34 protein-coding genes, 6 tRNA genes and 1 pseudogene are annotated in these 46,026 nt (G+C 53.3%); 18 read left to right on the top strand and 23 right to left on the bottom strand.

Features of this window, described 5'->3' with window-relative positions; genetic code table 11:
- Positions 1–366: 366 nt before the first annotated feature.
- Both M3087_RS12545 and M3087_RS12550 read right to left on the bottom strand, forming a co-directional pair.
- Positions 367–1,059, bottom strand: a complete 693-nt coding sequence (locus M3087_RS12545; protein WP_249096263.1) for an FKBP-type peptidyl-prolyl cis-trans isomerase — start codon at positions 1,057–1,059, stop codon at positions 367–369.
- A gap of 10 nt (positions 1,060–1,069) precedes the next feature.
- Entirely contained in the window at positions 1,070–2,614 is a 1,545-nt protein-coding gene (locus tag M3087_RS12550) for a glycine--tRNA ligase (protein ID WP_022383832.1), read from the bottom strand.
- Between the two features lie 474 nt (positions 2,615–3,088).
- Here M3087_RS12550 and M3087_RS12555 point away from each other — a divergent pair, with 474 nt between their 5' ends.
- The 12 genes and pseudogenes from M3087_RS12555 to M3087_RS12615 all read left to right on the top strand — a co-directional run bounded on the left by M3087_RS12555 (position 3,089) and on the right by M3087_RS12615 (position 19,906).
- Positions 3,089–3,721 (top strand): TetR/AcrR family transcriptional regulator, encoded by a 633-nt coding sequence (locus M3087_RS12555; protein ID WP_106483611.1) that lies wholly within the window; start codon positions 3,089–3,091, stop codon positions 3,719–3,721.
- A complete protein-coding gene (locus M3087_RS12560) occupies positions 3,718–5,010 on the top strand; it encodes a TolC family protein (RefSeq protein ID WP_249096264.1) in 1,293 nt (430 codons plus the stop codon). Before M3087_RS12555 ends, M3087_RS12560 begins: the two co-directional genes overlap by 4 nt.
- Positions 5,007–5,894: an HlyD family secretion protein gene (locus tag M3087_RS12565; protein WP_249096266.1), complete on the top strand. Its 888-nt coding sequence runs from the start codon at positions 5,007–5,009 to the stop codon at positions 5,892–5,894. Before M3087_RS12560 ends, M3087_RS12565 begins: the two co-directional genes overlap by 4 nt.
- Positions 5,891–7,538, top strand: a pseudogene (locus M3087_RS14430) (ATP-binding cassette domain-containing protein). The gene M3087_RS12565 and the pseudogene M3087_RS14430 overlap by 4 nt, the downstream one beginning before the upstream one ends.
- 44 nt (positions 7,539–7,582) lie before the next feature.
- Complete coding sequence (locus M3087_RS12580; protein WP_249096271.1) at positions 7,583–8,629, top strand: ABC transporter permease; 1,047 nt, start codon at positions 7,583–7,585, stop codon at positions 8,627–8,629.
- Positions 8,630–8,636: 7 nt separating this feature from the next.
- Positions 8,637–9,749, top strand: coding sequence for an ABC transporter permease (locus M3087_RS12585; protein ID WP_249096273.1), 1,113 nt, complete (start codon positions 8,637–8,639; stop codon positions 9,747–9,749).
- 902 nt (positions 9,750–10,651) lie between these two features.
- Positions 10,652–11,356, top strand: coding sequence for a hypothetical protein (locus tag M3087_RS12590; protein WP_249096275.1), 705 nt, complete (start codon positions 10,652–10,654; stop codon positions 11,354–11,356).
- A 203-nt stretch (positions 11,357–11,559) separates the two neighbouring features.
- Positions 11,560–14,214 (top strand): DNA gyrase/topoisomerase IV subunit A, encoded by a 2,655-nt coding sequence (locus M3087_RS12595; RefSeq protein WP_106483618.1) that lies wholly within the window; start codon positions 11,560–11,562, stop codon positions 14,212–14,214.
- A 2-nt stretch (positions 14,215–14,216) separates the two neighbouring features.
- On the top strand, positions 14,217–15,059 hold the full coding sequence (locus M3087_RS12600) for a DUF3316 domain-containing protein (protein WP_022383539.1): 843 nt from the start codon (positions 14,217–14,219) through the stop codon (positions 15,057–15,059).
- A 12-nt stretch (positions 15,060–15,071) separates the two neighbouring features.
- The gene (locus M3087_RS12605; RefSeq protein ID WP_022383538.1) at positions 15,072–16,100 is read left to right on the top strand and encodes a S41 family peptidase; all 1,029 of its coding nucleotides are present in this window, start codon (positions 15,072–15,074) and stop codon (positions 16,098–16,100) included.
- A 53-nt stretch (positions 16,101–16,153) separates the two neighbouring features.
- Positions 16,154–16,235: transfer RNA gene (locus M3087_RS12610), tRNA-Leu, on the top strand.
- A 167-nt stretch (positions 16,236–16,402) separates the two neighbouring features.
- Entirely contained in the window at positions 16,403–19,906 is a 3,504-nt protein-coding gene (locus tag M3087_RS12615; protein ID WP_249096285.1) for an SNF2-related protein, read from the top strand.
- Between the two features lie 149 nt (positions 19,907–20,055).
- Here the strand turns inward: M3087_RS12615 and rpoC are convergent, their stop codons facing one another.
- The 18 genes from rpoC to M3087_RS12700 all read right to left on the bottom strand — a co-directional run bounded on the left by rpoC (position 20,056) and on the right by M3087_RS12700 (position 35,737).
- Entirely contained in the window at positions 20,056–24,339 is a 4,284-nt protein-coding gene (gene rpoC / locus M3087_RS12620; protein WP_022383536.1) for a DNA-directed RNA polymerase subunit beta', read from the bottom strand.
- Between the two features lie 102 nt (positions 24,340–24,441).
- Entirely contained in the window at positions 24,442–28,254 is a 3,813-nt protein-coding gene (rpoB, locus tag M3087_RS12625) for a DNA-directed RNA polymerase subunit beta (RefSeq protein WP_022383535.1), read from the bottom strand.
- Positions 28,255–28,359: 105 nt separating this feature from the next.
- Complete coding sequence (gene rplL / locus M3087_RS12630; RefSeq protein ID WP_022383534.1) at positions 28,360–28,737, bottom strand: 50S ribosomal protein L7/L12; 378 nt, start codon at positions 28,735–28,737, stop codon at positions 28,360–28,362.
- A 43-nt stretch (positions 28,738–28,780) separates the two neighbouring features.
- The gene (gene rplJ, locus M3087_RS12635; protein WP_022383533.1) at positions 28,781–29,299 is read right to left on the bottom strand and encodes a 50S ribosomal protein L10; all 519 of its coding nucleotides are present in this window, start codon (positions 29,297–29,299) and stop codon (positions 28,781–28,783) included.
- Between the two features lie 15 nt (positions 29,300–29,314).
- Complete coding sequence (gene rplA, locus M3087_RS12640) at positions 29,315–30,013, bottom strand: 50S ribosomal protein L1 (protein WP_022383532.1); 699 nt, start codon at positions 30,011–30,013, stop codon at positions 29,315–29,317.
- Between the two features lie 15 nt (positions 30,014–30,028).
- On the bottom strand, positions 30,029–30,472 hold the full coding sequence (gene rplK, locus M3087_RS12645; RefSeq protein ID WP_106483623.1) for a 50S ribosomal protein L11: 444 nt from the start codon (positions 30,470–30,472) through the stop codon (positions 30,029–30,031).
- A 58-nt stretch (positions 30,473–30,530) separates the two neighbouring features.
- On the bottom strand, positions 30,531–31,067 hold the full coding sequence (nusG, locus tag M3087_RS12650) for a transcription termination/antitermination protein NusG (protein ID WP_022383530.1): 537 nt from the start codon (positions 31,065–31,067) through the stop codon (positions 30,531–30,533).
- Positions 31,068–31,078: 11 nt separating this feature from the next.
- Positions 31,079–31,276: a preprotein translocase subunit SecE gene (gene secE, locus M3087_RS14435; protein WP_106483624.1), complete on the bottom strand. Its 198-nt coding sequence runs from the start codon at positions 31,274–31,276 to the stop codon at positions 31,079–31,081.
- Between the two features lie 11 nt (positions 31,277–31,287).
- Positions 31,288–31,360, bottom strand: a tRNA-Trp gene (locus M3087_RS12655).
- A gap of 54 nt (positions 31,361–31,414) precedes the next feature.
- Positions 31,415–32,599: an elongation factor Tu gene (tuf, locus tag M3087_RS12660; protein WP_022383528.1), complete on the bottom strand. Its 1,185-nt coding sequence runs from the start codon at positions 32,597–32,599 to the stop codon at positions 31,415–31,417.
- A gap of 53 nt (positions 32,600–32,652) precedes the next feature.
- Positions 32,653–32,724: transfer RNA gene (locus M3087_RS12665), tRNA-Thr, on the bottom strand.
- 17 nt (positions 32,725–32,741) lie between these two features.
- Positions 32,742–32,814, bottom strand: a tRNA-Gly gene (locus tag M3087_RS12670).
- Positions 32,815–32,824: 10 nt separating this feature from the next.
- Positions 32,825–32,907, bottom strand: a tRNA-Tyr gene (locus tag M3087_RS12675).
- A 10-nt stretch (positions 32,908–32,917) separates the two neighbouring features.
- Positions 32,918–32,991 (bottom strand) — tRNA-Thr (locus M3087_RS12680).
- Positions 32,992–33,079: 88 nt separating this feature from the next.
- Complete coding sequence (hpf, locus tag M3087_RS12685; protein WP_022383527.1) at positions 33,080–33,379, bottom strand: ribosome hibernation-promoting factor, HPF/YfiA family; 300 nt, start codon at positions 33,377–33,379, stop codon at positions 33,080–33,082.
- 16 nt (positions 33,380–33,395) lie between these two features.
- On the bottom strand, positions 33,396–34,280 hold the full coding sequence (locus M3087_RS12690; RefSeq protein ID WP_249096288.1) for a tyrosine recombinase XerC: 885 nt from the start codon (positions 34,278–34,280) through the stop codon (positions 33,396–33,398).
- A 75-nt stretch (positions 34,281–34,355) separates the two neighbouring features.
- Entirely contained in the window at positions 34,356–34,547 is a 192-nt protein-coding gene (rpsU, locus tag M3087_RS12695) for a 30S ribosomal protein S21 (RefSeq protein WP_022383525.1), read from the bottom strand.
- A gap of 188 nt (positions 34,548–34,735) precedes the next feature.
- The gene (locus M3087_RS12700) at positions 34,736–35,737 is read right to left on the bottom strand and encodes a malate dehydrogenase (RefSeq protein ID WP_022383523.1); all 1,002 of its coding nucleotides are present in this window, start codon (positions 35,735–35,737) and stop codon (positions 34,736–34,738) included.
- A gap of 277 nt (positions 35,738–36,014) precedes the next feature.
- Here M3087_RS12700 and M3087_RS12705 point away from each other — a divergent pair, with 277 nt between their 5' ends.
- Positions 36,015–36,389, top strand: a complete 375-nt coding sequence (locus M3087_RS12705) for an MmcQ/YjbR family DNA-binding protein (protein WP_249096291.1) — start codon at positions 36,015–36,017, stop codon at positions 36,387–36,389.
- A 309-nt stretch (positions 36,390–36,698) separates the two neighbouring features.
- On the top strand, positions 36,699–36,959 hold the full coding sequence (locus M3087_RS12710; protein WP_249096293.1) for a hypothetical protein: 261 nt from the start codon (positions 36,699–36,701) through the stop codon (positions 36,957–36,959).
- Between the two features lie 96 nt (positions 36,960–37,055).
- Here M3087_RS12710 and M3087_RS12715 read toward each other — a convergent pair whose 3' ends face one another.
- Positions 37,056–38,336 (bottom strand): rhamnogalacturonan acetylesterase, encoded by a 1,281-nt coding sequence (locus M3087_RS12715; RefSeq protein ID WP_249096295.1) that lies wholly within the window; start codon positions 38,334–38,336, stop codon positions 37,056–37,058.
- Between the two features lie 336 nt (positions 38,337–38,672).
- Between M3087_RS12715 and M3087_RS12720 the strand changes: the two genes are divergently transcribed.
- The 3 genes from M3087_RS12720 to M3087_RS12730 all read left to right on the top strand — a co-directional run bounded on the left by M3087_RS12720 (position 38,673) and on the right by M3087_RS12730 (position 43,050).
- Positions 38,673–40,571, top strand: a complete 1,899-nt coding sequence (locus tag M3087_RS12720) for a rhamnogalacturonan lyase (protein WP_249096298.1) — start codon at positions 38,673–38,675, stop codon at positions 40,569–40,571.
- Between the two features lie 125 nt (positions 40,572–40,696).
- The gene (locus M3087_RS12725; protein WP_249096301.1) at positions 40,697–42,487 is read left to right on the top strand and encodes an aminopeptidase P family protein; all 1,791 of its coding nucleotides are present in this window, start codon (positions 40,697–40,699) and stop codon (positions 42,485–42,487) included.
- Positions 42,488–42,528: 41 nt separating this feature from the next.
- On the top strand, positions 42,529–43,050 hold the full coding sequence (locus M3087_RS12730) for a gamma carbonic anhydrase family protein (protein ID WP_022383518.1): 522 nt from the start codon (positions 42,529–42,531) through the stop codon (positions 43,048–43,050).
- A gap of 100 nt (positions 43,051–43,150) precedes the next feature.
- On the opposite strand, the gene M3087_RS12735 is transcribed toward M3087_RS12730, so the two are convergent.
- Positions 43,151–44,515 (bottom strand): TrpB-like pyridoxal phosphate-dependent enzyme, encoded by a 1,365-nt coding sequence (locus M3087_RS12735; RefSeq protein ID WP_249096302.1) that lies wholly within the window; start codon positions 44,513–44,515, stop codon positions 43,151–43,153.
- Positions 44,516–44,751: 236 nt separating this feature from the next.
- Here M3087_RS12735 and M3087_RS12740 point away from each other — a divergent pair, with 236 nt between their 5' ends.
- A complete protein-coding gene (locus M3087_RS12740; RefSeq protein WP_249096304.1) occupies positions 44,752–45,651 on the top strand; it encodes a TaqI-like C-terminal specificity domain-containing protein in 900 nt (299 codons plus the stop codon).
- On the opposite strand, the gene M3087_RS12745 is transcribed toward M3087_RS12740, so the two are convergent.
- Positions 45,644–46,026: TaqI-like C-terminal specificity domain-containing protein (locus tag M3087_RS12745; protein ID WP_317236697.1), on the bottom strand; the 383-nt coding region annotated here is incomplete at its 5' end. The genes M3087_RS12740 and M3087_RS12745 overlap by 8 nt on opposite strands.

Raw genomic sequence — 46,026 nt, forward strand, 5'->3', positions numbered from 1 at the left:
TACCAATCATCAGCAGAGCTCTTGTACTACTTGTCTGTTTGTTGCATTCTTTTCAAGTATCTAACGCTTTGCAGCGGCTTTCCTTATCGAAAGCGGATGCAAAGGTAGAGCTTTTGGGTATTCCCTCCAAACATTCTACGCACTTTTTTTGAAGAAAATTTCCCCTAGTCTGATAATGTACTAGTATTCAATCAGGTTCTCCCAGACAGTTTGGGAGCATGATTACGTCCGTGTGACACGACAGCCTCCCTCAACCAGCAGCAAGGAGGGATTTCCTTACCTTATATAAAATGACGTCCCGGCTGTTCTGTTCCAACAACCGGGACGTCAAATGCGATCAGTACGCTATCTATATACTCAGAAAAGTCAATTCATCCACACCGGCTTTTCCTCGCCTGCACTCCAGATACCGCACAGGGCGATGTCAAACACAAGCACCGAGTGGGCAGGGATGTTATCGCGGTCGGTAGTGCCATAACCCAAGGCTGCGGGAATATAAACCAACCAACGGTCGCCCTTGTATTGCCAATCGGGCAGGCGACGGTCGCCTTCGTACATCTCCTGCAAGGCTGTGGTGAAACCGGTGACCAGTCCGCTTACGGCAAACGTGGAGGGAGTGGTAATCTCATAGTCCAAGTCGGAAGTAAACGTTCCGTCGAAACGCTCGCCATTGATAAGGGTACCCTTGTAGTGCACGTACACCGAGTCGGTATACAGCACGGAGCGGCAGTCAGACGCCCCCAAGGCCGCATCGGCAAGTTCCCGGGCGTCCTGCAATACCTTCACGTAGATATAGTCATCCACCTCATCTTCCGTCACGGGAACATTGACGCCCGTGGAGCCGGTGCCCGAAGTATAATCCTGCAAATAGGAGCGGAAGACCTTCCATTCCCCCGAAGCCTCATGGGCATGCGCCACATCGGCAATGGAGTCCAGAAAATGTTCGTTGCGCACTTTCCAGTCGGCGTACGGGTCAGCCTCCTTGGTCTCATCGCAGGATGTCAATGCTCCCAGACTCAACAACAGCAGCCCAATCAGCAGAAACAAACTTTTCTTCATAGATTCATCCTCAAATCAGTGTCTTCAACAGACTGGTTATACTTACCTTGTCGGCGATGATGCCGTTCAGTTCGGCAATGGGCACACGCTCCTGCTGCATCGTGTCGCGGTCACGCAGCGTCACGCAGTTGTCTTCCAGCGTCTGATGGTCGACGGTGATGCAATAGGGAGTACCGATGGCGTCCTGACGGCGGTAACGCTTGCCGATGGAGTCCTTCTCGTCGTACTGGCAGTTGAAGTGGAAGCGCAGGTCGCTGATGATTTCGCGCGCCTTCTCAGGCAGACCGTCTTTCTTCACCAGGGGGAGCACCGCCAACTTCACAGGTGCGAGTGCGGCAGGCAGTTTCAGCACGACGCGGGTCTCACCGTTCTCCAGGGCCTCTTCCTTGTAGGAAGCACACATCACACTCAGGAACATGCGGTCAACACCGATGGAAGTCTCGATGACGTACGGGGTATAGGACTCGTTCAGCTCGGGGTCGAAGTACTTGATGCTCTTGCCGCTGTACTTCTCATGCTGGGACAGGTCGAAGTTAGTACGCGAGTGGATACCCTCCACCTCCTTGAAGCCGAAGGGCATCTTGAACTCGATGTCCGTAGCGGCATTGGCGTAGTGGGCCAGCTTCTCGTGGTCGTGGTAACGGTAGTGGTCTTCGCCGAAGCCCAGTGCCTCGTGCCATTTCAGACGGGTCTCCTTCCACTTCTTGAACCACTCCAGCTCGGTGCCGGGGCGAACGAAGAACTGCATCTCCATCTGCTCGAACTCGCGCATGCGGAAGATGAACTGGCGTGCCACAATCTCGTTACGGAAGGCCTTGCCGATCTGGGCAATGCCGAAGGGCACTTTCATGCGACCGGTCTTCTGCACATTGAGGAAGTTCACGAAGATGCCCTGCGCCGTCTCGGGGCGGAGGTACACTTTCATGGCACCGTCAGCCGTCGAGCCCATTTCGGTGGCGAACATCAGGTTGAACTGACGCACCTCGGTCCAGTTCTTGGTACCGGAGATGGGGCAGACGATTTCCTCATCGAGGATAATCTGGCGCAGCTCGTTCAGGTCGTTGGCGTTCATCGCCTTCGAATAGCGTTCGTGCAAGGCGTCGCGCTTTGCCTGGTGTTCGAGCACGCGTGCGTTGGTGCTGCGGAACTGAGCCTCGTCAAAGGCGTCACCGAAACGCTTGGCTGCCTTTGCCACTTCCTTGTTTATCTTCTCGTCGTATTTGGCTATTTGGTCTTCAATCAGGACATCCGCCCGGTAGCGCTTCTTCGAGTCGCGGTTGTCTATCAACGGGTCGTTGAAGGCATCCACGTGGCCCGAGGCCTTCCAGATGGTGGGATGCATGAAGATGGCCGAGTCGATGCCCACAATGTTCTCGTGGAGCAGCACCATGCTCTGCCACCAATATTGCTTGATGTTGTTTTTCAACTCTACACCCATCTGGCCGTAGTCGTACACTGCGCCCAGACCGTCATAGATGTCGCTTGACGGAAATACGAAACCGTACTCCTTGCAGTGCGACACGATCTTCTTGAATACATCTTCTTGTTGTGCCATTGTATTTAAATCTTTTTCTTTGCCCGTATGCTCGGTGGGCAAGCTGGCCTCTGCATAAGGTCCGGACTTGCCGCCCCTTCGTATGGAAGGAAGTGCAAAGTAAATGATTTTTTTCGTATCCGTCCGTATCTCCTTGCCAGTCTTATTATTCTTTCACACTAGAATGGCAGTAAATAAGGGCTTTTCGTTACAATCTCACACGTCAGGACCGTACCGGATGACAACTGCGAAACGACTTCCGACTCCTGCTTGCACCGCTGCCCAAGGGGCGGCGGGATGCTATATATAATAAGGTATAGGAAGACGGACTTCCCTCCACCGGCATGCCTCCCGGTCCGTCTGATATTAAAATTCCCTAAAAAGGGCAATGCCGACTGATTTTCAGGCGGACGTCCTTTTGCCGGTTGGAGAAAAGCGATACATTTGCATTAACAATATTGTTAGTCACTTCAGTTAAACCAATCTGACAGCACCATGCAGACAACAGACAGACACACGGAAGACACTGAGACCAAAATCCTTAAGGCTGCCGAGAGGGAGTTCCTTGAAAAGGGCTACGGCGGAGCGAGGACCACATCCATCGCCGAGGCCGCCGGCGTCACGCACGCCATGCTTCACTACTATTTCCGTACGAAGGACAAGCTTTTCGAACGGATAGTCACCGAGAAGATGGGACTGCTGAGCGAAATCATGCTGAGCGCCATCGAGGAGAGCGACCTGCCCCTGCCTGACAAGATACGACAGGGGGTGGAGCGGCACTTCGACTTCCTCACGGCAAACCCGGACCTGCCGCGCTTCATCGTGAACGAAATCTACAGCCGTCCGGAACGTATCAAACTGATGACGGGGGAGCTACAGCCGACTGCCACCCGGGTGCTGCACAACTTGCAGACGGAAATCGACCGTTGTGCGGCACAGGGGCTTTGCCGACGGGTGGACGCACGGATGCTGCTCGTCGACATTGTGTCCCTCAATGTATTCCTGTTCATCGCCACCCCGATCCTGCAGGGGGCGCTGGGAGGTCTCTTCGGGAGCAGGGAGGAATTTTTCCGGATGCGCAGGGAGGAGAATGTACGGACCATACTGACTAAACTGGGAATCGAATGAATACGCTCAGACATTACTGGCTCCTGGCACTGATGTGCTGCACCGCCGTACACCTCGCGGCGCAGGAGCTGACCCTGGAGGAATGTGTCGGACGGGCGCAGGCGAACTACCCGCTCATCCGCAAGTACGACATCCTGGAACGGACGACCGCGGTCAACCTCTCGGACATCCGCAAGGGCTGGCTGCCGCAGCTGTCGGTCTACGGACAGGGCACCGTGCAGAACGAGACGCCTTCCTTCCCGGACGTGCTCGCAGGGATGCTCCGACAGAACGGGATGAACCTGGAGGGACTGGACAACTGGCAGTACAAGGTCGGCGCGGACCTCAGCCAGACCGTGTGGGACGGCGGGGCGTCCCGGTCCCAACGGAACGTCGAACGGGCACGCGAGGCGGAGCGGCGGACGTCGGTGGACGTGCAGCTCCATGCCGTCCGGCAACGGGTGGAGGACCTCTTCTTCGGCATCCTGCTCGTGGAGGAACAGGTGCGTCAGACGGAAGCCACCCTGTCGCTGCTCCGGAGCAACCTGGAGCGGCTGAGGGTGATGCACCGCAACGGCACCGCCATGCAGTGTGACGTCGACAGGATGGAAGCGCAATGCCTCGTCTCCCGGCAACAGCTGACGCAGGCGGAGGGCACGGCGGCAACCTTCCGCAGACTGCTCGGACTCTTCGTCGGGGAGCCGCTGGAGGGACGGACGCTGGCGCTCCCGGAGGCGGAGCTCCCCACGGACCTGACGCCGGCACGCCCCGAGCTGAAACTGTTCGACGCACGGTTGCTCACCAACGAGGCGCGGCAGGCGGACGTCACGGCGGGCGTCATGCCCCGTGTCGGACTGTTCGCCCAGGCGTACTACGGCTATCCGGGATTCAACTACTTCGAGAGCATGATGCAGCACGACCTCTCGCTCAACCTGCTGGCAGGCGTAAGAGTCTCCTGGAACATCGGGGCGCTCTACACGAAGCGAAACGCCCGGCAACGGCTACGCCTCTCGTCCGCCGACATCGCTGCCGAGCGGGATGCCTTCCTCTTCAACAACCGGCTGGAGGTGCGGGAACAGCTCGACCGCATCGACGAACTGAAGAAGGTCATGGAGGACGACAGCCGCATCGTCGAACTGCGCACCAACGTGCGGCGGGCTGCCGAGTCACAGCTGACGAACGGGGTCATCGACACCACCGACCTGCTGGGCAAGCTGACCGACGAGAACCGGGCACGGCTCGACGCGTCCTACCACCGCATCCAGCTGCTGCAACACATTTACCAACTTAAACACACCGTGAACCAATGAAACAGACTGCCTTTCTCCTTGCTGTCGCCTGCCTGGCGGGTGCCTGCGGGAACGACCGGGACTATGATGCCACGGGCATCTTCGAAGCCAACACCGTGACCGTCTCCGCTGAGACGGCAGGGAAGATTCTCCGCCTCAACCTCGACGAGGGCGACAGCCTCACCATGGGACAGTCCGTCGGCATCGTCGACACCACTCAGCTCGCCCTCCGGCGGAAACAGCTGCAAAGCCGGCAACGGGCCGCCGAACAGACCTCGCCCGACATCGCCGCACAGGCGGCAGCCCTGCGTGCACAGATTGCACACCAGCAGGAGGAGTGCGCCCGCATCGGACGGTTGCTGGCGGACGGAGCGGCGACCGGGAAACAGGCGGACGATGCACGCGCCCGGCTGAACGTCCTGCGCGGACAGCTCGATGCCCTCCTCTCCACCCTCGGCAAGAACCGCAGCTCCATCAGCGAGAATGCGTCCGCCTTGCAGTATGAACGGGAGGAGGTCGAGGAACAGCTGCGGAAGAGCCGCATCACCGCGCCGCTCACGGGGACAGTCCTGCTCAAGTATGCCGAAGCGGGGGAATATGCCACGCCGGGGCGTCCGCTGTTCAAGATGGCGGACCTCGACAACGTCTACTTCCGCTGCTACTTCACCGCCGCCCAGCTCGCCCACCTCAGGTTGGGACAGGAGGTGACCGTCATCGCGGACTTCGGCGGAGACGAACAGTACGAATACCCGGGGCGCGTCACCTGGATTGCGCAGGAGAGCGAGTTCACGCCCAAGGCCATCCAGACCCGCGACTCTCGGGCGAACCTGGTGTATGCCGTCAAGGTAGCCGTGAAGAACGACGGACGGCTGAAGCTCGGACAATACGGGGAAGTGCGCCTATGAACAGCCTCATCGACATCCGCGGACTCACCAAGGACTACGGACGGACCACCGCCCTCCGCGAGGTGACCTTCTCCGTCCCCGAGGGGAGCATCTTCGGGCTCATCGGACCCGACGGAGCCGGGAAGACCACCCTCTACCGCATCCTTGCCACCCTGCTCACCCCCGACCGGGGCACGGCGACCGTCGCCGGACTGGACGTGGTCCGTGAGTTCAGACAGCTGCGCACGCTCATCGGCTACATGCCCGAACGCTTCTCCCTCTACCCCGACCTGACCGTCGACGAGAACCTGCACTTCTTCGCCTCGCTCTTCGGCGTGAAGTTCAGGGACCACTTCGACCTCATCGCCCCGATATTCAGCCAGCTCGCCCGCTTCCCCGACCGCAGGGCAGGAGCCTTGTCCGGCGGCATGAAGCAGAAGCTGGCACTGAGCTGCGCCCTCATCCACCGTCCGCGCATCCTGCTGCTCGACGAGCCTACCACCGGGGTGGATGCCGTGTCGCGCAGCGAGTTCTGGGGGATGCTCGCCACCCTGAGGGAGAAGGGCATCACCATCCTCGTCTCGACCTCCTACATGGACGAGGCAGCGCGTTGCGACCGGATTGCCCTGCTCCACCGGGGACGCATCCTCGGCATCGACCCGCCCACGCGCCTCACCGCCCGGCTCGGGGACCCGCTCTACGCCGCTTCCGCCGGAGAGATGTACCCGCTCCTGCTTGCCCTGCGCGGCATGCCGGGCGTGAAGGACTGCTACACCTTCGGGGCGACACTCCACGTGGTCGCCGACGAAGGGTTCGACCCGGACGGGACGGAGACCGCCCTCCGCCGGCAGGGACTGGCGGACGTCTGCATCCGTCCGGTGGAAGCCACCATCGAAGACCTGTTCATCAAACTTGCACAACATGAAGACTAGCGAAAACGTCATCTCCGTCCGCCACCTCACGAAGCGGTTTGGCGACTTCACCGCCGTCGACGACCTCAGCCTCGACGTCCGGAAGGGAGAAATCTTCGGCTTCCTGGGTGCCAACGGAGCCGGCAAGACCACCGCCATGCGCATGCTCTGCGGACTCAGCCGACCCACGTCGGGCAGCGGCACGGTCGCCGGGTTCGACATCGTCCGCCAACCGGAGGACATCAAGCGGCACATCGGCTACATGAGCCAGAAGTTCTCACTCTACGGGCAGCTCACCGTCCGCGAGAACCTCACCCTCTTCGCCACCATCTACGGCATGCCGGCATCCGACATCCGCCGGAAAGCCGACGAAGCCTGCCGCACCCTGGGCATGGACGGCGTCCGCGACCGCCCCGTCAGGGACCTGCCCCTCGGCTGGAAGCAGCGGCTCGCCTTCACCGCCGCCACCCTGCACACCCCGGACATCGTCTTCCTCGACGAGCCGACGGGCGGAGTCGACCCTGCCACCCGCCGGAAGTTCTGGGAGATGATTTACCGGGCTTCGTCCGAGGGCATGACCCTCTTCGTGACGACCCACTACCTCGACGAGGCGGAGTACTGCCACCGCGTGTCTATCATGGTCGACGGACGCATCCGTGCGCTCGACAGCCCTGCCGGGCTCAAGCAGCAGTTCCGCGCCGCGACCATGGACGAGGTGTTCCGCATTGTGGCACAAGATGCCCGTCGCACGTAAGCCCGTCCCCGTTCACCGATTGCCAACAACCAAACAGCCAAGCCATGTCCATCTTCCGCTCACTCATCCGGAAAGAGGTGCTCCACCTCCTGCGCGACCCGCGCACGGTCGCCGTCGTGCTCGTCATGCCCGTCGTCCTGCTGCTGCTCTTCGGCTTCGCCATCTCGACCGAAGTCAACGGCGTCCGGCTCCTCGCCGTCGTCGGGCAGCACACCGACGAGACCCACCGCCTGCTCGAACGCTTCCGCTCCAACCCCTACTTCACGCTCGAAGGCATCGTCGCCCCACACGAGGCGGACGACCTCCTGCGACAGGGGAAGGCGGACGCCGTCCTCGTCCTCCGCACCGACGACGGACAGCTCACCCATCAGGTCATCACCGACGCCTCGAACACCAACCTGGCGCAGACCGCCACCGCCTACATCGAGAGCGTCGTATCCGGCACGTCCCCCTCGCCCGTCGTCCTCCACACGCTCTACAATCCGCAGCTCAAGAGCGCCTACCAGTTCGTGCCCGGCATCATGGGGATGATATTCATCCTCATCTGCTCCATGATGACCTCCGTGTCCATCGTCAGCGAGCGGGAGTCGGGCACCATGGACCTGCTGCTCGTGTCGCCCGTCCGTCCGCGGACCATCATCCTGGGCAAGCTCGTCCCCTACTTCCTGCTCTCGTGCCTGCTCCTCGGACTGATGCTCACCCTGAGCTACACCGTCCTCGGTCTTCCGTTCTCACCGAGCGCACTGCACGTCGTCTGGCTGAGCCTCCTCTACATCATCCTCGCCCTCGGACTGGGAATGCTCGTTTCCACGCTCGTCTCGACCCAGGTGGCGGCACTCCTCGTGTCGGGCATGCTGTTCATGGTGCCTGTCATCATGCTCTCGGGCATGATTTTCCCCGTCGAGAACATGCCGGTGGCGCTGCAGGGCGTGTCCTGCCTCATCCCGGCACGCTGGTACATCTCCGCCCTGCGCGTGCTGATGATCCAGCAGCTGCCCGTCCGCCACATACTGCCCCAGACCGCCGTCCTCGCCCTCATGACGCTCGTCGTCCTGACGCTGGCTGCCAAGAAGTTCAACCTACGAAAATGACCCACCCATGCAGACCCGAATCCTACGCATCCTCCTCAAGAAGGAACTCACACTGATGCTGCGCAACCCGCTCATCCCCCGCCTCATCGTGGCCATGCCGCTGCTCGTCATGCTCGTCATCCCCCTGGTGGCGGACCTCGACGTGAAGGACGTCGGCGTGGCAGTGGTCGACCGTGACCACAGCCTCCTGTCACGCCGCCTGGTGGCGGACATGGACGCCTCGGCATCCCTCACCGTGACGGCAGTCTGCGACACCTACGACGAGGCACTCCGCCACATCGAGCGGGGCGACGCGGACGTCGTGCTGACCATTCCCTCCGGCTACTTCCGCGACCTCAGCGGGGGCAAGTCGCCCCACCTCGACCTGAGCGCCAACGGGGTCAATGCCACCAAGGGCATCCTCGGCGCCCAGTACGCATCCCGTTCGCTCCTGCAGACGCTCGCACGGTGGTCGGCTGAAGAAGGGACGGATCTCCCCGAAGCTGCGGCCGCCAGCATCCTCAACCGCTACAACCCGACGCTCAACTTCCGCAACTACATGATACCTGCTCTCATGGTGGTGCTGCTCATCCTCATCTGCGGCTTCCTGCCCGCGCTGAACCTCGTGAGCGAGAAGGAGAGCGGGACCATCGAGGCGATGAACGTCACTCCCGTGGGGCGGTTCACCTTCGTCCTCTCCAAGCTCATCCCGTTCTGGGCGGTCGGCCTGCTCGTCGTCACGGTCGGGATGCTCGTCGGCTGGCTGGTCTACGGACTCGTCCCTGCGGGGCACATCGCGTACATCTACCTTGCCGCCATCCTGTTCACCCTCGTCATGTCGGGGTTGGGCGTGAGCATCGCCAACCGTTCATCGACCCTTCTGCAAAGCATCTTCGTCATGTTCGCCTTCATCGTCATCTTCCAGCTGATGGGCGGCCTGTTCACCCCCATCGCCTCCATGCCCCGTTGGGCACAGGTCCTCACCTACGCCATTCCCCCACGCTACTTCATCGAAATCATGCGTGCGGTCTACCTGAAGGGCGCCGGCATCGCCGACCTGTGGCAGCAGTACGCCGCCCTCGCCGCCTTCGCTCTCCTGTTCTGCCTCGTCGCCGCGAAAACATACCGGAAGAGAGAATGAAGCAATTGACAATTGACAATGGATAATTGACAATTGCCTTTCGGCGTGAGGATGTTTCCACCCGACGATGAATGTAGGGGCGACATAACACAATTGACAATTGACAATGGACAATTGACAATTACCTTGCGGCGTGGGGGATGTGACTGCAAGGCGATAATTGTCCATTGTCAATTATCAATTGTTAATTGAATATGTTGGACCGGGCGACCAGACCGGTCGCCCCTACACCGTGGGTATTTCCCGACTATCACAATGACACCGTTTTCCCCGTTTTAACATCACATTTTCCTGATTTGCCGTTTTCAGCTAACGCACATTTTCTCAATTTCGTCCCAATTAGAAAATCGCACGTTAATTATTTTAAGATACGTCCGTTAGAACGCATCAAAATAAACCGTTATTCACATAATTATACCGTTCCTAACACAGAAAAAGCGTCCGCCGCCCCCCTTTTTACGGTCGAAAGCACCTGTGATTGGCTTCGTACGGACGCGTCCGCACCACCGTACCGACGTGTCCGCACGCTCGTAGTCGTTCGTCCGTACGAAAACAGCCACCTGTCCCCATTTTTTAGCGACCGAAGGGGCACGATTTCCGATGTGTGAAATTGCGCCATTCCGTGTGAAAAGGCCGACGTAAGGGAACAGGGAAGGAGAAGAATACCACAAAAGGGAAGGAAACGGACGGAAATGCCGTCAATGTGTATTTCATGAATCGCGCGAGAAGCCCCTTCCCGGTCACCAACTCGTATTTTGCCGCAACGAAGGGGCTTCTCAGGCGGTTCGTTTGACGTTTTGACAGAATGACAATCAGAGGTGATTGGATTAAAAAATCTTATCGGCCGGGATCACCCTTGCACAATCACTTGCCGCCACTTATTTTTACGCCCAAAAAAGAATATGAAACGTTGTGTGCTTCAGGCTCTCACGCAGAGCCATTCTCGCCCCCTCCTCGCCCTCGCAGCGTTGGGGCTCCCCCTCCTCCCCGTCCGTGCCACCACCGGGAACGAAGATGACACGCCACACCACCGCATCGACCTGGCAGGCAACATCCTGACAGCAGACCTCTGGCAGGTCGGAGTGGGTTATCACTGGATGGCGCTGCCCTGTGTCGGTGTCGGCGGTGCCGTCGGTTTCTGGGGAGCGTTGGACATGGAAGGTACCCCAAGCGGCAAAGGGTGGGCAGTCACCGACGACCCAAAGTCCTCCACCAACCTCTACCTCCGTCCGTCGGTCTTCCTCGTGTCCCCACCCCTCCTGCGGACACGCTTCACGGACTTCCATCTCACCGGAGAAGCCGGACTGCTGCTGAACATCCCCTACGAACGGGTAGACATCACACGCTACGACAGGGTACCGGGCATCCCGACCGACTATGACCACATCAACAGCCACAAGGGGCGCATCCATGCCTTCGAACTGCGCGTGGGCGTCTCCTCCGGCATCGATGACGGACTGACCCTCTCCGTCGGCTACCAGCTCTCCACCCTCGACCCCTACGCCATGCGGCGGGACCTCTCCTACGAAGGGGTGCGGTTCGACACGTTCTACCCCAAGGCGCGCGTCCAGCACGGTGCCTACCTCTCGCTCTCGATTTACCTGTGAGCCGTCCCGATGCGGGGACCGCTTCTTTCTCCAGCGGAAGAGGCGTCCCGTCACCCCGTCTGCCGCTTTCTTCCCGACATGCCCTGCCCCCGTCCGGATGCTAATATTCCTTCATTTTCCCGAAAAGACGGACGAAAAAGCAAGGGATTCCGCGACAAATTGACTATTTTTGCGCAATATACATGAACAGTGGAACAACAGCTATGAGCGATAACATCCAAGACACAGAGACACCAACCAACGAACATTCGGACTATCGGCCTGCCGACACACGCGATGACAACGTGCGCCACCAACTGAGCGGCATGTACCAGAACTGGTTTCTGGACTATGCCTCCTACGTGATCCTGGAACGTGCCGTGCCGCACGTGAACGACGGACTGAAGCCCGTGCAGCGCCGTATCCTCCACTCCATGAAGCGGCTCGACGACGGACGCTACAACAAGGTGGCAAACATCGTGGGACATACGATGCAGTTCCACCCGCACGGCGACGCCTCCATCGGCGACGCCCTGGTGCAGCTGGGTCAGAAGGAGCTCCTTATCGACCATCAGGGAAACTGGGGAAACATCCTCACGGGCGACGATGCAGCGGCTCCGCGTTACATCGAGGCACGCCTGTCGAAGTTCGCCCTCGACGTGGTGTTCAACCCGAAGACGACGGAATGGAAGCTGTCCTACGACGGACGCAACCGCGAGCCCATCACGCTCCCGGTGAAGTTTCCGTTGCTGCTGGCGCAGGGTGTGGAAGGTATCGCCGTGGGACTCTCGTCGAAGATACTGCCCCACAACTTCAATGAGCTGTGCGACGCCGCCATAGCCTACCTGCACGGCCAGCCGTTCCACCTCTATCCGGACTTCCAGACGGGCGGTTCCATCGACGTGTCGCGGTACAACGACGGCGAACGGGGCGGCAGCGTGAAAGTCCGTGCGAAAATCAACAAGCTGGACAACAAGACGCTCGTCATCACGGAGATTCCCTATGGCAAGACCACTTCGACCCTGATAGACTCCATCCTCAAGGCGGTGGAGAAGGGCAAAATCAAGATACGGAAGGTGGAGGACAACACGGCGGCACATGCCGAGATACTCGTCCACCTGGCACCGGGCGTGTCGTCGGACAAGACGCTCGACGCGCTCTATGCCTGCACAGACTGCGAGGTGAACATCTCGCCCAACTGCTGCGTCATCGACGACAAGAAGCCCCACTTCCTCAGTGTGAGCGACGTGCTGCGCAAGTCGGTGGACAATACCCTCAACCTGCTGCGGCGCGAACTGGAGATACGCAAGGGAGAGCTGCAGGAGAGCCTGCACTTCGCCTCCCTCGAGAAGATATTCATTGAGGAGCGCATCTACAAGGACCGTCCGTTCGAACAGGCGGAGGACATGGATGCCGCCTGCGCACACATCGACAAGCGTCTGACCCCCTTCTACCCGCAGTTCATCCGTGAAGTGACGAAGGACGACATCCTCCGCCTGATGGAAATAAAGATGGGACGCATCCTCAAGTTCAACAGCGACAAGGCGGACGAGGCCATCGCACGCATGAACGAGGAGATAGCCGAAATCGACAAGGAGCTGGGCAACATGGTCGAGGTCACCTCGCGCTGGTTCCGGATGCTCAAGCAGAAGTACGGCAAGGACCATCCCCGCCTCACCGAAATACGCAGCTTCGACACCATCGAGGCTACCAAGGTGGTGGAGGCGAACGAGAAGCTGTACATCAACCGCGACGAGGGCTTCATAGGCACGAGTCTGAAGAAGGATGAGTTCGTGGCGAACTGCTCGGACATCGACGACGTCATCCTCTTCTACAGCACGGGCAAGTACAAGATTGTCCGCGTCCCCGACAAGATGTTCGTGGGGACGGACCTCATACACATCGATATCTTCAAGAAGAACGACAAGCGCACCATCTACAACGTGGTCTACCGGGACGGCGCCCAAGGCGACTACATGATCAAGCGCTTCTTCATCACCGGCATCATACGCGACCGCGAATATGACTGCACCTACGGCAAGCCGGACTCGAAAGTGGTCTACTTCACGGTCAACCCGAACGGGGAGGCAGAGGTCATCAAGGTCACGCTGAAGCCTGTCCCCCGCCTGCGACGCATCACCTTCGAACGCGACTTCGCCGAGGTCCCCATCCGTGCGCGTGGTGCCCGCGGCAATCTGCTGACGCGGAACGAGATTCACAAGATTGCGCTGAAGCAGCGTGGCGGTTCGACGTTGGGCGGACGGAAGGTGTGGTTCGACACCGACGTGCAACGCCTGAACTACGACGGACGCGGCAAGTACCTGGGAGAGTTCCAGAACGACGACCAGATTCTCGTGGTACTCAAGAACGGCGACTTCTACACGACGGACTTCGACGAGAACAACCACTTCGAGCGTAACCTGAGCTTCCTCGAGAAGTTCGACCCGACGAAGGTGTGGACGCTCGCCCTCTTCGACCACTCCCAGAAGGGGCACCTTTACCTGAAACGCTTCGTCTTCGAGAGCACGGCACGTCACCTGAACTACATGGGCGACAACAAGCGCAACGAACAGGTACTCCTCACCGACGAGTGTTATCCGCACCTGCAGGTGGTCTTCGGGGGCGAAGACAGCTTCCGCGAACCGCTCGACATCGAGGCGGAAGAGTTCGTCGCCCAGAAAGGCTTCCGTGCAAAAGGCAAGCGGGTGACCTCCTACCAGGTCGCCGCCGTCAACGAGCTGGAGCCGACACGCAAGCCCGAGCCCAAGCCTGAACCGGAAAAGAAGGAAGAGCCCGAGCCTGTGAACGAGGACCCCGACGCACACAAGAGTGACAGCGACATCATCGACGAAATCACCGGTCAAATGAAACTGTTCTAGCCATGAGACGTAGTATCCTGCTCCTCGCCATCCTCTTCACCTGGGCGGTCTCCGCGCTGAGTCAAGAGAACGACAGCCTCCCCATCAACCACTTCGTGACACGCTCCACGCTGGTGGGCGTCGGCTACACACAGATACTGGACACCTACCTGTCCCCCGCCGAATATGCGGGCATCGAAGGACGCTTCCTGCACGAACGCATGCGCATGACCAAGCTGTTCGGCGGACGTGTCTCCACCCAAAGCATGGTGCAGAGCAACCTCGCCTACACCGAGAACCGGTCCGGCTCCGGCAGCGAGTTCGCCGGGATGGTGAACTGGACCTACGGACTGCACTACCACTTCCCGATAAACGGGAACCTGCGTATCCTCGTGGGCGGACTGGGCGACGGGAACCTGGGCTTCATCTACAACACGCGCAACTCCAACAACCCGGCACAGGCCAAGGCATACATCAACCTCACTGCCTCGGCGATGGCGTTCTACAAGTTCCGCATCGGACGACGGCCCTTCTCCGTACGTTACCAGGTGAACGTCCCCTTCGTGGGAGCGATGTTCTCCCCGGGTTACCAACAGTCGTACTACGAAATCTTCACCCTGGGCAACCACGACAAGGTGGTACGGTTCACCTCCCTGCATAACCAGCCGTCGATGCGTCAGCTGCTCACCCTCGACATCCCGGTTGGAGGGACGACCCTCCGCGTGGGCTATCTGGGCGACTACCAGCAGTCGAAGGTGAACAACATCCGCTGCCACACATACTCCCACGCCTTCATGGTGGGCTTCGTGAAGAACTTCTACCTCATCAAACACAAAGACCCGTTGCGCAAGCAACTGCCGTTCTAATCCTCCTGCAACATGAAACATTCACATGGACTTTTTCATACCTTATTCTATCTGCTGACTCTCGGATTGTTCTCGTGCATCGACGCCGAAACGTACAGCGACAGCCCACGGGGCAACTTCGAGGCATTGTGGCACACCATCGACGAGCAGTACTGCTTCCTGGACTACAAGGCACAGGAGTACGGGCTTGACTGGGACGAAGTGCACGAACGTTACAGCCGCGACATCGTCGACAACATGACGGACAAGGACCTGTTCAATGTGTTCGACCGGATGCTTGCCGAACTGCGCGACGGACACGTCAATCTCTACACGGGCTTCGATGTGGCACGTTACTGGGACTGGTACGAGGACTACCCGAAGAACTTCAGCGACAGCATTCAGCGCATCTACCTCGGCAAGGACTACCACATCGCCTCGGGACTGAAGTACAAGGTGCTCGACGACAACATCGGCTACATCTACTACGAGAGCTTCAGCGATGCCGTGGGCAACGGCAACCTGAGCGACATGTTGCAGGAGCTCGCCATCTGCAAAGGGCTCATCATCGACGTACGCAACAACTCCGGCGGCCAGCTGACCAACGCCGACCGCATTGCCGCCCGCTTTACCAACAAGAAGGTATTGACCGGCTACATCTGCCACAAGACCGGTCCGGGGCACAGCGACTTCTCCGAACCTTATCCGGTCTACCTGGAGCCATCGGGCAGCGTGCGCTGGCAAAAGCCCGTCTGTGTGCTGACAAACAGAAGCTCCTACAGCGCCACCAACGACTTTGTCAACACCATGAAGCAACTGGAGAACATCACCATCGTGGGCGACCGCACGGGAGGCGGCTCTGGTCTCCCCTTCTCCTCGGAACTTCCCAACGGGTGGTCCATCCGTTTCTCCGCCAGCCCCATGTACGACCCGCAGATGAACCACCTGGAGTTCGGCATCGATCCGGATGTGCAGGTGGACATGAGTGCCGATGACATGCGGCGCGGCAAAGACACGATAATCGAGACCGCACGCCGCATTTTGAATGAAAAGGCTTTGTGATAAAGAAAAATCCGTTTATCTTTGCACCGCTAAATAAGGTAATATGCCTTCCTGCGCTTGTGGCGTAATTGGTAGCCGCGCCAGACTTAGGATCTGGTGTCTTACGACGTGTAGGTTCGAGTCCTATCAAGCGCACTTCATAAAAACGCCGAGTAGATATTCATTAACTACTTGGCGTTTTTTATTGGCAGGAGCTTTACCTTTTTAACACAATCGATGGAATGACCTACTACCTAACCATCAATAACAGGCTGAGAGACGAAGAATATTGATAAAAACCATAAGACCTAAAATAAGAACCCATGGCACGAAATTTTGGAAAAACCTGGTGGGGAGAACAGTGGCTGGGTGCATTGACGCACATCGACTACGCCAACCGTATTCCACGCGGGGCTTCGTATGCACGCAAAGGAGCTGTAACAAAGCTTGCAATCAATAAAAATAAAGGAGAAATCAAAGCGACTGTCCAAGGAACACGCAAATACAAGGTCCTCCTATCCCTTCCTCCTTGTTCTCCTACGAAAGTGAAACAACTGATTAACAATATACTTTCCCAACCCATGATCCTTTCACGCCTGTTGAATCGTGAGCTGGACCCAGCATTGTTGCAGATAGCTCAATCGATTCATCTCAATCTGTTTCCCCGGACGTGGAATGACCTTAAAATGAGTTGTAGCTGTCCGGACTGGGCTGTGCCGTGCAAGCACATTGCTGCAGCCATCTATAAGGTGAGCCAGGAAATCGATAACAATCCTTTCCTGATCTTCGAATTGCATGGGGTCGATTTACTACAAGAGATACGAGACAGAGGCATTCGTCTGGATACGAAAGAGCTCCTGTCTCCCGTGGAATGGCACACATTGGTGCATCCGGATAAAGAGAGAGAAAGGACTTCAGTGCCCGAAAGATTCACGCCAGATATGTCCAACCTCCCTCCGATGGGGAAATTGCAATGCAAACTATTGCAACCGTCCCCTGCATTTTATGACGCTGGAGATTTCCTGTCCATTTACCAGAAGAGCACGGAACGGTGCAGCCGGTTAGCAGCAAAACTCCAGAGGTACGGAGTTCAGGCACTACCTCCCGAAGCTTACCAACAGGAAACGATATACCCATCCACAAAGTTACAAGTTCGTTTCAATGACCACGACCAGCCCTCCGCCCAGTTGTCAGACAATGCTATGGATGAGTCCCGAACCATATCTTTCTCTACACTGTTTGCCTCGCTGCTGAGCCTGAATCCTGATGACCTGGGTCGCTATCAACCCGAAGTGGAGCTACTCTATCAGGTAGCCCAGTGGGCACTTGGACTGTGGACTATGGGAGCCGTGGTTCCCCAAATAGTAAGCCTGCGGGAACAGAGCTATGTCGTCCGCTGGCTACCTACGCCACTGAACGAATATGTCTCCCGATGCTCGACCGAGCTTGACCGCGTACTGCCTGCAGGTCTAGTTGAGTATCAAGAAGGCGACCAAGCCCTGCCAGTGGAACATCCTGAACTGTGGCTGACATCGTTCTTCTTGAAACAAGTGCAGACATGGGCTGCTCCCACCACTTTGATTCATCCAGTCAGCAACCTGTTCTTCGGGACAGGACCTGTATCATTCTCACAAATCGGAGAGAAGAACATTCCTGGTGGTATAAAAGCATGGACAGATTGCCTTTTCATGGGGAATCAACGTTTCCGCCCGCTTCTCCAAGTCGATGAGACCTCACACGGATTTGCTTTGTCCATCCAGGTAACGGATACTTCCTCTCAACAGTCCTTGCCAATCCCGCTATCCGTTATACTGTCAGACAAACAGTACGAAACCAGCCGCTATGAGATTCTGAAAGATTTATCCGTCTTGACCAAGAAGATTCCCAAGCTTACGGCTTACATGAATGAAGGGGCGACAGAACCTGTATTTCTCTCCATGCAGGATATCGTTCCTTTCCTTTTTGAAACAGTCCCCTTCATACAGCTCTTACAGGCTAAAGTCCTCCTTCCCCAATCCATGAAGCATCTGATACGGCCCAAAGTGTCGGTGCAGTTGTCAAAACGCGCTACGGACAGCCGAGCATTTATCCGATTGGATGACCTGCTGACTTTCCACTGGCAGATAGCCTTGGGTGATGATTGCCTGCCGCCTTCAGAGTTTGAGAAGTTGTTAGGCAATGCTTCAGGCCTTATCCGCTATAAGAAGCAATACATCTATGTCGATGCCAATGATTTGGCACGTATCCGGAAGACAGTCAACGAAAGCAAACCGCTGTCCACCGCACAGATGCTACAGGTAGCTCTGTCGGGCGAGTATGATTCCGCACCCGTCTTACTGACCCCTGAAGTGAAACAGCTGATTCAAGGATTAAGGGAACAGCGCGAAATAGCCCTTCCGGACAATCTGCATGCAACACTTCGCCCTTACCAACAGCGAGGATACGAGTGGATGTACCGCAACCTCCAACTGGGCTTTGGCTCCATAATAGCTGATGACATGGGATTGGGGAAGACCTTGCAAGTAATCACATTGCTGTTGAAATTAAAGCAGGAAGGTGCACTTGTACAGAAAAAGGCCCTGGTAGTGGCTCCTACTGGATTGCTCACCAACTGGCAACAGGAAATCAAGCGTTTCGCTCCTTCATTGTCGGTCATGATGTATCACGGAGGAAAACGTTCTGTTGACACATTCACTACTGATATCCTATTGACATCCTATGGCGTGCTACGCTCGGATTCCGCCCTCATAAAGAAAGAGCGATGGGAAATCATGGTCATTGACGAAGCGCAAAACATCAAGAATCACACGGCAGCCCAAAGCAAGGCAGTACGCAGCATTCCTGCAACTACCTACATTGCCATGAGTGGCACACCCGTCGAGAATCGGTTATCGGAATTTTGGACACTGATGGACTTTGTAAATCATGGCTATCTGGGGACAGAGAAACAATTTAGTTCACAATATGCACAGCCCATCCAGTGCCATGGTGATCAGCAGGTCTGTGAACGATTCAAGAAAGTGACGGCTCCCTTCATCATGCGACGGTTGAAAACCGACAAATCCATCATCAGCGACTTGCCTGACAAGATAGAACATGATGAATATATCCTACTGACACCCGGCCAGGCAGCACTCTACCAACAGACCTTGGAAGAGGCCATGAAAGGCATAGAAGACATCAAGGAGGGAGAAGACACCCAGGCAATGTTCAAACGACAGGGATTAATCCTCCAAATGATTATGGCCCTGAAGCAGATTTGTAACCACCCCACTCAGTTCTTAAAAGATGACAACAGAAAGGCAGAACTTTCAGGCAAGACGATGTGGCTCCTCGATTGGGTACAGAGTATTGTGGAGAGTCATGAGAAGGTGCTCATCTTCACCCAATTCAAAGAAATGGGAAATCTGTTGTCGACTTTCATACAAGAGCGCTTGGGACAAGCCCCGATGTTCTATCACGGCGGTTGCACCATCAAACAACGCAACTCGATGGTGACTCGTTTCCAAAACGACCGCACCGAACAGGTATTCATCCTTTCACTCAAAGCAGCAGGGACTGGCCTAAATCTGACAGCTGCCACTCACGTCATCCATTATGATTTGTGGTGGAACCCGGCTGTAGAGGCACAAGCTACAGACCGTGCCTACCGCATTGGGCAACATAAGAATGTACAGGTGCATCGCTTGATAACCCGAAATACTTTTGAGGAAAAAATAAACCGGATGATTCAGGAGAAACGGCATCTCGCCGAATGGACTGTAACCTCCGGTGAGAACTGGATAGGCAAACTTTCCAACCAAGAACTACGTGAGCTCTTCGGATAATCCCCAATCGGTCATTAAGAACTTTGAGCGGTTCGATGGCCTATTCAGATTAAAAAAGGCTGCCCCGAACGAACGGGACAGCCTTTCTGTCTTCAAATATATTACTGTAAATCGTGAGTTTTCACAAACTCGGTATGCGGTGTGGGGAGTTACTCCACTTCGCTGTAGTCAAGCACATTCTTGCGGTTGGCAAGGATACGGTCGTATTCCTCTTTCGAGCCTACGATGATTTTGTCATACTCGCGCAAGCCCGTACCGGCAGGAATCAGGTGACCGCAGATAACGTTCTCCTTCATACCTTCCAGCTTATCCACCTTACCGTTAATGGCAGCTTCGTTGAGCACCTTGGTCGTCTCTTGGAAGGAAGCGGCTGACATGAAGCTCGAAGTCTGCAATGCGGCACGTGTGATACCTTGCAGAATCTGCGTCGAGGTAGCAGGCACGGCGTCGCGCACTTGCACGAGACGGAGGTCACGGCGCTTCAGCATACTGTTCTCATCGCGCAGCTTGCGTGCTGTGACAATCTGACCCGGAACGAGTGTCTCAGAGTCACCCGCATCGGTAACGACTTTCTTGCCCCAGATGCGGTCGTTCTCTTCCATGAATTCGAACTTGTCGACAATCTGTTGTTCCAGGAAGCGAGTATCACCCGGCTCGTTGATTTCCACCTTGCGCATCATCTGACGCACGATGATTTCGAAGTGCTTGTCGTTGATCTTCACACCTTGCAGACGGTATACATCCTGTACCTCATTGACGATGTACTCCTGTACTGCCGTGGGACCCTTGATGGCAAGGATGTCAGACGGCGTGATGGCACCATCGGACAAAGGCGTACCGGCACGCACATAGTCGTTCTCCTGAACAAGGATCTGCTTGGACAACGGCACGAGGTACTTGCGGACATCACCGACCTTCGAGGTCACGATGATTTCACGGTTACCACGTTTCACCTTGCCCATGGTCACCTCACCGTCAATTTCAGAAACCACGGCGGGGTTCGACGGGTTACGTGCTTCGAACAACTCGGTAACACGGGGAAGACCACCGGTGATATCGCCTGCCTTACCTACGGCACGCGGAATCTTCACAAGGATGTCACCCGGCTTCACGGTCTGGCCGTTCTCGACTACCACGTGACCGCCCACCGGCAAGTTATACGTACGGATGAGCGAACCTTCTTCAGACATGATACGTACGGAAGGCACCTTGGTCTTGTCTTTCGACTCGGTGATGATGATTTCACGCAGACCGGTAGCTTCGTCCGACTCCACCTTGTAAGTCACACCTTCGATAACCGATTCGAACTCAATCTTACCGGCAGCTTCGGTGATGATTACGGCGTTGAACGGATCCCACTTGGCAATCAGCTTGCCTTTCTCTACCACTTCGCCGTCGTTGGCATAAAGCTTCGAGCCGTAAGGCACGTTGTGGGTCGAGAGTACAATGTTGGTATTCGGGTCGATGAAGCGTACTTCAGCCAGACGGCCTACGACAATCTTCACCGGTTCACCAGTCTCTTCTACGGTATCCACCGTACGCAGCTCCTCAAACTCCAGACGGGCGTCATGTTTTGCCACGATGCTGGCATTGGCAGCCAAGTTACCGGCGATACCACCGGCGTGGAACGTACGCAGTGTCAACTGTGTACCCGGCTCACCGATGGACTGTGCAGCGATGACGCCGACAGCCTCTCCCTTGTGTACCATCCGGCTGGTGGCGAGGTTACGTCCGTAGCACTTCGCACACACACCCTTCTTGGACTCACAGGTCAATACCGAGCGAATTTCAACGCTCTCAATCGGGGAGTCTTCAATCTTCTGGGCAATCTCTTCGGTGATTTCTTCACCGGCTGCCACAATGAGTTCACCCGTAGTCGGGTGGATAATATCGTGAACGGAAACACGTCCGAGGATGCGTTCATACAGGGTAGCGATGACCTCATCGTTGTTCTTCAACGCGGTGCATACCAAGCCACGGAGTGTTCCACAGTCTTCTTCATTGATAATCACGTCGTGCGATACATCGACCAGACGACGAGTCAGGTATCCGGCATCGGCAGTCTTCAATGCAGTATCCGCCAAACCCTTACGGGCACCGTGGGTAGAGATGAAGTACTCCAACACGGACAAACCTTCCTTAAAGTTCGAAAGAATCGGGTTCTCGATGATCTGTGCACCTTCTGCACCGGCCTTCTGCGGCTTGGCCATCAAACCACGCATACCGGACAACTGACGAATCTGCTCTTTAGAACCACGGGCTCCGGAATCCAACATCATGAACACGGAGTTGAAACCCTGGTCGTCGGCAGAAATGGTCTTCATCAGGATGTTCGACAAGTCGTTGTTGACGTGTGTCCATGTATCGATGACCTGGTTGTAACGTTCGTTGTCGGTGATGAAACCCATGTTGTAGTTCATCATGATTTGCTCCACCTCCTCGTTTCCGCGTTTTACCAGTTCTTCCTTCTCCTTCGGGATGATGATATCGCCCAAGTTGAACGACAGACCTCCCTTGAATGCCATGTAGTAACCCAGGTTCTTGATACCATCCAGGAAGTCGGCTGCACGTGCCACACCGACGCGCTTGATTACGTCGCTGATGATGTCGCGCAAAGATTTCTTCGAAATGATGGTATTGATGAATCCGGCTTCAACAGGAACAATCTCATTGAAGATGACACGACCAACCGAAGTCTCACGCATCACTTTGACAATGTTGCCATTCTCGTCCAGGTCTTCTACGATGACTTTCACCGGAGCATGGATATCGACCTTGCCCTCGTTGTAAGCAATCAAGGCTTCTTCCGGACCATAGAAAATCAGGCCTTCGCCCTTGGCACCCTTACGCAGCTTGGTGATGTAGTACAGACCAAGCACCATATCCTGTGCAGGCACAGTAATAGGCGCACCGTTGGCAGGGTTGAGGATGTTGTGCGACTGGAGCATCAGCATCTGTGCTTCCAGGATAGCCTCGTTGCTCAGCGGCAAGTGGACCGCCATCTGGTCACCGTCGAAGTCGGCGTTGAACGCCGTACATGCCAACGGGTGCAGCTGGATAGCCTTGCCTTCAATCATCTTCGGCTGGAATGCCTGGATACCCAGACGGTGCAGTGTCGGCGCACGGTTGAGCAATACCGGGTGACCCTTCATCACATATTCCAGAATGTCCCAGATAATCGGTTCCTTGCGGTCGACAATCTTCTTGGCTGACTTCACGGTCTTCACGATACCGCGCTCGATGAGCTTACGGATGATGAACGGTTTGTAGAGTTCGGCAGCCATCAGCTTGGGAATACCGCACTCGCCCATCTTCAACTCCGGACCAACGACAATAACCGAACGTGCGGAGTAGTCGACACGCTTACCCAACAGGTTCTGACGGAAACGTCCCTGCTTACCCTTCAAGCTGTCGGAGAGTGATTTCAACGGACGGTTGGCATCCGTCTTCACCGCACTCGACTTACGGGAGTTGTCAAACAGAGAATCCACAGCCTCCTGGAGCATACGCTTCTCGTTACGCAGAATGACTTCAGGTGCCTTAATCTCAATCAGACGTTTCAGACGGTTGTTACGGATGATGACACGACGGTAGAGGTCGTTCAAGTCGGAAGTGGCGAAACGTCCGCCATCCAACGGAACCAAGGGGCGCAATTCAGGCGGGATGACCGGCACGATGCGGATAATCATCCACTCCGGCTTGTTGCGTCCACGCGATGCACGGAACGACTCAACCACCTGCAGACGTTTCAAGGCTTCCGTCTTGCGCTGTTGGGAAGAATCGCTGTTGGCACGGTCGCGCAACTCATAGGACAGTGCATCCAGGTCCAGCGAAGCCAGCAGGTCATAGATGGCTTCCGCACCCATTTTAGCAATGAACTTGTTGGGGTCAGTGTCTTCGAGCATCTGGTTCTCCCGGGGAAGGGTATCCAGAATGTCCAGATATTCCTCTTCAGAGAGGAGGTCATATTTGTTGATGCCGTCTTCAGCCTTCACACCCGGCTGAATGACAACGTAACGTTCGTAGTAGATAATGGAATCAAGCTTTTTGGTCGGCAATCCGAGCAGGTAGCCAATCTTGTTGGGCAATGAGCGGAAATACCAGATATGTGCCACCGGAACGACGAGCTGGATGTGTCCCATACGCTCACGACGTACTTTCTTCTCGGTCACTTCCACACCACAACGGTCGCAGACAATGCCCTTGTAACGGATACGCTTGTACTTTCCGCAATGGCATTCATAGTCTTTCACCGGACCGAAGATACGTTCGCAGAACAGACCGTCGCGTTCCGGTTTGTAAGTACGGTAGTTAATGGTTTCAGGTTTCAGCACCTCGCCGCTCGAATTCTCAAGGATTTCTTCGGGAGAAGCCAAACCGATGGAGATTTTAGTAAAGTTACTCTTTATCTTTGTTTCTTTTCTGAAAGCCATACTTGTTTGATTATAATGTAAAGAGTTTAAAGAGTTGTATATTGGTAGAAGATTGGGATTCGGAAGGATCCCGTCACTTCCGAATCTCAATCACATATCAGATTATTCCAGCGTGATGCTCAAAGCCAGACCTCTCAACTCATGCAGCAATACGTTGAGCGATTCGGGGATACCCGGGGTAGGCATCGGCTCGCCCTTCACAATGGCTTCATAAGCTTTCGAACGTCCAACGACATCATCGGACTTAATGGTCAAAATCTCTTGCAGGATATGGGCAGCACCGAAGGCTTCAAGTGCCCAAACCTCCATTTCTCCGAAACGCTGACCACCGAACTGTGCTTTACCACCCAAAGGCTGTTGGGTAATCAATGAGTACGGACCAATGGAACGTGCGTGCATCTTGTCTTCAACCATGTGACCGAGCTTCAGCATGTAGGTCACACCGACGGTTGCCTGTTGGTCAAATGCCTCACCGGTTCCACCGTCATACAAGGTCGTCTTGCCATAGCGGGGCAGACCAGCCTTATCGGTCCATTCATTCAGGTCATCCAGGGTAGCACCGTCGAAAATCGGTGTTGCAAACTTCACACCGAGCTGCTTGCCGGCACGTCCGAGAACTGCCTCGAAAATCTGTCCGATGTTCATACGCGAAGGCACACCCAGCGGGTTCAGTACGATATCTACCGGAGTACCATCTGCCAGGAACGGCATGTCTTCCTGACGAACCACACGTGACACGATACCCTTATTACCGTGACGTCCGGCCATCTTGTCACCGACACCGATCTTACGCTTCTTGGCAACATAGACCTTCGCCATCTGCACGATTCCGGCAGGAAGTTCATCACCGATTGTGATGGCAAACTTCTTGCGCTTCAACTCTGCATCCAGCTCTTTGTATTTCTTCAGGAAGTTGATGATCAAGTCGCGGATCATGTCGCTCTTGTGCTCATCAGCCACCCACTTGCTCAACTGAACGGCGGTGTAGTCCAAGCCTTCCAGGTCACGACGGACAAACTTGGCACCCTTGGCAATGATTTCCGTACCCAGGTAATCCTTCACACCCTGTGACACCAGACCGTCGGTCAACGTCATCAGCTTGTCTACCAGGATACCCTTCAGGTCAGCCACCTTGGCATCAAACTCTTCATCGATTTTCGGCAACAGGGCCTTGTCTGCCATCTTCGAGCTGCGGGTCTTGATTGCACGCGAGAACAGGCGTTTGTCGATAACCACACCCTTCAACGACGGAGAAGCCTTCAACGAGGCATCCTTCACGTCACCTGCCTTGTCACCAAAGATGGCGCGCAGCAGCTTCTCTTCCGGAGAGGGGTCAGACTCACCCTTCGGCGTAATCTTACCAATCAGGATGTCGCCCGGCTCGATGCGTGCACCGACACGTACGATACCGTTCTCATCCAAATCTTTGGTGGCATCTTCGCTCACGTTGGGGATATCGGAAGTCAATTCCTCCATACCGCGTTTGGTCTCGCGCACTTCCAATGAGAACTCTTCCACATGGACGGATGTCAGGATATCTTCACGGACAACACGTTCGTTCAGCACGATGGCATCCTCATAGTTATATCCCTTCCAAGGCATGTAAGCCACCAGCAGGTTCTTACCCAGAGCCAGCTCACCGTTCTCGGTAGAGTATCCCTCGGTCAGGATATCGCCTTTCTTCACACGTTGACCCTTGTCGCAAATCGGACGCAAGTCAATGGTCATATTCTGGTTCGTACGACGGAACTTGGGAATGCGGTATTCCTTCAAGGCCGGTTCGAAACTTACAAATTCTTCATCCTCCGTCCGGTCATAAAGGATACGGATGGTCGTGGCATCCACGAACTCGATGACACCATCTCCCTCGGCTGTAATCTGCGTACGGGAATCCTCACACAACTGCTTCTCGATACCGGTACCCACAATCGGAGCCTCGGTACGGAGCAAAGGTACTGCCTGGCGCATCATGTTCGAGCCCATCAATGCACGGTTCGCATCGTCATGCTCCAAGAAGGGAATCAACGAAGCTGCGATAGAGGCAATCTGCTGGGGCGACACATCCATCAGTTCTACCTGTCCCGGTTCAACCACCGGATAATCTGCATCCTGACGAGCCTTGACCTTGCTGCGGATGAACGTACCGTCGTCATTCAACGGCGCGTTGCCCTGAGCAATAATCTTGTTCTCCTCTTCTTCAGCAGTCAGGTAGACAATATGTTCGTTATCCAGGTCCACCTTGCCGTCACCGACTTTACGGTAAGGCGTTTCGATGAAGCCCAGATCGTTAATCTTAGCATAAACACACAACGAAGAAATCAAACCGATGTTCGGTCCTTCCGGTGTTTCAATCGGACACAAACGACCGTAGTGGGTATAGTGCACGTCACGCACCTCGAATCCTGCACGGTCACGCGACAGACCGCCGGGACCCAACGCAGACAGACGACGTTTGTGGGTAATCTCGGCCAGCGGGTTTGTCTGGTCCATGAACTGTGACAAGGCGTTCGTTCCGAAGAAGGAGTTGATCACCGAAGAAATCGTCTTCGCATTGATCAGGTCTGTCGGAGTAAACACCTCATTATCGCGTACGTTCATGCGCTCACGAATCGTACGTGACATACGAGCCAGACCGATGGCAAACTGGTTGGCGAGCTGTTCACCAACCGTACGCACACGACGGTTGCTCAAGTGGTCGATATCATCAACGACGGCTTTCGAGTTGACAAGCTCGATAAGGTACTTGATGATTTCGATAATATCTTCTTTCGTAAGCACTCTGACATCCATGTCGGTGGAGAGGTTCAGCTTACGGTTGATTCTGTAACGTCCTACGTCACCCAAGTCATATCTCTTCTCCGAGAAGAACAGGTTGTTGATGACCTCACGTGCACTGGCATCATCAGCCGGGTCAGCATTACGCAACTGACGATAAATGTACAGGATGGCTTCCTTCTCCGAGTTGCTCGGGTCTTTCTGGAGCGTATTGAAGATGATGGAGTAGTCCGACTGGTTAGCCTCTTCCTTATGAATCAGCACCGTGGATACGCCCGATTCGATGATTTCATCAATGTGCTCCTGTTCCAAGATGGTCTCACGGTCAATGATGACCTCGTTACGTTCAATGGAAACCACCTCGCCGGTATCTTCGTCTACAAAGTCTTCCACCCATGTCTTCAATACACGAGCAGCCAGCTTACGCCCAATATATTTCTTTAAGGTTGTCTTGTTGACCTTGACTTCTTCCGCCAAATTGAAGATTTCAAGAATATCCTTGTCATTCTCAAAACCGATAGCTCTCAACAACGTGGTGACAGGCAATTTCTTCTTACGGTCGATGTAAGCATACATCACATTGTTGATGTCTGTGGCAAATTCAATCCAAGAACCTTTGAAGGGGATGATACGTGCCGAATAAAGTTGGGTACCATTGGCGTGTACGCTCTGTCCGAAGAACACGCCGGGCGAACGGTGCAGCTGTGAAACGACAACACGTTCGGCACCATTGATAATGAACGTTCCATTATCCGTCATGTAAGGAATGGGGCCCAAGAAGACATCCTGTATCACTGTGTCGAAATCCTCATGATCCGGGTCAGTACAATACAATTTCAGTTTGGCTTTCAAGGGCACACTATATGTCAGTCCACGCTCCAGACATTCAGCGATAGAGTAACGGGGCGGGTCAATGTAGTAGTCCAAGAACTCAAGAACAAAATTATTTCTTGTGTCAGCAATGGGGAAGTTCTCCGCAAAGACCTTATACAAGCCGTCATTTTTACGCATTTCAGGAGGCGTATCCAGCTGCAAAAAGTCGCGGAATGACTTCAATTGTACTTCCAAGAAATCCGGATAAGGCATCGGATTTTTGATAGAAGCAAAATTAACTCGTTGATTTACAGTATTTGAAGACATCTGTTAATGAATTTGTAGAACTTAATTTAATTATAGACACAAAAAGGTTAAGAACCCCTAAGTAGTGAGGTTCTTAACCGAGTTACCTGATTACTCAGGCTATTCTTATTTAAGTTCAACTTCAGCGCCAGCGTCTTCCAAGGTCTTCTTCAAAGATTCAGCTTCGTCCTTAGCAAGACCAGCCTTCACTGTGCTAGGAGCACCGTCTACCAAGTCTTTAGCTTCTTTCAAGCCAAGGCCGCAAGCTTCTTTCACAGCCTTAACGACTTGCAATTTAGCTGCGCCTGCGCTCTTCAACACTACGTCGAAGGAAGTCTTCTCTTCAGCAGCAGCGGCACCACCGGCAGCGGGACCAGCAGCAACTGCTACAGCTGCAGCAGCAGGTTCAATACCATATTCTTCTTTCAGGATAGTTGCCAGTTCATTAACTTCTTTTACTGTCAAGTTAACCAATTGTTCTGCAAAAGCTTTCAAATCTGCCATTTTTGTATGATTTTAATTGTTTATTACTAATTGATTTTGATAATTATTCGGGTCTTTCACCAAGAGTCTTAAGAACTCCGTGAAGGGTGTTGCCACCTGATTGAAGAGCAGAGATAACGTTCTTCGCGGGCGATTGCAGCAATGCAATGATTTCTGCGATAACTTCGTCCTTGCTCTTGATATTGGTAAGAGTATCCAACTGATCAGCTCCTACGTAGAAGCTTTCCTCAGCATAAGCTGCTTTCAGGCCCGGAATGCCATCTTTAGCTACTTTCTTGAGCAGCTTGGCGGGAGCATTTGCTACATTGGCAAACAATACAGCAGTGGTACCTTTCAAGCAATCATATAACGGAGAGTAATCTTCCTCCAAGCTCTCAAGGGCCTTGTGAAGCAACGTGTTCTTCACAACCACCATCTTGATTTCCTGCTTGAAGCATTCTCTTCTCAAGGCTGCGGTTTCACCTGCCGTCATGGCAGTCACATCAACCAGGTAGAAATGTCCGTATTCCTTTACAGTCTCAGCCAGCTGAGTTATAATCAAACTTTTATCTTCCTTTCTCATGATTCCTCCTTGTTATTAGTTTTCCTCTACAGATTTCGGGTCAACCTTAATGCCCGGACTCATTGTACTAGAAAGATAAATACTCTTGATATATGTACCTTTAGCCGCAGCAGGTTTCAGCTTGATGATTGTAGCCAGGAACTCTTTCGCATTCTCACGGATTGCATCAGCAGAGAATGAAATCTTACCGATGGAAGCGTGAACGATACCGCTCTTGTCTACCTTGAAGTCAATCTTACCTTGCTTAACCTCTCTGACAGCCTTGGCAACATCCATAGTTACAGTGCCACTCTTGGGGTTCGGCATCAATCCACGCGGACCGAGGATACGACCCAGAGCACCAATCTTACCCATGATAGACGGCATGGTGATGATCACGTCAACATCAGTCCATCCACCTTTGATCTTTTCGATATATTCATCAAGACCAACATAGTCAGCGCCTGCCTCTTGTGCAGCAGCTTCAGCATCCGGTGTACACAGAACAAGGACTCTTGTAACCTTACCTGTACCGTGAGGAAGTGAAACGACACCTCTCACCATCTGGTTTGCCTTACGAGGGTCTACACCTAGACGTACATCAATATCGAGTGAAGCGTCGAACTTGGTATAGGTCACTTCCTTCACCAACTCTGCAGCTTCCTTCAGTGAGTATGCTTTCCCTGCTTCAATTTTCGATGCAGCCAACTTTTGATTTTTTGTCAGTTTACCCATTGTAATTGAAGTTTATTAGTTATTACCCGGGAAATCCCCTTTAATACTGATACCCATACTTCTAGCTGTACCGGCAACCATAGTCATGGCAGCTTCTACAGTAAAGCAGTTCAAGTCTACCAACTTGTCCTGAGCAATTGCGCGAACTTGATCCCAAGTCAGCTCAGCCACCTTCTTACGGTTGGGTTCTGCAGAACCACCCTTAATCTTGGCAGCTTCGAGCAATTGAATTGCTACAGGAGGAGTTTTGATTACGAAATCAAAAGACTTGTCCGTGTAGTAAGTTATGATTACAGGCAAAATCTTGCCTGCCTTGTCCTGGGTTCTGGCGTTGAATTGCTTGCAAAACTCCATGATGTTGATTCCCTTGGAACCCAAAGCAGGACCTACGGGAGGTGACGGATTTGCAGCGCCTCCTTTAATCTGTAATTTGATTAATCCAGCAACTTCTTTAGCCATTGTCTTCTTGTTTTATATAAATGTTTATTGTAAAGAACGACATACGTAACAGGATACGTCATTCTTTCTCTACTTGCATAAAGCCTAATTCAAGCGGTGTCTTACGCCCGAATATCTTTACCATCACTTTCAGCTTCTTCTTTTCGCTGTTCACTTCTTCGATCAATCCGCTGAAACCACTGAAGGGACCTTCCGTCACCTTGACAGTTTCACCGATTTCATAGGGGATATTCTCCTCCATTTCCGGTTGTCCGTCAACGATACCCAGGATACGGTTTACTTCAGATGTTCTCAAAGGAGTCGGGTTATCCATGCCACCCAGGAAGCCAATCACATTGGGAGTGTTTCTCAAATGATGAGTGACTTCACCCACCAAAGCTGCTTCCACCAAAACGTAACCGGGGAGATAGCTCCGTTCCTTCACAATCTTCTTACCATTGCGAACCTGGTATACTTTTTCGGTCGGAATCAGTACCTGAGATACATACTCGCCCAGGTCACTGTTGCGAATATCTGCCTCGAGATATTCCTTGACCTTGCTTTCTTTTCCACTGACGGCACGCAGTACGTACCACTTCTTTTCAATCTCAGACATACTTTTTCAGATTAATGCGGGTAGACAAGTTCCATAACCCATTGGAAGAAAGAATCCATAGCGAAAACCACCAGCGCGATGAGCAGGGAAGCATATAAAACAACTACCGCACTGTTAGTAAGTTCTGAACGAGTTGGCCAAGACACTTTATGGACAAGTTCGTCATAAGATTCCTTACAATAATTCACTAAACTCTTAAACATATTCATTTTGTATTTAGCACGGGAAGAGAGGCTCGAACTCCCGACACCCGGTTTTGGAGACCGGTGCTCTACCAACTGAGCTATTCCCGTAAATAAACTCCCGACTAGGACCAGTCGGGAGTTTACCTATTCTATTCTTATGGATTAGTCGAGGATTTCAGTAATCTGACCTGCACCTACCGTACGACCACCTTCACGGATAGCGAAGCGGAGACCTACGTTCAATGCAACCGGATAGATCAACTCAACAGTGATAGTTACGTTATCACCCGGCATTACCATTTCAGTTCCTTCCGGCAAAGTGATTTCACCGGTACAGTCCATGGTACGGAGGTAGAACTGAGGACGATATTTGTTGTGGAACGGAGTGTGACGACCACCTTCCTCTTTCTTCAAGATATAAACCTCTGCCTTGAACTTAGAGTGAGGTTTAACCTGACCCGGGTGGCAAAGAACCATACCACGTTTGATTTCGTTCTTGTCAACACCACGGAGCAACAGACCTACGTTATCGCCGGCTTCACCCTGATCCAACAATTTGCGGAACATTTCAACACCGGTAACAACAGTCTTCTTGTCTTCACCAAGACCGAGGATTTCAACTTCGTCACCAACCTTAACAACACCGGTTTCAATACGGCCAGTAGCAACAGTACCACGACCAGTGATTGAGAACACGTCTTCAACCGGCATCAAGAAAGGTTTATCAACATCGCGCGGAGGCAGAGGAATCCAAGTATCAACAGCATCCATCAACTCCATGATCTTCTCTTCCCATTCAGGAACACCGTTCAAGGCACCGAGGGCAGAACCACGGATGATAGGAGTATTGTCGCCGTCGAAATCGTAGAACGAAAGGAGCTCACGCATTTCCATTTCTACCAATTCCAACATTTCCTCATCATCAACCATATCGCACTTGTTCAAGAATACGACCAAACGAGGAACGTTTACCTGACGAGCCAACAGGATGTGCTCACGAGTCTGAGGCATCGGACCGTCGGTTGCAGCAACTACGATGATAGCACCATCCATCTGAGCGGCACCAGTTACCATGTTCTTCACATAGTCGGCGTGTCCCGGACAGTCTACGTGAGCGTAGTGACGGTTTGCAGTTTGGTATTCAACGTGAGAAGTGTTGATAGTGATACCTCTTTCCTTCTCTTCAGGAGCGTTATCGATCTGATCGAAAGACTTAACTTCAGAAAGACCTTTCTTTGCCAACACAGTCGTGATAGCAGCAGTCAAAGTAGTCTTACCGTGGTCAACGTGGCCGATCGTACCGATGTTAACGTGCGGTTTTGAACGTTCAAATTTCTCTTTAGCCATAGCTTTATTGTTTTTTATCGATTAGTAATTCAAAAATAAGCTGCATTTATAAGAGCTGTTAACGAGACTTGAACTCGTGACCTCTTCCTTACCAAGGAAGTGCTCTACCACTGAGCTATAACAGCAGGATTACAAAGAAAAGAGCGGAAGACGGGACTCGAACCCGCGGCCCTCAGCTTGGGAAGCTAATGCTCTACCAACTGAGCTACTTCCGCGTTTTTCCTGTGGGCAAAGATGGATTCGAACCACCGAAGGCGTAAGCCAGCAGATTTACAGTCTGCCCCATTTGGCCACTCTGGTATTTGCCCGTTTCTTCTGAGCCTCTTGTCGGATTCGAACCAACGACCCCGAGATTACAAATCACGTGCTCTGGCCAACTGAGCTAAAGAGGCGTTTATGCATAGCCGTTCCACTAGTCCTAGTGAAACGGCTGCAAATTTAGGTATTTATTTTGAATCACAAAAGCTTTTGTGAACTTTTTTACTTACCGCGCTGTTTTTCCTTGAATTTCTGTAACTGCTTGGCCAGCGCATCCAAACTCAAATCAACGGCTTCTTCAAATGTGTCGCAAACCTTCTCCGCATACAGGTCCGAATTGGGTACATAAACCTTGATACCCGCTTCCTTATTTTTGGCGGTTTCGGGCTTCACGACTTTCAGTGACACCTCTACCTTTCTTATTTCATCGCAATACTTCTCTAGCTTGGCAACTTTCTTCTGGATAAAAGCTTGCAGTTGTTCCGAAGCATCAAAATGAATTGATTGAATTCTGATTTCCATATAAACCTCCTTTTCTTTAGGCTCTAGGATGAGCTTGTTTATAAATCTGTTTCAGTTCCTCGAAACTCGTGTGCGTATAGATTTCCGTAGTCTTCAGGCTCGCATGTCCGAGCAGTTCCTTCACCACTTCCAGATTGACATCATGGTTCAACATCGAGGTGGCAAATGTATGCCGTAATACGTGCGGACTGCGTTTCTTCAACGTAACGACTTCCGACAAACTTCTTTTCACCAAATTATACACAAGTCCGGGATATAGCCGCCGACCGTCCGTCCTGACAAACAGGGCATCGGAGTCGCGCACCGGAACAGCTTCGTTTCTGAGTTGGATATAGGCCTCCACATCATGGCGAAGCTCTTCGCCAAAGGGGATCAGGCGTTGTTTGTTTCTTTTTCCTGTCACCTTGATTACGGAAGCACTGAAATCGACGTCCTTGTCATCCAGCCCGATGAGCTCGGCCTGACGCATACCCGTCAGATAAAAGGTCTCCAGAATCAAGTGGTCGCGAACGCTTTCAAAGTCGCCTTCGTCCGGTGTCTCGTCCAGAAGTCTGTCCATGTCCTGCTCTTTCACAAAAACAGGCAAAGGCTTTTTCTTCTTCGGACCGACTATCTTCAGCATGGGATTCTTCGTCACCAAGCCTCGGAGAAGCAGGAACCTGTAGAATGAGCGCAAGGCACTCAGCTTACGGTTCACCGAAGTTGCCGTGTAGTCATCATCCATCAGTGTCATCACCCATTGGCGGACAACATCCACATCCATCGTCTGCCACGTCAACTCCGCATCCACATTCGCGAAGTATGCTTCAAACTGCCGCAAGTCATTCCCGTAACTCAACAACGTGTCCGGTGAATAGTTGCGTTCCACTCGAAGATACTCCAAGAAAGAATCTACCAACATAAGAATCGTTGCTACTATAATTCAGCAACGAATATATGGAAATTCGGCAATAAATTCAAGAATTTTGCGAAATAATTATTCTTCTGTTTGCTGAAGTTTCTGTACGTAGATGGCATGTTCCATCTTAAGTCTTTTAAGTACAGACGGTTTGTCATACTGTTGTCTACTTCTCAGCTCTTTGATGACACCGGTCTTTTCAAATTTTCTCTTAAACTTCTTCAGCGCTTTCTCAATGTTTTCGCCTTCTTTTACAGGTACTACAATCATTTTGCTTTTGTTTTTATAGAGTTAGTTATTAATTATATGCATTGCAAAGTGGGCGCAAAATTACATATACTTTCCTTATTTACAAAACATTCCTTCACTTTTCTGAAAAAAGGATGCAAAAAGGCTCCCGCCTGCCTCTCATGCGAGGCGGACGGGAGCCCTATCTGCAAAAACGACAGTATGCAAGTTTATTTGATGTTCGGGTTCAGCTTATTCCACTCGGAGATGGCAGGAAGAACGCCCATGGCGATTACTTCGTCGCGCAACTCGCAGAGGTGAGCGTAGCTCTTGTCCAGAGCAGCCTGCTCTTCAGCAGTTCCGTTCAAGGCATTGCAGTGGCAGCCATCAGCCGTGATGGAAGTTTCCCATGCCATCATGATGTGGTCGTATTTTTCATTGGAAACATACGTACCTGCCGGCCAGCGGAAAGCCTTGCCACCCATGGCAGCTGCAATCATCTCGATGGAAACGTATGCCGGGCTCTGGAAAGAAGAACGTCCGCGGAGTGCGATGATGTTGGCACCACCCTTGGTCACCTTCTGCTGGATTTCAGCCCATTGCTCTTTGGTCAGTGCATCGGTACCGATGATGTCGGTCAACGGCTTGCCATTCACCTTGGCAGTAGAGGCAAACACAGCCATCTGCTCGCCGTGACCACCGTATGTACGGCAGTTTTCAACAGCATCCATGGCTACACCAAAGTGTTTTGCCAGTTCGCTGCGCAGACGGGTTGAGTCGAGGGCAGCAAGTGTAGTCACCTGAGAGGGTTTCAAACCGGAATATAACAAGGTAATCAAACCGGTGATGTCAGCGGGGTTGAAGATAACCACAATGTGTTTTACATCGGGGCAGTATGCCTTTACGTTCTTACCGAACTCTTCGGCAATAGCAGCATTACCTTTCAACAAATCCTCACGGGTCATACCGGCCTTACGGGCAGCACCACCTGAGTTCACGATATATTTAGCACCGGTCAAAGCTTCCTTGATGTCAGAAGTGAAAGTCACATTCACACCTTCAAAGCCGCAGTGGTACAGTTCTTCAGCCACACCTTCCAAACCCGGAGCATAGGGGTCATACAGACAGATGTTTGAAGTTAAACCCATCATGATAGCTGTTTGAGCCATGTTTGAACCGATCATGCCGGCTGCACCTACGATAGTAAGTTTTTCGTTTGTCAAGAAATTCATAGTCTATCTATTTTGATTACATTTTGTCTAATTCTGTTCGCAAATTTAGCCATTTATTTGAATTGTGTCCGTCGGCAAGGTTTAATAATTTATAAATGTAAGTCCAAGTGTCTCTCGTGGAACGGACGTACGCCATCAGCCTGCCATTTTGTTCAGACGAGTTGGCAATCCGGCGGTCTGCGACAATCTTTCCGGGAAACAGAGCGTTCCATTCCTTATCTCACTATCTTTGCAACAAAACCCACTATACGCACTGATACAGTTTATTCTAACCCTTATGAATATAGAAGATTTCAGAACTTATTGTCTCTCCTTCAAGGGAGTCAGTGAAAAAATGCCTTTTGGAAAAGCCTCTACGGAATACGACCGCAACCTCCTGGTGTTCAGCGTATGCGACAAGTGGTTCTGCTTCGTGAACGTGGATGTATTTGACTTCTGCAACGTCAAATGCCGCCCGGAACAAAGTGAAGAGCTGCAAGAACGGTACGAAGGGATGCGTCCCGGTTATCACATGAACAAACGGCACTGGCTCAGCATCTGCTTCAACAGGGATGTACCGGACTCGCTGATACGCTCGCTCGTCAGGCAGTCATACGACCTGGTGGTTGCCTCGCTTACCCGGAAGCAACGGGAAGCATTGGAAAAGCTGTGAGATGTCTATCCGGCAATCACATTGCAAGCAAAAGCGCCCTTATGCCTTTCACAAATTCCCATTTTCCCGTTTTCAGCTAACGTGCATTCTTGAATAAAGAGACAAAACAGCGAGAGAATGTAAAAGAACGCTAACAGAAACGCCCGAAAAAGGCTTTGATTTTAGAAAACTATACATTTCGTTTTCGGAATATTGTCAAAACGTGCCCGGAACAATAGTGTTTCGCGAGCCAAACAATATAGTTTGAGGCGTCAAACAATATAGTTTCATGCCCCAAACACGATTGTTTCGCGCCCGGAAGTCAAATCTTTGGAAAATGAAAGAGAAAAATTCGGAGTTTCACTCTCTGGAAGAAGTGCCGTGTCAACAAATCAGAAGGTAATAAAAGAGCAGGAGAACAGCCAAGGCAGGTATCAGAAAGAGATGCCGCAGACTTTATTCCGTCCGTCGGTCAACCGGAACAGGGACAAAGCCGACAATGTGTATTTTGCGAATCGTTTGAGAAGGCCTGTTTTGGGCACGAAGCTGCATTTTGGTGCGAAGAAGGGCACTGTAGAAGGATTCATTTGACATTTTGTCAAACTGGGGGAACAGCTTCCGTCGGTCGGGGAAACATGGACAGGGACAGGTGCACCCTCTCCGCAAAAGGGAGAGGGTGACACCGGCTCAGTTTCCGTCGGGCTTTTCAATCTCCGTGAACGGGGAGAGGCTCCACTTGAATGCCTCGAAGCTGTCAGGATGGGCGGGGTCAAAACTCTTGTAGTCACTCCGCAGGTATTGGACTAGGGGCAGACCGGCTTTCTTCATGCCTTCGATGACACACTTCGCCACTTCATAGGCACCGAAGGCATTGAAGTGGGTGTTGTCCTTCAGCTCTCCGGTCTGACCGGGATAGGTATTGGCAGGATAGTGAACATAGAGATGCCTGGAGTTTTCCTCTCCCAGTGTCTCACAGAGCACCTTGGTCATCTCCTGCAGGTCGATGAGGGGCAGGTGTTCGCGGGCTGCAATGTCGCGGATGGCGGCAGGATAATCCTCGTGGGTGTCCAGGATGTACCCGTCTGCAGAGAACTGACGACGGCGCGTCGGTGTAATCAGCACGGGATAGGCGCCCCGGGAACGTGCCTCGTCAATGAACTGCTTGATGTAATAGGAGAAGGAGTAATAGGCACCGATACCGGGACCGCGCTGTTTCTGGTCGTTATGTCCGAACTCCACCAGCACATAGTCGCCTGCCTTCAGTTGGGTGAGCAGTTTCTCCAGACGGAAGCCTGCGATGAAGGTGTTGGCAGCCAGTCCCGACTCGGCATAGTTGGCGATGCAGACCTTGTCGGTGAAAAAACGGGGAATCATCTGTCCCCAGCTTGCCCACGGTTCGTTGTCGTTGTCGACAACCGTGGAGTTGCCGCAGAGGAACACCGTCGGCACATCATCCACCCGCTCGATGACGAGCGAATGCAGGCGGGGTGCGTCTCCGTTGAACTCCAGTGTCAGCTTGTCATCCCAGTTGAGCTTCTTGCGTTCGCGAGGTTTGATTTTCACCCGACGGTCGCCTGCTATCAGTGTGTTCCGCTTGTTGACGGTGAAGGACTCGGTACGCAATTCCCCCTTCCGTGTCGGGATGTTCTCGAGGAACAACCGACGGGACTCGCCACGGACAGTCGTCATGCCTGCCGACTTCCGGCTGCCCAGTGTCACCGTCACACGATAGTTGCCGTCGGGCACTTCGACTGAAAAGAAGAAGGGAGCATTCCCCTTGCCGTCCCAGGCAGGCTGGAGGTCATAGCCATAGCCCTTCTCATCGGAATAGACACTCTCGGACGTCACCTTGGTGAAGCCCTTCTCCGTCTTCTTCCCCGTGGAGAAGTCAAAACGGAACGTCTGTGCCTGGACAAGGACAGAGCCAGCCACCAGCCACACAAACAACAGAAACTTTTCTTTTTTCATACTTGTACAGGTTAAGTTCGCATGCGTCCCGCTCGTCAGCGGACAAGCCGTCAGTGAACAGACCTGCCTGCCGAACCCGGACTTGCGAAAGTTGAATACATGAGGGTCACAACGCTTGAGGCGCTCCTTCCTCCACAGCCGGACGAAAGAGGCTTCACCCTGCAAATTTACAGGTTCGTCCTCATCCCTTCCATGTATATTTCCTCCCTTTCCCTGCAAAATACTCCTTTCCCGTCCGTGATTTGTGCTAAATTCCATCAATACGTACGGAGACACATCCCTCTTTCTGCAGAATAGCCCTACCTTTGGTCATCGAAATCAAAAACCATACAACCCATGAAGAAATCTTTACTTGTCCTGACGGCATGCCTGCTGAGTGCAGCGACCCTGACGGGACAACCCCGATACGACTACGACAAGCTGCAACGCGAAGACCTGGGACGCGGCGTCGTAGCCATCCGCAAGGACGCTTCCACCGTCTGCCTTTCCTGGCGCTATCTCTCCTCCGACCCGGCAGACACCGGCTTCAACATCTATCGCAACGGACGGAAAGTGAACACGGCTCCCGTCACGGCCTCGACCTTCTTTGAGGATACATACACCGACGACAAGGCGGCAGTCTACGAGGTGCGACCCGTAAGCCAAGGCAGGGAGAACCACCGCAAACGGGGACAATATACCCTCCCGGCACATGCCCCGACAGGCTATGTGAACATCCCTCTCAATCGTCCGTCTGACGGAACGACTTCCACCGGGGATACCTATACTTATATACCCAACGATGCTTCCGTCGGTGATGTTGACGGAGACGGGGAATATGAAATCATCCTGAAGTGGGACCCGAGCAATGCCCACGACAACTCCCACGACGGCTATACGGGGGAGGTGCTGCTCGACTGCTACCGCCTCAACGGTGAACAGCTCTGGCGCATCAACCTGGGACGGAACATACGCGCCGGGGCACACTATACTCCCTTCATCGTCTATGACCTCGACCACGACGGCAAGGCTGAAGTGGTCGTCCGCACAGCCGACGGGACTACTGACGCAAAAGGAAACATCATCGGCGATGCCCGGGCAGACTACCGTTTTGCCGGAGAACCCGGACGCACTGCCAAACACTCTACCCTCCCCTACAACCAGGGACGCATCTTCGAGGGGAAGGAATATCTCACGGTCTTCTCCGGACTGACGGGAGAGGCACTGCACACCATCGACTACATTCCGCAACGGGGTGACCCGCAGAGTTGGGGCGACAGTCGTGCCAACCGTAGTGACCGTTTCCTGGCAGCCGTAGCTTATCTGGACGGCATACACCCCAGCGTCATCATGTGTCGCGGCTATTACACCCGTACCGTCCTTGCTGCCTTTGACTGGGACGGCAGGAAGCTGCACGAGCATTGGGTGTTCGACACCGACCAACCGGGCAACGAGGCGTATGCCGGACAGGGAAACCACAACCTGCGTGTAGGGGATGTCGACGGCGACGGATGCGACGAGATTGTCTACGGTTCCATGACCGTCGACCATGACGGACGGGGACTTTATTCCACCGGTATGGGACATGGCGACGCCTTCCACCTCACGCAGTTCTCTGCCGATGACCCGCACCTCCAGGTATGGGCCTGCCACGAGAACAAGCGCGACGGCTCCACCTTCCGCGATGCCGCTACCGGAAAGGTCATCAGCCAGGTACCTTCGGACATCGACGTGGGACGTTGCATGGCTGCCGACATCGACCCGGTCAACCCGGGTGTGGAGATGTGGTCCATCCGTTCGGGAGGCATCCTCAACGTCAAGGGGGATGTGGTGGCACGTCGCCCCCGGAGATTGCCCATCAACATGGCGGTATGGTGGGACGGTGACCTGTTGCGCGAGATGCTCGACGGCAACACCGTGAGCAAGTATGACCGGAACACCGGAGAATGCCGTCCGCTCATCACTTTCGACGGGACGCTGAGCAACAACGGGACGAAGAAGAATCCCTGTCTTCAGGCGGACATCGTGGGTGACTGGCGGGAAGAAGTGCTCCTGCGTTCGGCAGACAACGCATCGCTCCGGCTGTACGTCAGTCCCATTCCAACAGCCTACCGCTTTCACACCTTCCTGGAAGACCCGGTATACCGCATCAGTGTCGCAACCGAGAACGTAGGCTACAACCAACCGACGCAACCGGGCTTCTACTTCGGACCGGACCTGAGAGGGACCTTCCGTGGATGCCGACTCGATGACTAAACGGCCCATCCCGAAATACGGGATAGCCAAATAGTCAAAAAAAGAGGGTGGAATGGGAGCTTCAGGACTTGCCGTTCTTGCTAATTTGCTATTTTTGTAGCCTTGGAACCATAACTGAAGCAACCATGAAAGAAGCGATCATCGAACGACTGGAGCAGTTGCGCCGCTGCCTGCGCGAACACTCCTTATCCGCATTTATCATTCCCAGCACCGATCCCCATTCGGGTGAATACGTCCCCGACCATTGGCAGACCCGTGAATGGCTCACGGGGTTCAACGGCAGTGCGGGTACTGCCGTGGTGACTCTCGACGATGCAGCCCTCTGGACCGACTCCCGCTATTTCCTCCAGGCTGCTGAACAGCTCGAAGGGACGGGTATCCGACTCATGAAGGACCGTCTGCCTGACACACCTTCCATCCCCGCATGGCTGAGCGACACCCTCTCTGCTGGAGCTACGGTGGGCATTGACGGATGGGTGAACTGCATCGCCGACGCTGAGGAGCTGCGCCACGAGCTGTCCGCTTACGGACTTCATCTGCGCACGGATTACGACCCCGTACAGGAGTTGTGGGACAACCGTCCGGCCCTCCCCGACTCTCCCGTCAACATCCATCCGCTGGAATATGCAGGCGTGAGCTGCCGGGAGAAGTTGGCAGCTATCCGTCAGACCATCCAAAGACAAGGCGCGGAAGGCATCCTGCTCTCCACGCTCGACGACATAGCCTGGACACTCAACCTGCGCGGCAACGACGTGCATTGCAACCCCGTCTTCGTGAGCTATCTGCTCATCACCGGACACGAAGCGGTCCTCTACATCAACCCGAAGAAACTGACACCCGACGTGAAAGCCTACCTCTCCGAAGAGGGAGTCATGACGGAAGACTACACCGACCTGTGTGACGACCTGCACGACTATCCGTATGCCACACTCAGCCTGGACCCCGCACGTACAAGCGAGGCCGTCCGCCAGTCAGTAGGCACGGCACACACGCAGGTCCTGCTCCACACATCACCCGTTCCACTGATGAAGGCTGTCAAGAACGATGCTGAAATAGCAGGATTCCATGCAGCCATGCTGCGCGACGGCGTGGCGATGGTACAGTTCCTCAAGTGGCTGGAAGAGGCTGTTCCGCAAGGTGGGGAGACCGAGATGAGCATCGACCGCAAGCTCCATGCGTTCCGCGCCGGACAAGCCCGGTTCAAGGGAATCAGCTTCGACACCATTGCCGGCTACAAGGAGCATGGCGCCATCGTCCACTATGAAGCGACACCGGAGACCGACAAGGCATTGGCTCCCGAAGGACTGCTGCTGCTCGACAGCGGTGCACAGTACGCCGACGGCACCACAGACATCACCCGCACCCTTGCACTCGGACCGGTGAGTGACGACGAGATGCGGGACTACACCCTGGTGCTGAAAGGGCACATCGGACTGACCCGTGCCTGCTTCCCCCAAGGAACGTGCGGCACCCAGCTCGACGTACTGGCACGACAAGCCATGTGGCGTGAAGGGGCAAACTTCCTGCACGGCACCGGACACGGCGTCGGTGCTTACCTGAATGTGCACGAAGGTCCTCACCAGATACGCATGAACCATGTCCCCACCCCACTCCGTCCGGGTATGACTGTAACCGATGAGCCGGGCATTTACCGGGACGGACGCTATGGCATCCGTACGGAGAACACCCTACTGGTCGTCCCCTACCGCACCACGGAGTATGGCGAATTCTATACCTTCGAGCCGCTGACACTCTGTCCCATCGACACACGTCCCATCGTCCGCTCACTCCTGACGGAAGAGGAAACGGAATGGCTCGACAACTACCACCGGACCGTGTATGAGAAGCTCTCTCCCCTGCTTGATGAGGAGCACCGCGTCTGGTTGAAAGAGAAGACTAAACCGCTTGGCAATTGACAAGGAACAATTGACCATTTAAATCTGTATACCTATTATTTATGGCACTGATCAAATCTGTACGGGGCTTTACGCCCCAAATCGGGGAGGACTGCTATCTCTCCGAGAACGCGACGGTTGTGGGTGATGTGGTAATCGGCAACCATTGCAGCATCTGGTTCAACGCCGTGCTGCGTGGCGATGTGAACAGCATCCGCATAGGCAACAATGTGAATATCCAGGATGGCAGCGTGCTCCATACGCTCTATCAACGTTCGACCATCGAAATCGGCGACTATGTCTCCGTGGGGCACAACGTGACCATCCACGGTGCACGGGTCGACGACTATGCACTCATCGGCATGGGCTCCACCCTGCTCGACAATGCCGTGGTGGGCAAAGGCGCCATCGTGGCTGCCGGTGCACTGGTACTGAGCAACACCGTCATCGAACCCTACACCTTGTGGGCAGGTGTTCCTGCCAAGTTCGTCAAGAAGGTATCGCCCGAGCAATCGCAGGAACTGAACAAGAAGATTGCGGAAGGCTACCTGATGTATGCCGGATGGTATAAGGAAGAAGAGTGATTCCCCGTCATCGGGGAACCGCAACATGCAACCGGCGCTGACTCTGCGTAGATGAGAGCCAGCGCCGGTTTTTATTTTCTGCGGAAGGACGGAAGAAGGGTCAGAGATTTCCTATCTCGTCCAGGTTCTTCTGGATGTCCGCATCGCTCAAGGTGTAGTTCTGCAAGTCCCCGGAGAGGTACTTGTCATAGGAAGCCATGTCGATGAGTCCGTGACCGGAGAGATTGAACAGGATGACACGCTCCTCGCCCGTCTCGATGCACTGCTTCGCCTCGTTGATGGCGGCGGCAATGGCATGACAGGATTCGGGAGCGGGGATGATACCTTCGGTGCGTGCGAAGAAGCAACCCGCCTCGAATGACTCCAGCTGGTTGATGTCGACAGCCTCCATCATCTTGTCCTTCAGCAATTGCGAAACGATGACACCGGCACCGTGATAGCGCAAGCCGCCGGCATGGATGTTTGCCGGAGCAAAGTTGTGTCCGAGCGTGAACATGGGCAGCAACGGCGTATAGCCTGCCTCATCTCCAAAGTCATACTGGAACTTGCCGCGTGTCAGCTTCGGGCAGGATGCAGGTTCCGCAGCGACAAAACGGGTCTTCTTTCCTTCCAGGATATTGTGACGCATGAAGGGGAAGGAGATGCCGCCGAAGTTGGAACCTCCGCCGAAGCAACCGATCACCACATCGGGATACTCACCTGCCAGCTCCATCTGCTTCTCGGCTTCCAGACCGATGACAGTCTGATGCAGGGTGACATGGCTCAAGACGGAACCGAGCGTGTATTTGCAGTTGGGTGTCATGCGTGCCAGCTCGATGGCTTCGGAGATGGCAGTACCCAATGAACCCTGGTAGTTGGGATGTGCGGTCAGAATATCTTTTCCGGCACGGGTTGACATCGAAGGCGACGGAGTGACCTGCGCCCCGAAGGTCTGCATGATGCTACGCCGGTAAGGCTTCTGCTCATAGCTGATTTTCACCTGATAGACAGCAGCCTCCAGTCCGAAGACCTTTGCCGCATAAGACAGGGCGGCTCCCCACTGTCCTGCACCGGTCTCTGTGGTGACGTTCGTCACACCCTCCTTCTTGCAGTAGTAAGCCTGTGCCAAGGCGGAATTGAGTTTGTGGGAACCCACAGGGCTGACGCTCTCGTTCTTGAAATAGATATGCGCCGGGGTCCCCAATGCCTTTTCCAGTCCGTAGGCGCGCACCAGAGGTGTGCAACGGTAGTACTTATACATCTCACGGACTTCTTCGGGTATTTCAATCCAGGCATCTGTCTGATTCAATTCTTGCCGACAAAGTTCCTCGGCAAAGATGGGGTACATATCCTCCGGCTTCAACGGCTGCTTGGTTGCAGGATTCAAGGGTGGCAACGGCTTATTCACCATGTCTGCCTGAATGTTGTACCAGTAGCGGGGAATCTCGTTTTCAGGCAGCATGTAACGTTTCGTTTTTTCTTTCATTGTTCTTATTATTTACAAATTTCATTTACAATATGCAAGGAATCTCATCATTTTTGCCAACAGGTTGCAAGTTTAAGTAATAATTATGGGAATGGCAAGAGCTGGAGGGAAAATGTGTATATTTGCACAAGTTGGGTTGAAGATATGTGGAAAATAGACATAAAATAGGAGTATAACAGGAAGGTATAAGTATTGCTAAATAACAACTATGATTTACGGTTACATACGTGTCAGCAGTGATAAACAGACTGTGGAAAATCAGCGATTATGTTCAGCATCATGAAACGGAATGCACTTTCAACAGCTCTGATTCATGGGTGATACTTTCACCAATTGAGCAGAGCATCAAAAGAAAGATAGAGGCGGTAGGTACACCGCTCAAAGATTGGGATATCCAGATTAATTATGGCATTAAAACCGGGTTTAATGATGCGTTTATCATTAGTTCTGAGAAACGTAACGAGATTCTTGCTAACTGCCAATCGGAAGATGAACGCAAACGAACTGATGAACTTATACGACCGATTCTGCGTGGCAGGGATATAAAGAGGTATGGATATGACTGGGCGAACTTATGGCTAATCAATACTCACAATGGCATAAAAGATAAGATTCCTCGTATTCATATTGAAGATTACCCTGCAGTTAAAGCTCATTTAGACCTATATTGGAATAAAATCTCAAAAAGAGCGGATAAAGGTGACACTCCATATAATTTACGGAACTGCGCTTATTTGGAGGATTTTTCTAAGCCAAAAATGCTCTGGAAAAGAGTTGGTTCTATTCTTCGATTTTGTTATAATGATAATGGAGCCTTTGGACTTGATAGTACTTGCTTTGCAATAGGTGATAATGTTGAATTTGTATGCTGTGTATTAAATTCGACAATGGGGCATTATTTGCTTAAGGATGCTCCAAAGACAGGCACTGGCGATTTACTTGTAAGCATACAAGCTATAGAGCCAATACAAATACCCCAAGTGGGGTTGGAGACAATCTCGGAACTTAAGAAGCTTTTAGAAGAGAACATAAAAACGGGCTCAATAAGCAATGAAAAAGAGATAAATCGTAAAGTTTTTAGACTATACAACCTATCTCTTGATGAACAGAACTATATAGAGGCTAATTTTACTTAATCTCTACATAATCAATGGTTTTACGTTCTTCTGCGGTCAGATTGTATAAATCAAACAACATGGTGTCAATCGATCTCATTTGTTCTATTGTGTAATCAGATTGTACAGAAGCGACAATGTGTCTGAAAATTTCATTTTGTTCTAAAGATACTTGTTTTATTGGTATCTTGTCGAAGAATATTTTGCTTAACTCTCTTGTGCTTCCTTGTAACTCAGGAAATGAATCGCGGAAACAATATTTGAATAGAGAGGAATTAAAGAAAGCGGTTAAGTAAGCCATATTTTGTCCTGTTATAATAAAGCATTTCTGATTGGTCATAAGACCAATTTCATCATAAACAAAAGGCATATACTTAGTCATGTTTGGATAGATGA

It is taken from the genome of Mediterranea sp. ET5, assembly GCF_023337025.1.
Lineage (GTDB): Bacteria > Bacteroidota > Bacteroidia > Bacteroidales > Bacteroidaceae > Phocaeicola_A.

Bases quoted from the DNA above. Each gene is read 5' to 3' on its own strand.
- M3087_RS12715 (WP_249096295.1), bottom strand. From the start codon at position 38,336: ATGAAAAAAGAAAAGTTTCTGTTGTTTGTGTGGCTGGTGGCTGGCTCT.
- tuf (WP_022383528.1), bottom strand. From the start codon at position 32,599: ATGGCTAAAGAGAAATTTGAACGTTCAAAACCGCACGTTAACATCGGT.
- M3087_RS12705 (WP_249096291.1), top strand. From the start codon at position 36,015: ATGAATATAGAAGATTTCAGAACTTATTGTCTCTCCTTCAAGGGAGTC.
- M3087_RS12565 (WP_249096266.1), top strand. From the start codon at position 5,007: ATGAAACAGACTGCCTTTCTCCTTGCTGTCGCCTGCCTGGCGGGTGCC.
- M3087_RS12615 (WP_249096285.1), top strand. From the start codon at position 16,403: ATGGCACGAAATTTTGGAAAAACCTGGTGGGGAGAACAGTGGCTGGGT.
- rplK (WP_106483623.1), bottom strand. From the start codon at position 30,472: ATGGCTAAAGAAGTTGCTGGATTAATCAAATTACAGATTAAAGGAGGC.
- M3087_RS12595 (WP_106483618.1), top strand. From the start codon at position 11,560: ATGAGCGATAACATCCAAGACACAGAGACACCAACCAACGAACATTCG.
- hpf (WP_022383527.1), bottom strand. From the start codon at position 33,379: ATGGAAATCAGAATTCAATCAATTCATTTTGATGCTTCGGAACAACTG.
- M3087_RS12730 (WP_022383518.1), top strand. From the start codon at position 42,529: ATGGCACTGATCAAATCTGTACGGGGCTTTACGCCCCAAATCGGGGAG.
- M3087_RS12580 (WP_249096271.1), top strand. From the start codon at position 7,583: ATGTCCATCTTCCGCTCACTCATCCGGAAAGAGGTGCTCCACCTCCTG.
- M3087_RS12550 (WP_022383832.1), bottom strand. From the start codon at position 2,614: ATGGCACAACAAGAAGATGTATTCAAGAAGATCGTGTCGCACTGCAAG.
- rpoB (WP_022383535.1), bottom strand. From the start codon at position 28,254: ATGTCTTCAAATACTGTAAATCAACGAGTTAATTTTGCTTCTATCAAA.
- M3087_RS12690 (WP_249096288.1), bottom strand. From the start codon at position 34,280: ATGTTGGTAGATTCTTTCTTGGAGTATCTTCGAGTGGAACGCAACTAT.
- M3087_RS12700 (WP_022383523.1), bottom strand. From the start codon at position 35,737: ATGAATTTCTTGACAAACGAAAAACTTACTATCGTAGGTGCAGCCGGC.
- M3087_RS12735 (WP_249096302.1), bottom strand. From the start codon at position 44,515: ATGAAAGAAAAAACGAAACGTTACATGCTGCCTGAAAACGAGATTCCC.
- M3087_RS12545 (WP_249096263.1), bottom strand. From the start codon at position 1,059: ATGAAGAAAAGTTTGTTTCTGCTGATTGGGCTGCTGTTGTTGAGTCTG.
- M3087_RS12600 (WP_022383539.1), top strand. From the start codon at position 14,217: ATGAGACGTAGTATCCTGCTCCTCGCCATCCTCTTCACCTGGGCGGTC.
- M3087_RS12720 (WP_249096298.1), top strand. From the start codon at position 38,673: ATGAAGAAATCTTTACTTGTCCTGACGGCATGCCTGCTGAGTGCAGCG.
- M3087_RS12560 (WP_249096264.1), top strand. From the start codon at position 3,718: ATGAATACGCTCAGACATTACTGGCTCCTGGCACTGATGTGCTGCACC.
- M3087_RS12725 (WP_249096301.1), top strand. From the start codon at position 40,697: ATGAAAGAAGCGATCATCGAACGACTGGAGCAGTTGCGCCGCTGCCTG.
- rpoC (WP_022383536.1), bottom strand. From the start codon at position 24,339: ATGGCTTTCAGAAAAGAAACAAAGATAAAGAGTAACTTTACTAAAATC.
- nusG (WP_022383530.1), bottom strand. From the start codon at position 31,067: ATGTCTGAGATTGAAAAGAAGTGGTACGTACTGCGTGCCGTCAGTGGA.
- rplJ (WP_022383533.1), bottom strand. From the start codon at position 29,299: ATGAGAAAGGAAGATAAAAGTTTGATTATAACTCAGCTGGCTGAGACT.
- rpsU (WP_022383525.1), bottom strand. From the start codon at position 34,547: ATGATTGTAGTACCTGTAAAAGAAGGCGAAAACATTGAGAAAGCGCTG.
- M3087_RS12585 (WP_249096273.1), top strand. From the start codon at position 8,637: ATGCAGACCCGAATCCTACGCATCCTCCTCAAGAAGGAACTCACACTG.
- M3087_RS12590 (WP_249096275.1), top strand. From the start codon at position 10,652: ATGAAACGTTGTGTGCTTCAGGCTCTCACGCAGAGCCATTCTCGCCCC.
- rplL (WP_022383534.1), bottom strand. From the start codon at position 28,737: ATGGCAGATTTGAAAGCTTTTGCAGAACAATTGGTTAACTTGACAGTA.
- M3087_RS12605 (WP_022383538.1), top strand. From the start codon at position 15,072: ATGAAACATTCACATGGACTTTTTCATACCTTATTCTATCTGCTGACT.
- M3087_RS12555 (WP_106483611.1), top strand. From the start codon at position 3,089: ATGCAGACAACAGACAGACACACGGAAGACACTGAGACCAAAATCCTT.
- rplA (WP_022383532.1), bottom strand. From the start codon at position 30,013: ATGGGTAAACTGACAAAAAATCAAAAGTTGGCTGCATCGAAAATTGAA.
- secE (WP_106483624.1), bottom strand. From the start codon at position 31,276: ATGAATATGTTTAAGAGTTTAGTGAATTATTGTAAGGAATCTTATGAC.